General features: G+C 63.0%; 54 protein-coding genes (1 of these 54 cut by a window edge). 28 read left to right on the top strand and 26 right to left on the bottom strand.

Annotated elements, in window-relative coordinates; all coding sequences use genetic code 11:
• Window positions 1–1,076: the 3' portion of an efflux RND transporter permease subunit gene (locus ACE1EY_RS01160; RefSeq protein WP_370299243.1), read on the top strand. It extends 2,071 nt beyond the left edge of the window; 1,076 of the gene's 3,147 nt are visible here — the last part of the coding sequence; its start codon lies off the left edge, out of view; it ends in the stop codon at window positions 1,074–1,076.
• A gap of 378 nt (window positions 1,077–1,454) precedes the next feature.
• On the opposite strand, the gene tpx is transcribed toward ACE1EY_RS01160, so the two are convergent.
• Window positions 1,455–2,093 carry a thiol peroxidase gene (gene tpx / locus ACE1EY_RS01155; RefSeq protein WP_370299241.1) on the bottom strand — a complete coding sequence of 213 codons (639 nt, stop codon included), beginning with the start codon at window positions 2,091–2,093 and terminating at the stop codon, window positions 1,455–1,457.
• Between the two features lie 169 nt (window positions 2,094–2,262).
• Between tpx and ACE1EY_RS01150 the strand changes: the two genes are divergently transcribed.
• Window positions 2,263–3,861 (top strand): AbgT family transporter, encoded by a 1,599-nt coding sequence (locus ACE1EY_RS01150; RefSeq protein WP_291513300.1) that lies wholly within the window; start codon window positions 2,263–2,265, stop codon window positions 3,859–3,861.
• Window positions 3,862–3,927: 66 nt separating this feature from the next.
• Here ACE1EY_RS01150 and ACE1EY_RS01145 read toward each other — a convergent pair whose 3' ends face one another.
• From ACE1EY_RS01145 to ACE1EY_RS01130, 4 genes are all read right to left on the bottom strand, one after another.
• On the bottom strand, window positions 3,928–6,588 hold the full coding sequence (locus ACE1EY_RS01145; protein WP_291513301.1) for a VCBS repeat-containing protein: 2,661 nt from the start codon (window positions 6,586–6,588) through the stop codon (window positions 3,928–3,930).
• A gap of 114 nt (window positions 6,589–6,702) precedes the next feature.
• Entirely contained in the window at window positions 6,703–9,153 is a 2,451-nt protein-coding gene (locus tag ACE1EY_RS01140; RefSeq protein WP_370299240.1) for a tetratricopeptide repeat protein, read from the bottom strand.
• A gap of 54 nt (window positions 9,154–9,207) precedes the next feature.
• Entirely contained in the window at window positions 9,208–9,771 is a 564-nt protein-coding gene (locus ACE1EY_RS01135) for an ECF-type sigma factor (protein ID WP_291513303.1), read from the bottom strand.
• 62 nt (window positions 9,772–9,833) lie between these two features.
• A complete protein-coding gene (locus tag ACE1EY_RS01130; RefSeq protein ID WP_370299238.1) occupies window positions 9,834–10,382 on the bottom strand; it encodes a ComF family protein in 549 nt (182 codons plus the stop codon).
• Window positions 10,383–10,648: 266 nt separating this feature from the next.
• On the opposite strand from ACE1EY_RS01130, the gene bioB reads away from it, so the two are divergent.
• From bioB to ACE1EY_RS01090, 8 genes are all read left to right on the top strand, one after another.
• Window positions 10,649–11,635, top strand: a complete 987-nt coding sequence (gene bioB / locus ACE1EY_RS01125; protein WP_370299237.1) for a biotin synthase BioB — start codon at window positions 10,649–10,651, stop codon at window positions 11,633–11,635.
• Window positions 11,620–12,777, top strand: a complete 1,158-nt coding sequence (locus ACE1EY_RS01120) for an 8-amino-7-oxononanoate synthase (RefSeq protein ID WP_291513305.1) — start codon at window positions 11,620–11,622, stop codon at window positions 12,775–12,777. Before bioB ends, ACE1EY_RS01120 begins: the two co-directional genes overlap by 16 nt.
• Complete coding sequence (gene bioD / locus ACE1EY_RS01115; RefSeq protein ID WP_291513306.1) at window positions 12,770–13,546, top strand: dethiobiotin synthase; 777 nt, start codon at window positions 12,770–12,772, stop codon at window positions 13,544–13,546. The genes ACE1EY_RS01120 and bioD overlap by 8 nt, the downstream gene beginning before the upstream one ends.
• Complete coding sequence (locus ACE1EY_RS01110) at window positions 13,521–14,018, top strand: DUF2244 domain-containing protein (protein WP_291513307.1); 498 nt, start codon at window positions 13,521–13,523, stop codon at window positions 14,016–14,018. The genes bioD and ACE1EY_RS01110 overlap by 26 nt, the downstream gene beginning before the upstream one ends.
• Window positions 14,015–15,208, top strand: a complete 1,194-nt coding sequence (gene coxB, locus ACE1EY_RS01105) for a cytochrome c oxidase subunit II (RefSeq protein WP_291513308.1) — start codon at window positions 14,015–14,017, stop codon at window positions 15,206–15,208. The genes ACE1EY_RS01110 and coxB overlap by 4 nt, the downstream gene beginning before the upstream one ends.
• Before the next feature lie 12 nt (window positions 15,209–15,220).
• On the top strand, window positions 15,221–16,861 hold the full coding sequence (gene ctaD, locus ACE1EY_RS01100) for a cytochrome c oxidase subunit I (protein WP_291513309.1): 1,641 nt from the start codon (window positions 15,221–15,223) through the stop codon (window positions 16,859–16,861).
• A gap of 113 nt (window positions 16,862–16,974) precedes the next feature.
• Window positions 16,975–17,529, top strand: a complete 555-nt coding sequence (locus tag ACE1EY_RS01095; RefSeq protein WP_291513310.1) for a cytochrome c oxidase assembly protein — start codon at window positions 16,975–16,977, stop codon at window positions 17,527–17,529.
• Between the two features lie 8 nt (window positions 17,530–17,537).
• Window positions 17,538–18,407, top strand: coding sequence for a cytochrome c oxidase subunit 3 (locus ACE1EY_RS01090; RefSeq protein WP_291513311.1), 870 nt, complete (start codon window positions 17,538–17,540; stop codon window positions 18,405–18,407).
• 28 nt (window positions 18,408–18,435) lie between these two features.
• On the opposite strand, the gene ACE1EY_RS01085 is transcribed toward ACE1EY_RS01090, so the two are convergent.
• The gene (locus ACE1EY_RS01085; protein WP_291513312.1) at window positions 18,436–18,681 is read right to left on the bottom strand and encodes a twin transmembrane helix small protein; all 246 of its coding nucleotides are present in this window, start codon (window positions 18,679–18,681) and stop codon (window positions 18,436–18,438) included.
• A 15-nt stretch (window positions 18,682–18,696) separates the two neighbouring features.
• Between ACE1EY_RS01085 and ACE1EY_RS01080 the strand changes: the two genes are divergently transcribed.
• Both ACE1EY_RS01080 and ACE1EY_RS01075 read left to right on the top strand, forming a co-directional pair.
• The gene (locus ACE1EY_RS01080) at window positions 18,697–19,392 is read left to right on the top strand and encodes an SURF1 family protein (RefSeq protein WP_291513313.1); all 696 of its coding nucleotides are present in this window, start codon (window positions 18,697–18,699) and stop codon (window positions 19,390–19,392) included.
• Window positions 19,382–19,972, top strand: coding sequence for a hypothetical protein (locus ACE1EY_RS01075; RefSeq protein WP_291513314.1), 591 nt, complete (start codon window positions 19,382–19,384; stop codon window positions 19,970–19,972). Before ACE1EY_RS01080 ends, ACE1EY_RS01075 begins: the two co-directional genes overlap by 11 nt.
• A gap of 14 nt (window positions 19,973–19,986) precedes the next feature.
• On the opposite strand, the gene ACE1EY_RS01070 is transcribed toward ACE1EY_RS01075, so the two are convergent.
• Complete coding sequence (locus ACE1EY_RS01070; protein WP_291513315.1) at window positions 19,987–20,868, bottom strand: DMT family transporter; 882 nt, start codon at window positions 20,866–20,868, stop codon at window positions 19,987–19,989.
• Window positions 20,869–21,027: 159 nt separating this feature from the next.
• Here ACE1EY_RS01070 and ACE1EY_RS01065 point away from each other — a divergent pair, with 159 nt between their 5' ends.
• Both ACE1EY_RS01065 and cyoE read left to right on the top strand, forming a co-directional pair.
• Window positions 21,028–22,020 carry a COX15/CtaA family protein gene (locus ACE1EY_RS01065; protein ID WP_291513316.1) on the top strand — a complete coding sequence of 331 codons (993 nt, stop codon included), beginning with the start codon at window positions 21,028–21,030 and terminating at the stop codon, window positions 22,018–22,020.
• A gap of 2 nt (window positions 22,021–22,022) precedes the next feature.
• On the top strand, window positions 22,023–22,916 hold the full coding sequence (cyoE, locus tag ACE1EY_RS01060) for a heme o synthase (RefSeq protein WP_370299235.1): 894 nt from the start codon (window positions 22,023–22,025) through the stop codon (window positions 22,914–22,916).
• Window positions 22,917–23,174: 258 nt separating this feature from the next.
• On the opposite strand, the gene rpoH is transcribed toward cyoE, so the two are convergent.
• The 7 genes from rpoH to ACE1EY_RS01025 all read right to left on the bottom strand — a co-directional run bounded on the left by rpoH (window position 23,175) and on the right by ACE1EY_RS01025 (window position 29,418).
• Window positions 23,175–24,041 (bottom strand): RNA polymerase sigma factor RpoH, encoded by an 867-nt coding sequence (gene rpoH, locus ACE1EY_RS01055; RefSeq protein WP_291513318.1) that lies wholly within the window; start codon window positions 24,039–24,041, stop codon window positions 23,175–23,177.
• Between the two features lie 132 nt (window positions 24,042–24,173).
• Complete coding sequence (gene ftsX, locus ACE1EY_RS01050) at window positions 24,174–25,088, bottom strand: permease-like cell division protein FtsX (RefSeq protein ID WP_291513319.1); 915 nt, start codon at window positions 25,086–25,088, stop codon at window positions 24,174–24,176.
• Entirely contained in the window at window positions 25,085–25,771 is a 687-nt protein-coding gene (ftsE, locus tag ACE1EY_RS01045; protein ID WP_370299254.1) for a cell division ATP-binding protein FtsE, read from the bottom strand. The genes ftsX and ftsE overlap by 4 nt, the downstream gene beginning before the upstream one ends.
• Before the next feature lie 61 nt (window positions 25,772–25,832).
• Window positions 25,833–26,768 carry a signal recognition particle-docking protein FtsY gene (gene ftsY / locus ACE1EY_RS01040; protein ID WP_370299234.1) on the bottom strand — a complete coding sequence of 312 codons (936 nt, stop codon included), beginning with the start codon at window positions 26,766–26,768 and terminating at the stop codon, window positions 25,833–25,835.
• Complete coding sequence (gene hemL, locus ACE1EY_RS01035) at window positions 26,765–28,039, bottom strand: glutamate-1-semialdehyde 2,1-aminomutase (protein ID WP_291513227.1); 1,275 nt, start codon at window positions 28,037–28,039, stop codon at window positions 26,765–26,767. The genes ftsY and hemL overlap by 4 nt, the downstream gene beginning before the upstream one ends.
• A complete protein-coding gene (thiE, locus tag ACE1EY_RS01030; protein WP_291513228.1) occupies window positions 28,036–28,653 on the bottom strand; it encodes a thiamine phosphate synthase in 618 nt (205 codons plus the stop codon). The genes hemL and thiE overlap by 4 nt, the downstream gene beginning before the upstream one ends.
• A gap of 3 nt (window positions 28,654–28,656) precedes the next feature.
• A complete protein-coding gene (locus ACE1EY_RS01025) occupies window positions 28,657–29,418 on the bottom strand; it encodes a hydroxymethylpyrimidine/phosphomethylpyrimidine kinase (protein WP_291513229.1) in 762 nt (253 codons plus the stop codon).
• 496 nt (window positions 29,419–29,914) lie between these two features.
• Here ACE1EY_RS01025 and ACE1EY_RS01020 point away from each other — a divergent pair, with 496 nt between their 5' ends.
• Window positions 29,915–30,145, top strand: a complete 231-nt coding sequence (locus tag ACE1EY_RS01020; protein WP_291513230.1) for a hypothetical protein — start codon at window positions 29,915–29,917, stop codon at window positions 30,143–30,145.
• Entirely contained in the window at window positions 30,115–30,831 is a 717-nt protein-coding gene (locus ACE1EY_RS01015; RefSeq protein ID WP_373928024.1) for a cyclic nucleotide-binding domain-containing protein, read from the top strand. The genes ACE1EY_RS01020 and ACE1EY_RS01015 overlap by 31 nt, the downstream gene beginning before the upstream one ends.
• Here the strand turns inward: ACE1EY_RS01015 and ACE1EY_RS01010 are convergent.
• The 4 genes from ACE1EY_RS01010 to ACE1EY_RS00995 all read right to left on the bottom strand — a co-directional run bounded on the left by ACE1EY_RS01010 (window position 30,792) and on the right by ACE1EY_RS00995 (window position 35,265).
• Window positions 30,792–31,838, bottom strand: coding sequence for an ABC transporter ATP-binding protein (locus tag ACE1EY_RS01010; RefSeq protein WP_291513232.1), 1,047 nt, complete (start codon window positions 31,836–31,838; stop codon window positions 30,792–30,794). The genes ACE1EY_RS01015 and ACE1EY_RS01010 overlap by 40 nt on opposite strands.
• Entirely contained in the window at window positions 31,828–33,504 is a 1,677-nt protein-coding gene (locus ACE1EY_RS01005; protein ID WP_291513233.1) for an iron ABC transporter permease, read from the bottom strand. Before ACE1EY_RS01005 ends, ACE1EY_RS01010 begins: the two co-directional genes overlap by 11 nt.
• A 35-nt stretch (window positions 33,505–33,539) precedes the next feature.
• Complete coding sequence (locus ACE1EY_RS01000) at window positions 33,540–34,574, bottom strand: extracellular solute-binding protein (protein WP_370299233.1); 1,035 nt, start codon at window positions 34,572–34,574, stop codon at window positions 33,540–33,542.
• A gap of 121 nt (window positions 34,575–34,695) precedes the next feature.
• Window positions 34,696–35,265: a hypothetical protein gene (locus tag ACE1EY_RS00995; RefSeq protein ID WP_370299232.1), complete on the bottom strand. Its 570-nt coding sequence runs from the start codon at window positions 35,263–35,265 to the stop codon at window positions 34,696–34,698.
• 402 nt (window positions 35,266–35,667) lie between these two features.
• Between ACE1EY_RS00995 and ACE1EY_RS00990 the strand changes: the two genes are divergently transcribed.
• Window positions 35,668–37,587, top strand: a complete 1,920-nt coding sequence (locus ACE1EY_RS00990) for a hypothetical protein (RefSeq protein WP_370299231.1) — start codon at window positions 35,668–35,670, stop codon at window positions 37,585–37,587.
• Window positions 37,588–37,646: 59 nt separating this feature from the next.
• On the opposite strand, the gene ACE1EY_RS00985 is transcribed toward ACE1EY_RS00990, so the two are convergent.
• Window positions 37,647–38,246: an LON peptidase substrate-binding domain-containing protein gene (locus ACE1EY_RS00985; protein WP_291513237.1), complete on the bottom strand. Its 600-nt coding sequence runs from the start codon at window positions 38,244–38,246 to the stop codon at window positions 37,647–37,649.
• A 229-nt stretch (window positions 38,247–38,475) separates the two neighbouring features.
• Here ACE1EY_RS00985 and ACE1EY_RS00980 point away from each other — a divergent pair, with 229 nt between their 5' ends.
• Window positions 38,476–39,222 (top strand): hypothetical protein, encoded by a 747-nt coding sequence (locus ACE1EY_RS00980; RefSeq protein WP_291513238.1) that lies wholly within the window; start codon window positions 38,476–38,478, stop codon window positions 39,220–39,222.
• 2 nt (window positions 39,223–39,224) lie between these two features.
• On the opposite strand, the gene ACE1EY_RS00975 is transcribed toward ACE1EY_RS00980, so the two are convergent.
• Window positions 39,225–39,713: a GNAT family N-acetyltransferase gene (locus tag ACE1EY_RS00975; protein ID WP_370299230.1), complete on the bottom strand. Its 489-nt coding sequence runs from the start codon at window positions 39,711–39,713 to the stop codon at window positions 39,225–39,227.
• Window positions 39,714–39,751: 38 nt separating this feature from the next.
• On the opposite strand from ACE1EY_RS00975, the gene ACE1EY_RS00970 reads away from it, so the two are divergent.
• The 5 genes from ACE1EY_RS00970 (at window position 39,752) to purU (ending at window position 44,751) form a co-directional block, all read left to right on the top strand.
• A complete protein-coding gene (locus ACE1EY_RS00970) occupies window positions 39,752–40,249 on the top strand; it encodes a L,D-transpeptidase (protein WP_291513240.1) in 498 nt (165 codons plus the stop codon).
• Window positions 40,246–42,018 carry a monovalent cation:proton antiporter-2 (CPA2) family protein gene (locus tag ACE1EY_RS00965; protein WP_291513241.1) on the top strand — a complete coding sequence of 591 codons (1,773 nt, stop codon included), beginning with the start codon at window positions 40,246–40,248 and terminating at the stop codon, window positions 42,016–42,018. The genes ACE1EY_RS00970 and ACE1EY_RS00965 overlap by 4 nt, the downstream gene beginning before the upstream one ends.
• Window positions 42,015–42,866, top strand: coding sequence for an alpha/beta fold hydrolase (locus ACE1EY_RS00960; protein ID WP_370299229.1), 852 nt, complete (start codon window positions 42,015–42,017; stop codon window positions 42,864–42,866). The genes ACE1EY_RS00965 and ACE1EY_RS00960 overlap by 4 nt, the downstream gene beginning before the upstream one ends.
• Before the next feature lie 39 nt (window positions 42,867–42,905).
• Window positions 42,906–43,787: an acyl-CoA thioesterase II gene (tesB, locus tag ACE1EY_RS00955; protein ID WP_291513243.1), complete on the top strand. Its 882-nt coding sequence runs from the start codon at window positions 42,906–42,908 to the stop codon at window positions 43,785–43,787.
• 106 nt (window positions 43,788–43,893) lie between these two features.
• The gene (gene purU, locus ACE1EY_RS00950) at window positions 43,894–44,751 is read left to right on the top strand and encodes a formyltetrahydrofolate deformylase (protein WP_291513244.1); all 858 of its coding nucleotides are present in this window, start codon (window positions 43,894–43,896) and stop codon (window positions 44,749–44,751) included.
• Here the strand turns inward: purU and ACE1EY_RS00945 are convergent.
• Window positions 44,748–45,230, bottom strand: coding sequence for a YiiD C-terminal domain-containing protein (locus ACE1EY_RS00945; protein WP_291513245.1), 483 nt, complete (start codon window positions 45,228–45,230; stop codon window positions 44,748–44,750). The genes purU and ACE1EY_RS00945 overlap by 4 nt on opposite strands.
• Window positions 45,231–45,499: 269 nt before the next feature.
• Here ACE1EY_RS00945 and ACE1EY_RS00940 point away from each other — a divergent pair, with 269 nt between their 5' ends.
• Window positions 45,500–49,027: a choice-of-anchor Q domain-containing protein gene (locus ACE1EY_RS00940; protein WP_291513246.1), complete on the top strand. Its 3,528-nt coding sequence runs from the start codon at window positions 45,500–45,502 to the stop codon at window positions 49,025–49,027.
• Between the two features lie 67 nt (window positions 49,028–49,094).
• Here ACE1EY_RS00940 and ACE1EY_RS00935 read toward each other — a convergent pair whose 3' ends face one another.
• Genes ACE1EY_RS00935 through ACE1EY_RS00920 form a run of 4 tightly spaced genes read right to left on the bottom strand, consistent with a single transcriptional unit; the run spans window position 49,095 to window position 53,599 of the window.
• Window positions 49,095–50,102: a DUF4340 domain-containing protein gene (locus ACE1EY_RS00935; protein WP_291513247.1), complete on the bottom strand. Its 1,008-nt coding sequence runs from the start codon at window positions 50,100–50,102 to the stop codon at window positions 49,095–49,097.
• Complete coding sequence (locus tag ACE1EY_RS00930) at window positions 50,099–51,949, bottom strand: Gldg family protein (protein WP_370299228.1); 1,851 nt, start codon at window positions 51,947–51,949, stop codon at window positions 50,099–50,101. Before ACE1EY_RS00930 ends, ACE1EY_RS00935 begins: the two co-directional genes overlap by 4 nt.
• A gap of 1 nt (window position 51,950) precedes the next feature.
• Window positions 51,951–52,685 (bottom strand): ABC transporter permease subunit, encoded by a 735-nt coding sequence (locus ACE1EY_RS00925; protein WP_291513249.1) that lies wholly within the window; start codon window positions 52,683–52,685, stop codon window positions 51,951–51,953.
• On the bottom strand, window positions 52,685–53,599 hold the full coding sequence (locus tag ACE1EY_RS00920; protein WP_370299227.1) for an ABC transporter ATP-binding protein: 915 nt from the start codon (window positions 53,597–53,599) through the stop codon (window positions 52,685–52,687). Before ACE1EY_RS00920 ends, ACE1EY_RS00925 begins: the two co-directional genes overlap by 1 nt.
• 244 nt (window positions 53,600–53,843) lie before the next feature.
• On the opposite strand from ACE1EY_RS00920, the gene ACE1EY_RS00915 reads away from it, so the two are divergent.
• Window positions 53,844–54,743, top strand: a complete 900-nt coding sequence (locus tag ACE1EY_RS00915) for an SDR family oxidoreductase (protein WP_370299226.1) — start codon at window positions 53,844–53,846, stop codon at window positions 54,741–54,743.
• 13 nt (window positions 54,744–54,756) lie between these two features.
• A complete protein-coding gene (gene greB / locus ACE1EY_RS00910) occupies window positions 54,757–55,275 on the top strand; it encodes a transcription elongation factor GreB (RefSeq protein ID WP_370299225.1) in 519 nt (172 codons plus the stop codon).
• A 110-nt stretch (window positions 55,276–55,385) separates the two neighbouring features.
• On the opposite strand, the gene ACE1EY_RS00905 is transcribed toward greB, so the two are convergent.
• Complete coding sequence (locus ACE1EY_RS00905) at window positions 55,386–55,625, bottom strand: phage integrase N-terminal SAM-like domain-containing protein (RefSeq protein ID WP_370299224.1); 240 nt, start codon at window positions 55,623–55,625, stop codon at window positions 55,386–55,388.
• Between the two features lie 183 nt (window positions 55,626–55,808).
• Here ACE1EY_RS00905 and ACE1EY_RS00900 point away from each other — a divergent pair, with 183 nt between their 5' ends.
• Together ACE1EY_RS00900 and ACE1EY_RS00895 are read left to right on the top strand one after the other, a co-directional pair.
• A complete protein-coding gene (locus ACE1EY_RS00900; RefSeq protein WP_370299223.1) occupies window positions 55,809–56,675 on the top strand; it encodes a DUF6731 family protein in 867 nt (288 codons plus the stop codon).
• A 2-nt stretch (window positions 56,676–56,677) separates the two neighbouring features.
• A complete protein-coding gene (locus ACE1EY_RS00895) occupies window positions 56,678–57,094 on the top strand; it encodes a hypothetical protein (protein WP_370299222.1) in 417 nt (138 codons plus the stop codon).
• Window positions 57,095–57,313: the final 219 nt, after the last annotated feature.

Below are 57,313 nucleotides of genomic sequence, written 5' to 3'. Positions count from 1 at the left end.
TCGGCCTGGCCGAGCAGATCGAAGGCGTGGTCCGCGGGTTGCCCGGTGCGCGCGATGTGCGTACCGAGCAAGTCACCGGCCTGCCGATGATTCAGGTCGTGCCCGACCGCGCGCAACTCGCCCGCTATGGGCTGGATGTCGCCAGCGTGCAGCAGGTGGTGCAGGTGGCCATGGGGGGCACGGCGGTGGGTCAGGTCTACGAGGGTGATCGGCGGTTTGATCTGGTCGTGCGCCTGCCCGATGCGCTGCGCAATGATCCCGCTGCCCTGCGTGATCTGCCCGTTCCGCTGCCGGCCGACGACGCCATGGTCGCCGGCGATGCCGATGCGCTAGGCGTGGCCCACGCTCCGCCGCTGCACGTGCCGCTGGGCGCGGTGGCCCGTGTCGAGACCATCACCGGCCCCAACCAGATCAGTCGCGAAAACGGCAAGCGCCGGGTGTTCGTTACGGCCAACGTGCGGGGACAGGACCTGGGCAGCTTTGTCGAAGCGGCCCGAGCCGCGATTCGCGAACAGGTGGATCTGCCCGCAGGTTACTGGCTGGACTTCGGTGGCAGCTTCGAGCAACTCATCTCCGCCAGCAGACGCTTGTCGTTAATCGTTCCGCTCACGCTGCTGCTGATTCTCGCGCTGCTCTACGCGGCCTTTGGCAGCGGGCGCGATGCGCTGATCGTGTTCACCGGCGTGCCGCTGGCACTCACCGGCGGGCTGGCGGCGCTGGCACTGCGCGGCATGCCGCTGTCCATCTCGGCCGGGGTCGGTTTCATCGCGCTGTCGGGCATCGCCGTGCTCAACGGCGTGGTGATGCTGTCCTTTATCCGCGATCGCTTGTCGCAGGGCGTGGATCTTGAGCCAGCCATCATCGACGGCGCGCTGATCCGCCTACGCCCCGTGCTCATGACCGCGCTCGTCGCCTCGCTGGGCTTCGTGCCCATGGCCTTCAACGTGGGTACCGGCTCCGAAGTGCAGCGACCGCTGGCAACGGTGGTGATCGGCGGAATCGTGTCATCGACGCTGCTGACGCTGCTCGTACTACCGGCCTTGTATCGGATGTTCGGTCGCAAGGTGGCTGGATAAACCGGGTGAGTGGCGGCCCCGCCGGCGCGCGGGGCCGCTTGTTCGTGCTGAGTGCGTCGCCTTTGCCGACAGGCGAACCCGATGGAGCCGGTCGTTATGGCTCGACAACGTTCGTTAGCGTGCGGTCGTCAGCGACGAAAGAAACGGCGTTATTTGACGTATTGAACCAATCAAGCGGTGTATTAGTGCCGTTATGGCTCAGATATCCGACATCAACAGTCGGCTGTTCGGGACGATCTCGTTCGCCTAGGCCGCGCACTTTACGCGCCATCGAGAGCGGCTTGGATCCCGTCAACATCGGCATTGTGGCCTCGGCCATGATGATGCTTGATCTTGGCTCGTTGACGGCGTTGATCCAACAACAGACACCGCAGCTACTCAGCAGCACGCGTTCGCGCGTTTCGGCCGGCAAGACGCGGCCAGACTACGATGACTTCTGAAGCCTTGTCTGGCGCTGGCACCGTGGGCGGGCCACAACCCTCCTTTCCAAACCGTCCGTGAAAACGGGGTAGAACCCTGCCGAACCTTGTTGGCGCTATCCAGCACGAAGCAAGCCCGCGCGCAAAGCCCGCGGAGAGGCTCGGTGTCGATACCGACGCCGTAATCACGGCCAAAGCGCGTATCGCCCATCGTGGAGAGCGCGAACAGGTTCTTGATCGAGTGATCAGCGCAAAAGCGTTGCATCGCAAACGGCAGGTCTGCAGAGATCATCAGCAATGCATGTTTCGGGTGTGATCGTGCGAACAATTCGCATGCGCGGACCGAATCGGCACAGATGGGCGTGTCAATTGACGGAAAGATGTTGAGCAGCTTGATGCGGTGCCGGTAGTCGTCCAGGCCCACTTGACGTAGCTCGGGCATGGCGAACCCACCGTCAGCGCTGGCATCCTCAGGCCGCCGGGAAAATACCAGGGAGAACTCCGGGGCGGAGTCATCGATTACAGGCGGCCGACCAGCTAGCGCCAGCGGCTGGCCCTGAAGAGTGACGGTACGTGCGGAAGTGGCACTGCTGTTCATGCGCGATTCCGCGGACAGTTGAGTGTTCATTAGAAGTTACTACGCGAACATCGTAAAGCATGGAATGTTCGGGCGCGCGACGGGCCGGGCAGGCAGTCAGCTTGCCAAGGGTCACCTGAATCCGCTGTGATGGTGGATTGCAACGGATAACAATCAAAGGGGCATGCGGGTGAGTGAATCCAATACCGCAATGAATCAGAAAGGGTTTCTGGGGTTTGTCGAACGGATTGGCAATGGTCTGCCAGACCCGGTCTTCATCTTTTTCTATCTCATCCTGGCGCTGATCGGGATCTCGGTGGTCTGCGCGCTGGTCGGTGTCACGGCCATGCATCCGACCCAGACGCTGGCGGATGGTTCACCGCTGTTGCTGCAAGCCCAGAGTCTGCTATCGGCCGAGAACATCCAGCGGCTCTGGACGCAGATGCCGGCCACGTTCACGCACTTCCACCCCTTGGGCTATGTGCTGGTAGTGATGCTGGGCGCTGGCGTGGCCGAGCGGTCGGGGTTGTTCGCGAGCGGGATTCGGCAAGCAGTTCGCAATGCCCCCAAGGGCCTGCTGACGCCGGTCGTGGCCATCGTCGCGATGCTGTCCAACCATGCAGCTGATGCTGGCTACGTGGTGATGATTCCGCTGGCTGCGATCATTTTCGCGGCCGCCGGGCGCCACCCCATGGCAGGCATCGCAGCCGCGTTCGCCGGCGTGTCCGGGGGCTTTTCCGCGAATATCTCGCCGGGTCAGCTGGATGCGCTGCTATTCGGGATTACCGAAGCGGCGATGGATGCCTCGCAAATCGATTCCGGCTGGAGCATGAATATCGCCGGCAACTGGTACTTCATTTCGGCGTTGCTGGTGATTTATCTGCCCGTGATCTGGTATGTGACCGATCGCGTCATCGAGCCGCGGCTGGGCACATGGACGCCCTCGGGCGATCAGGCCGCAGCCTTTGGCGATGAGAGCGCACCGCTGACCGATGCCGAGCGCAAGGGTCTGCGTTGGGCCGGGTTTGCGATTGTGGGCGTCTGCCTGCTCTGGGCGCTGATGACCTTCGGGCCGGGCACGCCCTTGCTCAACGACGGGGAGGGCACCGACGGCCAGCCCTGGTACGTGACGGCCACGCCGTTCTTTCGCTCGCTGGTGGCCGGGTTTTTCGTGATCTTCCTCGCCGCGGGTTGGGCTTACGGGGCCGCCGCCGGCACCATCAAGACGCACCGCGATCTGGTGGCGATGATGGCCGAGGCGATGAAGGACATGGGCTACTACCTGGTGCTGGCCTTCGCCGCCGCCCATTTCGTCGCCATGTTCAACTGGTCGAACCTGGGCTTGATCACCGCGGTGCATGGCGCCGGCGCTATCGAGAATAGTGGCTTGCCGTTACCGATCGCGCTGGGGCTGATCGTGTTGTTCGCGGCCTTTCTGAATCTGTTTGTGGGCTCGGCCAGTGCCAAGTGGGCGCTGCTGGCTCCCGTACTGGTGCCGATGCTGCTGTTGCTGGGTATCAGCCCCGAAGGGGCAACCGCGACTTACCGTGTCGGGGATGCCGCCACCAACATCATTTCGCCGTTGATGGTGTATTTCCCGCTGGTGCTGATTTTCGCTCAGCGCTGGCAAAAGGACTTCGGCATCGGCTCGCTGACCGCGATGATGATCCCGTACTCTATCTGGATGCTGCTCACCGGCGTTGCGCTGGTGATGCTATGGATTCTGCTGGGTCTGCCGCTGGGGCCGGGGGCGCCGATCGGGTTCGATCTCGGGGCGATCGCGAACTAGGCGGACCCTGATCTTCAATCGAAAGAACCGGGCGACCGCTCCGCGCCGCCGCCCGGTTGGTTTGCGCTAGTCCTCGACCCAGAAGTTCAGCACCTCGAAATGCTGGCCGGAGCGGTGGTCGTCGTAGAGATACGCGAACAGGCCCCAGTTGTAGTTCTCGCCGGCATCGAAGGCGGCCTCGCTGATGTTGCCGACCGCGCCCTGGTAGAGGGTCTGGTCGCCATGGGTGACCTCCAGCGAGCCGGTGGTGCCGTAGCCCACCGAGAAGCCTCCGACGACATAGCCGCCGAGACCACCTGTGGCCCGCACATCCAGCCCATAGACCGTGCTGTAGTCGTTGCCCGAGCCGGTGGTTGTGAACTCCTCAATGGTGGCCACGGTTTGTCCCTGGCCCTCGCCGACCGACACCACGGATGACTCTAGCCCGTCGTAGCGGTTCAGCAGGCCTAACTTGTCGGAGGCTGTCGGATAGCTGGACGGATCGCCTTCCGTGTGCCCGAACACATCGCTGCCGATCTGAAGAAAGTCCTCGTCGACGATCTGGTTGTAGTAATCCAGCGTGACCAGCGTGGTGATCGGCTCGCGTGGCAGGTTGATGGTGACGACCTCGCCGACCAGCGTCGGATCCACATGCGATAGCACGGTGTACTCGTACACATCGATAGGCATGACGGTGAGCACGACGGAGTCTTCGATCGCCCCGGTTTCGTAGGTCAGCGTCTTCGTCAGCGAGTATCCGCTGATGTCCCAGCTGCTGGTCGTGCGCTCGATGCTGGCGGTCATCTCGAAGCTGTTCTGCGTGACCGGGTCGCCCGCGCCGAAGCCTGCGAACAGTCGGCCGGTGGCGGTCGTACCATCGGTGCGCGTCGTGTTGTCATTGACGCCCTGGCCGTAGGCAGTCCGGCACGAGGAGCTGAGGTTTTGACCCAGGTCGGTGGCGCAGGGTGCACCCGCGAGCGCAGCGATGATGATCGGCTGCGTGAAGACCAGTTGGTGACTGCCCTCGCTGAACTGGATCGCGAACGAGCCGTCATCCAGTTCGGCATCGGGCAGCAGCACCTGTGGGTAATAGCTGTCCTGCGCGCCGATGCTGCTGCGCTTGTCGGTGTCGATCTGCTGGATCAGGCTCCAACCGTTGATCTGGTCGTGCCCCCAGACCTGGATTTGCTGCGTCTGTCTGGTGCTTGTGCCCTGACGCTGCGAGTAGAGGACGATGTTGTCACGGCCGTCGAGGGTGACGTCGCCGGCAGCCACCGCATTCATGCGCCAGTTGAAGTTGAAACTGTCGCTCCGGTTGTAGCCGAACCAGTGAATGCCCGGAATGGTGGCAAACCCCGTCTCGATATCGTTGTCATCGTCATACAGCACCAGGGTGCCTGGAGTGCTGCGCTGGGATTGATAAAGCCGCTGGTTGACCAGGATCTCGGCCGCGCCGTCGCCGTCCACATCCGCAGTGGTCAATGCCACGTGGTTCATTGCCTGCTGGGTGCCGGAATCTTCCGAGTAGCGCTCGCCATCTGGCGGTAGCTCCGTGTTGTCGAGCAGCACCGGAGTCGATGTTTTCGCCAGCAGGGTGAAGCTGCGCTTGGCATCGTCCAGCACCTGGACGGCATGACGGAAACTGCTCATTGGCGCGGAGCTGTTGATGCCGCCAATCTGGTTCATGCCGGCTAGCACGACCTCGTCGATGCTGTCGCCATCAACATCGCCCAGGGCAACATTGCCGTAGACCGCCTCGCGGCGGCCGGAACCGGGGTCGAAGCTGATCCGGCTGGAGGCCAGTTCGGCGAAATTGTTTTCGGCATCGTCAAACAGGTAATAGCGATGCTCGGCGCCGGACAGGTTGTTGTTGGTCGACGTCAGGGTGCCGGCGTTGGTGACGACGGCCAGCTCGTAGGCGTTGTCGTAGTCCAGGTTTCCGGAGGCGAGCACGAGTTGCGCGATGTTGAAGTTGTCCGCGGAAAAATTCACGGACAGGCCGTTGAACGCGAAGTTGCCACCCGTGTTCTCCAGCATCTTGATGCTTGCATTGCCGGTGGCGGACACCAGCCCCAGGACCAGATCGATCTGTCCGTCGGCGTCATAGTCGCCCGCTGTGACGAACAGGGCATCGTAGGTTCCGTTGTCCACGCTTACCGGGGTGCTGAGCGCGTAGCTTTCGTCCGCGTCCTGCTGGATCACCAGCTGCACGTCACCGCTGTCCTGGTAGACGATGGCGATTTCTTCCAGTCCGTCGCCGTCGAAATCGCCGGCCACGGCGTTGCGCTTGGCGCCGAGGCTGGTCCAGGGCGTGTTCGCCAGCGGCTCGTCATTGATCACTTCCCATGTGTAGCGGTTGTTGCTGCCGGGCACGAGATTGGTCAGCGTCATGGCGTTCTGCGTGCCGGAGTTGTCGGCTACGTCGGAGTCTTCCAGCGGCACCCCGAACAGCATCACTTCGGAGTACTGGTTGACCATCATGCCGCCGCCCATGGGAGCGTAGTCGTCTTCCGGCAGGGCATCGCCGTCGTTGTCGACGCGGGCGGTGTAGCTGGTGTTGATGCCGAGGTCGTCCAGCACCTCGGCCACGCTGTTGTTGTCGCCCGGCGTACCGCCGCCGCCCCCGCCGGTTCCCGGACCCGGGTCTTCGCCGCCGCCACCCCCGCCACCGCAGGCGGTCATGGTGAGGGCGAACAGGGTGACGACAGTCCAGCGTGTCGTCCGTGATAGTGGGTTGATCCGATCCATTGCTTCACTCCGTTGAAAATCCCTGGGCGGAACACGGATCGAAGGCCGATCGGGTGTTCCTAGGAGTGGTAGCAGGAAGACGGCGGGGTTTTGCCCAGCGAAACCGAAAAAATGTCAGTGGGTGCCAGCGGATTGCGCCGCGACGGTTTCGTCGACCAGTGCCTGTGCGCGTTCGGCCAGCCAGTGGCCGGCGGGCAGGGCGGCTGCGCACACCGCCAAGGCCTGGCGCGCTGCGGTCTCCGCCGCGGGGAGCCGCGATAGTCCGATCAGCGTGCGGGCCTGGGCGATGCGGGCGGTCGCGAGGTGCGGATAGTCGTCGGGCACCGTGGCGGCATAGATGGCCAGTGCCTCGTCCACCAGTGACTGCGCCTCGTCGAAACGTGCCCGTTCGTTGAGCAGATTGACCAGCCCGACGATCAGGTAAGCGGTGTGCTGGTGCTCGGCGCCACGCACACGGCGCGCATGTTCCACGGCGTCGCGCAGGTACCGCTCGGCGTCGTCCAGCCGCTCCATTTTCTGGTAGAGCTGGCCGAGGCTGTTCAGCGTCAGATTGTGCTGCGGATAGTCGGGTCCGAGCATGTCGGTCTCGATGGCGGCAACCTTGAGAAACAGCGGCTCCGCCTCGACAAAGCGTTCGAGCTGAACCAGAACGCTGGCCAGGTCATGCAGGCTGGTCAGCGAGTTCGTGTGACGTTCGCCATGGTGGTCGAGGTCCCATTCCAGTGAGCGGCGGAAAAACTGCTCGGCCTCGGTCAGGCGGTCCTGGATTTGCAGGCTTTGCGCGAGGCTGTGGAGCAGGTTCGAGTAGTAGTCATCGTCGGTGGCGCCGGATTGTTCCAGGATGGTCAGCGCCTCGCGCCCGAGCGCATCCGATGCCACGTAATCGCCGGCGCTGAACCGGACATAGCCCAGTTCGCTGAGACTGTAGGCCACGGGGATGGACACATCGCCAAAGGTCTGGCGTCGCAGGTTCAGCGCCCGCTCGTGGATGAGGGCGGCTTCATCCAGCTGGCCGAGGTCTAGCAGCGCCTCACCGAGGCCGGACAGGCTGCGACCCAAGCCCGCAGGATCATCCAGATCCTCGTGCAGCGCCACCGCATCGCGGAATTGGGTCGCGGCGGCTTGGTAGAGGCCCAGGTACGCGTAGACCGTGCCGATACTGCGCCGTAGCTCGGCGCGAATGCGCGGTTGGTCGCTCAGGTGTTCGTCCAGTTGGGTGGCGCCGGTGTCGAGGATCTCGCGTGCTGATATGTCCTCGCCTTGCGACTCGTTAGGGTTGGCCTGGCGGAACAGGTCGATCAGGAAATCGGTGACGGCCTGGGCGCGGCTCGCCTCGAAGCGTGCCTCGTCGCGTTCCGCGGTGAGGGTCTTGTTGTGGTAGCCGGCCGCCACGAGCGCGCCGATGAACAGCGTGACGGCAAGCCCGACCGCAGCGGTGTGGCGGTGCAGGAATTTTCGAGCCGGGTACCACCAGCCGCCAGCACGTGCCTGCAACGGCTGGCCGGAGAGATAGCGGTCGATGTCTTCGGACAGGGCAAGCACGCTGGCGTAGCGCTGCTCCGGTTCCGGGTTCATGGCCTTGAGCACCAGGGCATCGAGTTCCGCCGGCAGCGCCTCGCCGGCATCGGAGCCGCGGGATGCGACGCTGGGTCGGATTGGGCCGGTCTCGACGACCAGCCGTTCGACCTCGGCCGGCCGCAGCCCGGCCAGTTCGTAGGGGCGCTGGCCGCTGAGCAGCTTGTAGAGCAGTACACCCAGCGCATACACGTCGCTGACGGTGGTGACCGGCTCGCCCAGAATCTGCTCAGGGCTGGCGTAGTCCGGGGTCAGGCGTTGCACGGTCTGCTCGGCGGTATCGGGCGTGTCGCTGATGAGCTTGGCAATGCCAAAGTCCAGCAGTTTCGGGTCGCCCTGAGCGTCGACCAGGATGTTGCCGGGTTTCAGGTCGCGGTGGACGACCAGATTGCGGTGGGCGTAGGCGACCGCGGCGCAGACCTTCTTGAACAGCCGCAGCGTTGCGTCGACGGGCAGGTGATGGGCCGTGCAATAAGCATCGATGGGCTCACCGACGACGTATTCCATCACCAGATAGGCGGCCCCATCCTCGGTGGTTCCGCCGTCCAGCAAATGGGCGATAAACGGGTGCTGCATGCCTGCCAGAATCTGACGCTCGGCGCGGAACCGCGCCTGGGCGTCAGCCGCGAGGGTCTGGGTGCCGACCAGCTTGATCGCCACCTGCTGCTCGAACTGTGCATCCACGCGTTCGGCCAGAAACACCGCTCCCATGCCCCCGGTCGCGATGCGTCGGGTGATGCGATAGGCGCCGAGCCTGCGGTCAATCCACGGGTCGTCCAGTTCCTCGCCAAAGGTTTCCAGCGCGCGGCCGATGGGCTGGCGTAGGCGCTGATCGTCCGCGGCATCCGCAGCGATGAGTCTTCGCACCTGGGCTGCGGCTTCCGGGTCGCGGACGGCGAGTGCGTCGAGGTACGGCGGCCGCTGCTCGGGCACCAGCTCCAGGGCCTGGGCGAAGGCCGCCTCGATTCGTTGCCAGAGCTCGGGGGTCATAACAGGCTTAGCCGAATTCGGCTCCGATTGTGCCCATGGCTGCGGCGACCCTGCTCACGAATTCGCCAGCAGGGTGTCCTTGAGCCAGGCGCGTGCCAGTCGGAGCTCGCGGTCTAGTGTGCTGGATGACAATCCGGTCACGGCGGACATTTCGCGAAAGCTCAGGCCGGCGAAGTACTGCAGTTCGATCAGGTCGGCCTTGCGAGCATCGAACTCGGCGAGCCGGTTCAGCGCTTCGTCAATGACCAGCAGGTCCTCGTCGCTCCCCGTAGCGGCTTCGGGCAGGCCTTCCAGCGTGACGCGCAGGGCGTCGCCACCGCGTTTCGCGGCGCGGACGGACTCGGCGTGGTTGACCAGTAGTCGGCGCATCATCCGGGCACAGAGTGCGTAGAAGTGGGCGCGGTCCTGCCAGTCAATGTCGGCATCGATCAGGCGAGCAAAGACCTCGTGCACCAGTGCGGTTGGCTGCAGGGTGTGCCCGGCGTGCTCGCCGGCCATGGCGCGGCGGGCGATTCGTTGCAATTCGTCGTAGACCAGCGGCATCAGGCGGTCGCGGGCCACCGCATTCCCGGCGGACCAATCCTTGAGTAATACCGTGATCTCCGGACGGTCCGGCATGCGATTCCCCTGGCGCCCCTAACGACAAGCCAGCGTCGGGCCCGGTCCCGTCGTCGGCAAATTCATCCTACGCTGAAATCTGGCGGCCCGGCACCTTGGTGCCGCAGGGCCTCGTTCCGCGGCGTGCGGGCTGCCGCGAGCGCGGTGATGTCCTCTGCCCCGGCCTTGCGCAGGGCATGGGCCAGAGCCGATGCGGTAGCGCCGGTGGTCAGCACATCGTCCACGATCAGCACCCGGCGTCCAGCGAGATCGGCCTGCACGGCGAACGCATGGCGCAGGTTGCGCCGCCGCTCGGTGGCGGTGAGGCCAAGCTGTGGCCGGGTTGGCAGCACCCGCTTCACGGCTCGTGCGTCCAGCCGCCATCCACGCATTGCGCACAGGGCTCTGGCGATCTCCAGCGCCTGGTTGAACCCGCGTTGGCGGATCCGGCTTGGGTGCAATGGAACGGGGATGACGACATCCGGTGGCGGCAGGTCCGGCAGGCTGTGGTCCAGCAGATGCGCGAGGCGTCGGGCGCCGCCCAGGTCGCCGCGGAACTTCAGCGCGTGGATGCTGGCATCGACCGGCGGAGCATAGAGCAGCGGGGCGAGTACGCGATCAAAGTCCGGCATGCGGGTGAGGCAATGGGCGCAAAGCGATGGCGTGGGCGCGGATGGGATCAGGGGTTCGGCGCAACGTACGCAGGCGTGGTCGTTGAGTGGCAGACGCTCCAGACAAGGCTGGCAAAACGGGCCGCTGCCGGACCGGCATTCGCAGCCTGCGCACTCTGGCGCGAGCCAGCGATGGAAGATCTCTGTCAACCGATTAGGCATTTTCTGGTTGACAGCGACCGTGCCGCTCGCGAGCCTAGCTGCCTCCACCGGCTAGGACATCCCGCATGAGCGAACTTCGTCACGACTGGACGGCAGACCAGGTTAATGCCCTGTTTGCCTTGCCGTTCTCGGACCTGATGCACCGTGCGCAAACCGTGCACCGCGAGCATTTCGATCCCAATGCCGTGCAGCTGTCGACGTTGCTGTCGATCAAGACCGGCGCCTGCCCCGAAGACTGCAAGTACTGCCCACAAAGCGTGCGCTACAACACCGGCTTGAAGACCGAGGCGCTGATGGCCGTGGAGCAGGTCGAACAGGCGGCGCGCACCGCCAAGGAGGCCGGTGCGACCCGGTTCTGCATGGGCGCTGCCTGGCGCAGCCCCAAGGATCGGGATGTGGACACGCTGGTCCAGATGATCGACGCGGTGCGGGCTCAGGGTCTGGAGACCTGCATGACGCTGGGCATGCTGACCGAGTCGCAGGCCGATCGGCTGGCGGACGCGGGGCTGGACTACTACAACCATAATCTCGATACCTCCGAGGAACATTACGGAGAAATCATCGGTACACGGACATACGACGACCGGCTGAATACGCTGGACAACGTGCGCAAGTCGGGCATGAAGGTCTGCTGTGGCGGGATTGTCGGGATCGGCGACACCCGAGCCGATCGCGTGGGCTTGCTCCGTACGCTGGCCAATCTGCCGACGCATCCGGAATCGGTGCCGATCAATCAGCTGGTCGCCGTGCCGGGCACGCCAATGGCCGACGCCGACCCGGTCGATCCGTTCGAGTTCGTGCGCACGAGTGCGGTGGCGCGGATTCTGATGCCGACATCGCATGTGCGGTTGTCCGCCGGACGCGAGGCCATGGACGATGCGCTGCAAGCGCTCTGCTTTCTGGCCGGGGCGAACTCCATCTTCTATGGCGAGCAATTGCTGACCACCGGTAATCCCGTCACCGAGCACGATCGCGCGCTGCTGGCGCGTTTGGGTATCGAGCCCGAGGGTGCCAAGGCTGTCGAGGACCGCCGGTCGTGTCAGGCGGCCTGAACCGGCGCATCGCAGACCAGCTGGAGGCGCTGCGCCAGCGCGACCGGTTTCGCCAGCGCCGCATCGTCGAGCCGACCGGGGCGGGGTGTGCGCGGGTTGCTGGTCGCGACTGCATCAATTTTTGCAGCAACGACTATCTGGGTCTGGCGCAGGATCCTCGCTTGCGTGCCGGGCCGGGCGCGTCTGGCTCTGCTGCCTCGGCGCTGATCACCGGCTACTCGCCCTCCCATGCGGAGCTGGAAGCGCGGCTCGCCGACTGGCTGCAGCGAGATCGGGTGTTGCTGTTTCCGACGGGCTTTTCGGCCAATGTCGGCATCATTGATGCGCTGCTGCAACGCGGTGACCTGGCGGTCTGCGATGCGCTCAATCACGCCTCGCTGATCGATGGCGTGCGGCTGTCCGGTGCCGACAAACGCATCTACGCGCATGCAGGGGTCGACCAGGCCCGGCGCGCGCTGGCGGAACCGGTGGCGGGCATCAAGGCGCTGGTCACCGACGCCGTGTTCTCGATGGATGGCGACAGCGCCCCGCTGCAAGCGCTCAGCCACGAAGCGCAGCGCGCCGACGCCCTGTTTTATGTCGACGACGCCCATGGCCTTGGTGTGGAAGGGGGCGACGGACGCGGCGTTGCCGGCGAGCTGTCGCAGGATGCGCTGCCGGTGCTGGTCGGAACCCTGGGCAAGGCGCTGGGCGCGGCCGGGGCCTTTGTCGCCGGACCGGCATCATTAATCGCCTATCTGGAAAACCGCGCGCGCTCGCAGATTTATTCCACGGCCTTTGCTCCGATGACCGCAAACGCGGCGCTGGTCGCGCTGGACATCGCCCGGCAGGAGGTTTGGCGGCGCGACCACGTGCATCGCCTGGTCGCGCGGTTGCATGCACGGCTCGACGCGGCTGATCTACCGGTGCCGGATTCTCGAACCGCGATCCAGCCCATCGTGCTGGGGTCGGACCGGTTGGCGCTGCGGGTCTCCGACGACTTGCTGGCGCGCGGATTTCTGGTCACGGCCATCCGGCCACCGACGGTGCCGGAGGGCGCCGCGCGTTTGCGGGTGACGTTGACGGCCGCGCATTCGCAGGAGCAGGTCGACGGCCTGGTCGACGCGCTGGCCGATAGCCTGGTGGAGGCACGCGTTGCCTGACCAAGCCCGCGTGCCGAGCGTGTTCATCACCGGCACCGACACCGAAATTGGCAAGACAGCGGTGACCTGCGCGCTGCTGCGTGACTACGCAGCACAAGGCGTGGCGGCTGCCGGCATGAAGCCGGTGGCGGCCGGTGCCGAGCAAACCGATGACGGCTGGCGCAATGACGACGCGCTGGCCTTGCAGGCCGCATCGCGACCTGGGCTCGCCTACGCCGATATCAACCCGTGGTGTCTGCCCTTGCCGGTCGCCCCTGAGTTCGCCGCCCGCGACATGGGTGTGCAATTGACGCGCGAACCCGTTGCAGTGGCGCACCGCAGGCTGTCGCTAGGCGCCGAGCGGGTACTGGTGGAAGGCGCCGGCGGCTGGCGTCTGCCGTTGAGCAGCGACGAGGAAATGCCGGACTGGGTGGCGCGGTTTCGCTGGCCGGTGGTGCTGGTGGTCGGCATGCGCCTGGGCTGCCTGAATCATGCGCTGCTAACGGCCGAATCGATCCGGTTGCGCGCGCCGCTGCTCGGTTGGATCGCCAATGTATTGCCACCTGTCCAACGGCGCCTGGATGACAATCTCGCAGCGCTGCAGCAGCGCATGCCCGCGCCTTGTCTCGGCATTCTGGGCTGCGGACAGCACCGTCTCAGCACGACTTTGCTCGACAACGCGCTGATTCGCTTTGCGCCGGATTCCCCCGATCGCATACAATCTGCGGCCGATTCGATGGAGCGCACCCTTCCGGAAACGCGCCGTGGAACCCGCCCCGAATCCATCTGAAACGCGGTTCGTCATACGTCCTAACGGATCTTTGAGCTGGCATCAGGCCATGGTGTTCATGGCCACGATCAGCACGGTTTCGCTGGGCATAGGAATCGCGTTCGCGACGATGGGTTTCTGGGTGATTCTGCCGTTTGCGGGCCTGGAATTGCTGGCGCTGGGCGCGGGGCTCTATGTCAGCATGCGGGGCAACGACTATCGCGAAGTCGTGACCGTGACCGGGGAGCGCGTAACCGTCGAATTTGGACGAGCCGGGGTCTCGGAACGGGACATCAAGGATTATGCGCGTGCTTGGGCGCGCGTTCGGCTGGAACCTGCGCAGGGCAGAACGGGGCGTTCCCGGCTGCTGCTCGGGTCCAGCGGCCAATTTGTGGAACTGGGGCGTTGTCTGACGGATGCCGAGAGGGATCGGTTGCGGCAGCGCTTGCAAGACGTACTGGCGGCACCGGCCGCTACGTGGAGAAGCGAATGAAACGAGCAGTTAGCGCGAGCCTTCTGGGTCTGTTGCCTGGGTCAGCTCTGGCCTTGCAATGGAACCTGACGGAGGGCGTCACCGAGATCAGTCGTGAGGTCTACGGCCTTCACATGCTGATTTTCGGGATCTGCGTTGTCATCGGAATCGGCGTGTTCGGTTTCATGTTCTATTCGGTGTTCATGCATCGGAAGAGCAAGGGCGCCAAGCCGGCCAACTTCCACGAGAGCACGACGGTCGAGATCATCTGGACTGTCATCCCCTTCGTGATCCTGATCGGCATGGCGATTCCGGCGGCCGGGACGCTGATCAAGATGGAAGACGCCTCCAACGCCGACATGACCGTCAAGGTCACCGGCTACCAGTGGATGTGGGAGTACGAATACCTGGATTCGGGCGTTCACTTCTACTCTCGCCTGGAGGCCGAATCGGATCGTGCCCGCCAAACCGGCTCGGGCGCTGATGTCGCCGCCATCGACAACTACCTGCTGGAAGTCGACAACCGCGTCGTGCTCCCGGTGGGCAAGAAGATCCGCTTCCTGCTGACCTCGCATGATGTGTTGCATGCCTGGTGGGTGCCGGATCTCGCCGTCAAGAAAGATGCCGTGCCGGGCTTCGTGCGCGAAATCTGGGCCAAGATCGACGAGCCGGGCGTTTACCGTGGTCAGTGCGCCGAACTCTGCGGTCGCGATCATGGCTTCATGCCGATCGTGGTCGAGGCGCTGCCGCAGGACGAATATGACCAGTGGGTCGCGGCGCAAACCGGCGGTGCAACCACGGACGTGCCGGTCGACGCCGGCGCCAAGCAGGAATCGGAGTCTTTCGTCGCCATGGCTGATGAGCCGGCACCCGAGGCCGCCGGTGAATCCGCATCGTCCGAACCCGCCGCCGAACTGGACCAGTCGGAGCTCGTGAGCGCTGGCGAAAAGGTCTACAAGACCAACTGTGTTGTCTGCCACAAGGACACCGGGCAGGGCATGCCGCCGGCGTTCCCGTCGCTGGTGGGCAGCGCGGTTGTCGCAGGCGACCCTGCCGCTCAGATCGAGCAGGTCATCAAGGGCAAGAACGCGATGCCTCCGTTCGGACATTTGTCCGACAAGGACATCGCCGCCGTGGTCACCTACACCCGTAATTCCTGGGGCAACGACTCTGGTGTCGTTCAGCCCGCCGACGTCGCCGCGCAGCGATAGGAGCACCAAGACATGAGCTCAGCAGTGGATCATCACGACGACCACCACGGCCCGGTCACGCTGAAGGATGGCTTCGGCAAGTGGATCATGCGGTGGATTTCGACCACCAACCACAAGGACCTCGGGACGCTGTACCTGTGGTTCGCCTTCATCATGTTCTTCGTGGGCGGCGCCATGGCGCTCGTCATCCGGGCCGAGTTGTTCGAGCCGGGCATGCAGTTCGTCCAGCCCGAGTTCTTCAACCAGATGACGGCCATGCATGCGCTGGTCATGATCTTCGGGGCGGTGATGCCGGCATTCGTCGGGCTCGCCAACTGGATGATCCCGATGATGATCGGCTGCTCCGATCTGGCATTGCCACGCGTCAACAACTGGGGTTTCTGGATTCTGCCGTTCGCGTTCACGATCCTGCTGTCGACACTGTTCGTGCCGGGTGGTGCGCCTGCTGCAGGCTGGACCATGTATCCGCCGCTGTCGCTGCAGACATCCAATGCCTTCCCGATGCTGATCTTCTCCGTCCATCTGATGGGCATCAGCTCGATTACGGGTGCCATTAACGTGGTGGTGACCATCCTGAACATGCGCGCGCCGGGGATGACCCTGCTGAAGATGCCGCTGTTCGTCTGGACCTGGCTGATCACCGCCTACCTGCTGATCGCGACCATGCCGGTGCTCGCCGGCGCGGTGACGATGCTGCTGACCGACAAGTACTTCGGCACCAGCTTCTTCTCGGCGTCTGGCGGTGGCGATCCGGTGATGTTCCAGCACATCTTCTGGTTCTTCGGGCATCCCGAGGTGTACATCCTGATTCTGCCGGCCTTCGGTATCGTCTCGACGATTATCCCGACCTTCGCCCGCAAGACGCTGTTCGGCTACGACTCCATGGTCTACGCCACTGCGTCCATCGCCTTCCTGTCGTTCATCGTATGGGCGCATCACATGTTCACCGCCGGCATGCCGGTGGCGGCCGAACTGTTCTTCATGTTCTCGACCATGCTGATCGCCGTGCCCACGGGCGTGAAGGTGTTCAACTGGGTCGCGACCATGTGGCGCGGGTCCATGACCTTCGAAACCCCGATGCTGTTCTCGGTGGCCTTTGTGTTCCTGTTCACCATCGGCGGCTTTTCCGGCCTGATGCTGGCGATCGCGCCGGTAGACTTCCAGTATCACGACACCTATTTCGTGGTCGCTCACTTCCACTATGTGCTGGTGCCGGGTGCGGTGTTCGCGATCATGGGCGGCGTGTACTACTGGCTGCCGAAGTGGACCGGGGTGATGTACAACGAATCGCTGGGCAAGCTGCATTTCTGGCTGACAGCGATCTTCGTGAACGTGACGTTCTTCCCAATGCACTTCTCGGGTCTGGCGGGTATGCCGCGCCGAATTCCGGATTACGCCGTGCAGTTCGCCGACTTCAATCTGTGGTCGTCGGTGGGTGCCTTCGGCTTCGGATTTGCGCAGCTGATCTTCCTGTACATCGTGATCCAGTCCTGCCTGAAGAAGGGCGAGGCGGCCACCTCCCGTGTGTGGGAAGGGGCGCATGGCCTTGAATGGACGGTGCCGTCGCCGGCGCCTTACCACACCTTTGAAGAGCCGCCGGTGATCAGCGACGCTGAGGTGACTGCGGTACACGATGATCCCATCAAGGCCTGAGGCCGGGCAGTCATGAGCAATCGGCCCACCCGCAAGAATGTGATCACTGCGCTGGCATTGGCAGGGGTGGCCGTGGGCTTTTACGTGGCGTTCTTCATCGTGATGAGTTAGCGATGACGAGCGAAGCGAAGGACAACGAAAGCCCGTGGTGGCTGGCAGCCAAGCTGTTCAGCATCACGGCCGTGATGTTCGCGTTCGGATTCGCGTTGGTGCCGCTTTATGAAGTCGTGTGTGAAATCACCGGCTTTAACGGGCAGAACAAGGGCCTGACGCTTGTGGCCAGCGTTGATGAAGCGCCGGTGGAGGACCGCACCGTTCGGGTGGAGTTTCTCACCAGCGTGCATGCAGGCCTGGACTGGGAGTTTGCCTCGGAGCGTGATTCCATCGAGGTGCATCCGGGTAAGCTGTACACCGTGAACTTCACGGCAGCGAATCACGAGGGGCGCGACATGGTGGGTCAGGCACGTCCCAGCGTGGCACCTTGGCAGGCGGCCAAGCACCTGCGTAAGACGGAATGTTTTTGTTTTAGCCAGCAACCGATGGAAGCGGGCGAAGAAAAGTTGATGCCGGTGCGGTTCATGATCGATCCGGAGCTACCGGATTCGGTCGATACCGTGACCTTGTCCTACACGTTTTTTGAAATCGAGAACGTCGCGCAAGCGAACTAGGGGTTCAGATGTCAGCAGCTACCTCCTCTGCAGATCACTACTACGTACCGGCGCCCAGCTGGTGGCCGTTTGCGATGACCGCGGGGCTGTTTGCCCTGTTGCATGGCGTGATGGGCTATCTCAATGGCACCGGCTTTGTGACCATTCCGGTCGCGGTCGGCGCGGTGCTGCTGATCGCCATGATGGTGGTCTGGTTTCGCGACATCATCCACGAGTCGGAATCGGGTCTGTACAACAAGCAGGTCGACGCGACCTATCGCTGGGGGATGAGCTGGTTCATCTTCAGCGAGGTGATGTTCTTCGCGGCCTTCTTCGGCGCGCTGTACTACGCACGGATGATTTCGGTGCCGTGGTTGGCCGGCGAGAATGTGCTGACCAACGAATACCTGTGGAAGGGTTTCGAGGGCGGGTGGCCGACCAACGGACCGGGCTCACTGGGTGGTGAGTTCTCGACCATCCCGGCCTGGGGGATTCCGTTCCTCAATACCTGCCTGCTGGTCGCTTCGGGCTTCACATTCGAAATGGCGCACCACGCCCTGAAGGAAGAAAAGCGGACCCGTTGTGTGGCGGCGATGGTGGCGACGATCGCCCTGGGTGCGGTCTTCATGTACTACCAGATCAGCGAATACGGCGAGGCGTACGGGCACCTGAACCTGACCCTGGGGTCAGGGGTTTATGGTTCGACGTTCTTCCTGCTCACAGGCTTTCACGGCATGCATGTGACGCTGGGCGTGATCATGCTGACCGTGATGATGTTTCGCATCGCCAAGGGCCATTTCACCAAGGATTCGCACTTCGGTTTCGAAGCGGTCGGCTGGTACTGGCACTTCGTGGACGTGGTCTGGATCGGGCTGTTCATCTTCGTCTACGTCGTCTAGCGCGGCGCCGCCGTTGAAGCAACGCCCGCTATGATGCGGGCGTTGTCGTCTCTGCCGGCGGCAATGGATCCAGCGGTCCGCCATGGGGCTTGATCCAGCCCATGAAGTAGGCAAGGACCAGAAACAGGATCAATGCCACCTGCAGCCCCACGCGCCAACTCAGCGCCTTGAACAGATTGCGCGACGACGACCCGCCTTCCCGCAGCAGAAAATAGAGCCCCACCGCGAGCGAGGTCACGATGGCCAGCAGGAACAGTGCAAGAATCCAGGTCATGGCGATTAGTTTGACATGAATCTGCGGCACCTCCTTGTGGCTTTGCTGGTGATCGTGCTGTCCGCCATCATGGGTAGCGCGGCCGTCTGGCAATACTGTCGCGGTGTCGATCGTATTGCGGAACTGGAGCGGTTTCGGGATTTGATCAGGCAGACGCCGCGACGCATCCCGGCCGCGGACTTGCCTGCCACGAAGGGCGAACTGGTCGTGCGCCTGTCTGGTCGCTTCGACCTCGAGCATCAGATTCTGTTGGATAACCAGATCCGCGACGGCCAGTTCGGCTACCGGGTGTGGACAGTGCTGCGCAGTGAGCAGGCCAATGTGCTGGTTGACCGGGGCTGGGTGGCTGGGTCGTCATCGCGCGACGTGCTGCCGGCATGGCAAACGCCCGATCGGCCCGTGGAGGTGACGGGGCACTGGCGGCCGCTGCCCCAGGCCGGCATCGCCACCCACGGCAATCCCTGTCCGGTGGCGCGGTGGCCTGTGCGACTGCACTACCCGAGTGCCGAGACGCTCGCCTGTGCGCTGGACCGGTCGTTGCTGCCCGGCATGCTGCAGCTGCTGCCCGATTCACCGCATGGCTTCGCCCGTGACATCGAATTGCCGGGCCTGCCGCCGGAACGACATTTTGCCTATGCCGGTCAATGGGCCGGCCTGACCCTGGCCCTTTGGGTTCTGATCTGGATCGTTTGGAGACGTCGTGAGCGTTAAATCATCAAGCCGGGTGCAGTTTTATCTGCTGGTTGCCCTGTTTTTCGGCCCGCTCTTAGTGGCCACGTGGCTGTACTTCGGGACCAGCCTGCGGCCAAGCGGTCAGACTCATCACGGAAACCTGCTCGACCCGGTCCGCCCATTGCCGGCCGCGACACAGTGGCTCACCCCCGAGGGTGATGTGGCCAAGGACTTGAGCGGTGATTTGTGGACGTTGCTGCAGTTCGTGCCTGATCCCTGCGAAGAAGCATGCCAGAACGATTTGTACCGGTCGCGTCAGGTGTGGCTGGCGCTGGATCGTCGTCGTGTGCGTGTGCAACGAATCGCCGTTGTCACCAACGCGGCGGAGGCGGAAGCCTTGGCCGAGATCGCCGAAGACGTCGATCCGAACCTCAAGCTCCGCGTCGTCGAGCCAGGTGATCCGCTACGGGCATTCTTGCGCGACCCCGCTCATCCGCAGGGCACGTTCTACGTGATTGATCCGATCGGCAATTGGGTGCTGTGGTATTCCCCGGAGACCGATTTGCGTGATATCCACACGGATTTCAAGAAACTGCTCCGGCTGTCCAAGATCGGTTAGCGTCGCGCCTGTCCTCAACCGGCGACCACGACCAGCACGCCGACAGCGGCGACGATGCTGCCCAGCCACTGGCGCAGCACCATCCGCTCCTTGAGGAACGCGGCCGCGAGAATCAGCACGAACACCGCGGAGGTTTCGTTGAGTACCGCGGCGATGGAGGCATCGGCGTACTTGTAGCCGGCCAGCCACATGAGCATGGCCACATAAGTGCCCATGAAGGATGCTGCCACCGTCAGTCCCCAGGCCTTGGCGCGAACAAACTCCGCCAGCACGATCGCTTGCCGCCGCTGTACCCACATCATGATCAGCATGCCGCCCACGCCGCCGATGACGCGGATCTGCACGGCCCAGATGAAAGGTTCGGATTCGAGCAGGGGCTTGGCCATGACGATGCCACTGGCCATGAGTGCCATGGCGGCCACCAGCGCCAGCAGGCCGCTTTGATCAGCCTTGGGTGCGAGCGGGTGCACGCGGCGCCAGTTCACCAGGGTGACACCCACCAGCGTCAGCGCCACGCCGGACCATTGCAGCCAGCCCAGCCGCTCGCCAAGAAAGACGACCGACAGCAGGATCACGAACGGAGACAGCAGCATGCTGCCAATCGCAGTTCGTGACGGGCCCAGACTGTTCAGCGCACGAAAGAACAGCGTGTCCGCGATACCAATGCCGATGAACCCCGACAACAGCAGGATGGCCCAGTGGGCGGTGGAGATGGCCGGCCAGGCAACGCCGTGCACGAGCAGGATGGTTGGCGCGAGCAGCACCAGCATCAGTGAATTCTTGAACAGGTTGAGCGCGAACGGTCCGAGCTGCTGTCCGGACAGGCGGAACAGGATGACCGCCAGCCCCCAAGCGAATGCGCTGGCCAGTGCGAAGAACTCGCCAATTCCGATCATGTCTGCGCTGCCGACGGGGCGGCGTAGTGTAGGCAATGCTGCGAGGAATGTCCGGTGGCCCGTGGCCGCCATGCGGGGCCGGTTCAACCGGACGCGGAAGACTTAGCGCGGTACAATAAGCGGCCGCGATTTCCTCGGCCCGTTTCGGGCTCAATCCTCATGTTTCGTCACCTGTCTGTCTACGCATTCGGGCTGTGCTTCTGTGTCGTCGTACTGGGCGCTTTCGTGCGGCTGTCCGATGCAGGGCTCGGCTGTCCCGATTGGCCGGGCTGTTACGGCCATGTTGGTGTGCCAGAAACGGTCGGCGAAGTATCCGCGGCCAATGCGGCTTTCCCAGAGCGTCCGGTCGAAGCCCATAAGGCCTGGAAGGAGATGGTTCACCGTTACGCGGCCGGTATGCTTGGGCTGCTCATTCTCGGCATGTCCATCACATCGGTGCTGCAGCATCGCAAGCGCAAGCTGCCGCATATTCTTGTCGGTCTGGTGATCTTTCAGGCTGTGCTTGGAATGTGGACGGTCACGTTGCTGCTCAAACCTCTGGTGGTCACGAGTCACCTGATTGGTGGCATGACCATTCTGGCGCTGCTCGCGCTGGTCAGCCTGCGGGAACGTGACTGGATGGCCGGCTGGCCGGTGCCGACATCGAACCACATGCCGCATTTCTCCGTCGCGGCGCTGGTGATGGTCTGCCTACAGATTTTTCTCGGTGCCTGGACCAGCACCAATTATGCGGCGCTGGCCTGTGCGGATTTTCCGACCTGTCACGGCAAGCTGTGGCCCGAGACCGACTTTGCACAGGGCTTCACGCTTTGGCATGGCCTCGGCATCAACTACGAGTTCGGCGTGCTGGACGGACCGGGCCGCACGGCCATCCACATGGCGCATCGGGTGGGTGCTTTGCTCACCGCGATTGTTGTCGGCGCGCTCATCGTGCGACTGCTGCGGGAGACTGGGGCATCGAATCGCTGGCGTCGGCTGGGCGTGATTTTGCTGCTGGCATTGACGCTTCAGATCGCTTTGGGTATCGCTTCGGTCGTATTCCACTTGCCGCTGCCGGTCGCCACGGCGCATAACGCCGGAGCTGCCTTGTTACTATTGGTGATCGTCGCCATCAACTGGGCTGTGTTCAACAGTCGGCGGATTCGCCAGTGACCATGTCCACAACTGCTACCCAAGCCGGTCTGAACGAACGCCTGAACGACTACTACGAGCTCACCAAGCCTCGGGTGGTCATGCTGATCGTGTTCACCGCGATCGTGGGCATGTTTCTGGCCACGCCGGGCCTACCGCCGCTGGAGCCATTCCTGCTTGGCACCATCGGTATTGCGCTTTGCGCCGCCAGCGCGGCCGTCATCAATCAGGTCGTGGATCGGCAAATCGATGCGCGCATGAGCCGGACCGCCCAGCGGCCGATCGTTCAGGGACATGTGGGAGTGGGCCAGGCCTACACATTTGCAGCGGTTCTTGGCGTATTGGGTGCAGGCTTGCTGATCTGGCGCGTGAACGCGCTGACGGCCTGGCTCACGTTGGCGTCGCTGGTTGGCTACGCGCTGGTCTATACGCTTTATCTGAAACGGGCGACGCCACAGAACATCGTGATCGGCGGTGCCTCAGGCGCCGCGCCGCCGGTGCTGGGCGGGGTGGCGATTACCGGCGAGATCCACGCCCATGCGCTGCTGCTGTTTTTAATCATTTTCGTCTGGACGCCGCCGCATTTCTGGGCATTGGCCATCGACCGGCGTGAGGACTATGCCCGGGCTGGGATTCCGATGCTGCCCGTGACCCATGGCGACCGGTACACGCGGCTGCAGATTCTCTGCTACACCGTGTTGCTCGCCCTGGTGACCCTGTTGCCCTATCTGACCGGCATGAGCGGCGTGGTGTATCTGGTCGCGGTGCTGGGCCTCAACGCCGGCTTTCTCTGGTATGCCGTGCGGCTGTATGCCTCCACGGCCTCACCGCTGCCGATGCAGACGTTCGGCTACTCGATTCTGTACCTGATGGGCTTGTTCACGGCCTTGCTCGTGGATCACTACGTACCGATTTGATCCGGCCGGAGGGGCGCGCCAGCGATGTGCTCGGCGGCAGAAACAAACTGGCCTCCACAAGTGGAGGCCAAACAGATCTATCCCCAGTTATTATTATTAACTCATTGCCTTGGCACTTATTCGGTGCCCAAGAGGAACGCGAGCGAACCTCTTGTTCGTGGGAAGTTTTTACCCCATTTGACGTGTTGACGCAAGCACTTTTCAAGGCATAAAAAAACCCGGCGCAATGGCCGGGTTTTTGTTTGGTGCTGGCATTGCTTAGGCTGCGATCGCCTTACGCAATTTCTTGATGGCTGCCGCTTCGATCTGGCGGACGCGCTCGGCAGAAATGCCGTAGACCTCAGCCAGTTCCTTCAGGCCGGTCTTGCTGTCTTCGGACAACCAGCGCTGGTTGAGAATGTCGCGGCTACGTTCATCCAGGCCTTCCAAGGCATGGCTGAGTTGATGCCGCTGACGCGCGTCCCAGTCAGCATTTTCCAGAGCGGTCGCCGGGTCGGAATCCTCTGCCGCCAGATACTGCTCGGGGGCGTAGACCGGGTTGTCTTCATCGTCACTGCTGCTCGCCGCAAAGGAGACATCCTGGCCGGACAGCCGGCGCTCCATCTGCAGCACGGTCTCCGGCTTAACGCCGAGATCTTCGGCGACAGCATTGACCTCGGCCTGATTCATCCAGCCCAGGCGCTTCTTGGAGCTGCGCAGGTTGAAGAACAGCTTCCGCTGAGCCTTGGTCGTCGCGACCTTGACGATGCGCCAGTTGCGCAAAATGAATTCGTGAATCTCGGCCTTGATCCAATGAACCGCGAAGGAGATCAGGCGAACCCCGACCTCCGGGTCGAAACGCTTCACGGCCTTCATCAGGCCGATATTGCCTTCCTGGATCAGGTCGGCCATCGGCAGGCCATAGCCCATGTAGCCACGGGCGATGTGAACGACGAAACGCAGGTTCGACATCACCAGATGCTGCGCGGCCGACAGGTCGCCCTGCTCGACATAGGCGCGCGCGATGTTCCGCTCGGCCTCGGGTTCGAGAACCGGGATGCTGTTCACGGAATGAATGTAGGCGTCCAGGCTGCCGGTCAACGGCACCAGGTTGGCCTGTTTTGAAAGCGCCAGAGCTTGCGTCATGGAAACCCTCCTTGCGGCCAGAAATTTTACCACGTCCACCGGGCTTCGGTGGACCCCCTTGCGCACTGTTTAAGACGCATCAGCGCTGCGGAAAGTTCCGCTCAAGATGGGGGCGACAGGATAAAACTCAAGCTAGCGCGGAACAATGGCCCCGAGGTGGCGTGCGACGGTCCAGGCTGCGCCGAACCATCCGAGCAGAATGCCGATGCCCAGCAGTCCCACGCTGCTGACAAAGCCCAGGCCGCGGATGACGAAGCTGGACTGATAAAGCGCGGCAAGCTTGCCTGCGGGGCCGGCCATCAACGCCACCGCGATGCCAAGCAGGATCAATGCCGCGATGCCGCCGATGAAGCCGTACCAGAACCCGGTGTACAGGAATGGCCGCCGCACGAAGGCATCCGACGCGCCGACCAGTTTCATGATGATGATCTCGTCCCGCCGGTTCTCGATGTCGAGCCGAATGGTGTTGCCAACCGTGAGAATGACCGCGATCGCGAGCAGGGCGGCAATGATGACGGCTGCACGTTCCACGGTGGCCAGAATCGCGAACAGGCGGTCCAGCCATTGTTGGTCTAGCTTGGCCTGGACAACGCCGGGCAGATCGCTCAGCTCGCGCATGGTGGCGTCGATGGCGTCTGCCGACTGTGTTGTTTTGAAGCGCACGATGACCACGGCGGGCAGCGGGTTCTCGTCCAGCAGTTCCAGCGCTTCGCCAAAGCCCGACAGCGCCCGGAACTCCTCGAGCGCCTGCTGTCGCGAAATGTAGCTGGTTCCACGCACGGTGCTGCGAGAGCGAATGTCCGAGGCAAGCATGTGCCCGTCTTTTTCGCTGATCGAGTCGGCCAGAAACAGCGAGGCGTTCAGAGAGCCTTCCCAGCTGTAACCCACCGCATTGACGTTGTTCACCAGCAGATGCAGGCCAGCGGGCAGCGCCAGGGTAATGCCGATGACCAGGGTGGTCAGTGCGGTTGCCACCGGGCGCCTGTAGAGACGGCCCAGCGTGAACACCAGCGTCTGCGCATGCCGGTTGAAGTATTCGGCGATCATGCGGGTTGTTCGTACGGTGCGGCCGTGGCCCGATCGGCGATATGGCCGCCCTTGAGCTGGATCTCCCGGTAGGGCAGGGAGCGGATCAGCTCGACGTCATGCGTGGCGATGAGTAGCGATACGCCGACCTCATTGAAGCGCCGGAACAAGGCCATGATTTCCGCCGACAGCTCCGGATCGAGGTTTCCGGTGGGTTCGTCGGCGAGAATCAGCGGCGGCTTGGCGACAATTGCCCGCGCGATGCCCACGCGTTGTTGTTCGCCGCCAGACAGCACGATGGGGTAAAGGCGCTCCTTGTCCAGCAGGCCCACGGTATCGAGCGCGGCGCGCACACGCCGGGCGATGGTGTCTCGTGTTTCGCCGCGAATCACCAGTGGCAGCGCGACATTGTCGAATACCGTGCGATCGTTGAGCAGGTTGAAATTCTGGAAGATCACGCCGACGTTGCGGCGAAACTTGGCGACCTGACTGCGACGTACCTGGCTGATGTTCTGGTTGTTGATCACCACCTGGCCGCGGGTCGGCCGCTCGATCAGGGCGATCAGCTTCATCAGGGTCGACTTGCCGGCGCCGGAATGGCCGGTGAGAAAGGCCATCTCTCCCTGCTCCAATGTCAGCGTGACATCGGACAGCGCGTCGTGGCCGCCGGGGTAGCGCTTGGCCACGCGATGCAGGTAGACGATGTCACCCATGATTCAGATCCCAGATAGTCCCCGTGGCCAGTCCATGGCCAACGCCTGCGTCTTAACGCTCGAACATCGCCGCGATGAAGGCCTCGGCATCGAACACGCCCAAATCCTCGGCTGATTCGCCAACCCCGACAAAGCGAATGGGCAACCCAAGCCGTTTGGCGATGGCGAATACGATACCGCCACGAGCGGTGCCGTCCAGCTTGGTGACCGTGATGCCTGTCAAGCCCACGGCCTCGTGGAATTGCACGGCCTGATTGAGTGCATTGTTCCCGGTTGTCGCATCCACCACCAGCATCACCTCGTGGGGCGCATAGGCGTCGTGTTTCTGCACCACGCGCTTGATCTTGCGCAACTCTTCCATCAGGTGCCCTTGCGTGTGCAAGCGTCCAGCGGTGTCGGCGATGATCACGTCGATACCGCGCCCCTTGGCAGCCTGCACCGCGTCGTAGATGACCGAAGCTGAATCCGCGTTCTGGCCCTGTGCAATCACCGGGACGTTGTTGCGTTCACCCCAGGTCTTGAGCTGGTCCACCGCGGCGGCGCGGAAGGTGTCGCCCGCAGCCAGCATCACCGACTTGCCCTCTTGCTGGAAGCGTCGTGCCAGCTTTCCGATCGTCGTGGTCTTGCCCGCTCCGTTCACCCCGACCATCAGGATGATGTACGGACGGATGAACTCGGGGATATCCAGCGGTTCGGAAACGGGCGCGAGGATTCCGCCCATGACGTTCGCAATCGCCTTGCGCAGCTGCTCCGCGTTGCGGATGCGGCCGGCGTTGGCTTCGGCACGCAGGTGGTCGACGATGGCCATGGTGGCTTCGACACCGACATCGGCGGTCAGCAGCCGTGTTTCCAGTTCTTCCAGGGCGTCGTCGTCCAATCCCTGGCCCGGCAGAAGATTGCCGAGGTCGTAGGTGAGCCAGGAGTCGCCCTTGTTGATCTTGGTGCGCAGGCGGGCGATGAACCCGCCGCTACTGGACTCGGTGCTCATGCGGTCCACACCGCGCGGGCGGCTTCGATCGTCAGGTCGATGTCGTTCGCGGTGTGGCTGGCAGAGACAAAACCGGCTTCGAAGGCCGAGGGTGCGAGATAAACGCCGCGGTTCAGCATGCCGTGGAAGAATTCACCAAAGCGGACCGTGTCGCAGGCCGTGACATCGGCGTAGCTGCGTACCGGGCCGTCGGTCATGTACAGGCCAAACATGCCGCCCATCCAGTCGCCCTGCAGCGCGACACCTGCGCCTTTGGCGTGCGTGACCAGGCCCTGCACGAGGCGGCTGGTCGTGTTTTCCAGCGATTCGTAAAAGCCCGGCTCGCGCAGCGCCTTCAAGGTCGCCAGGCCCGCCGCCGTCGCCAGCGGATTGCCCGACAACGTGCCGGCCTGATAAACCGGTCCGGTCGGCGCCAGCTGCTCCATCAGGTCTCGGCGGCCGCCGAGTGCGCCCACGGGCAAACCACCACCGATGACCTTGCCCAGCGTGGTCAGATCCGGGGTGATCCCGTACACCGCTTGCGCACCGCCCAGGGCTACCCGAAAGCCGGTCATGACTTCGTCAAAGATCAGCACGCTGCCGTAGTCGTCACAGAGCGCGCGCAGACCTTCGAGGAATCCGTCGGCCGGTTTGACGAAGTTCATGTTCCCGGCAATGGGTTCGAGGATGATGCAGGCAATGTCATCGCCGTGATCGGCGAACAGTGCCTTCACCGAGTCCAGGTCGTTGTAGGTCGCGGTCAGCGTGTGCTTGGCAATATCTGCCGGGATGCCGGGAGAACTGGGCACGCCCAGGGTCAGCGCGCCGGAGCCTGCCTTGACCAGCAGCGAATCGGCATGGCCGTGATAGTTGCCTTCGAACTTGAGGATTGCGTCCCGGCCTGTGGCGCCGCGGGCCAGGCGGATCGCGGTCATCGTCGCTTCGGTGCCGGAATTGACCAGCCGCACCTGCTGCATCGATGGCACGCAGGCGCACAGTTGTTCGGCCAGGTCGCATTCCAGCGCGGTCGGCGCTCCGAATGACAGGCCGCGTTCGGCCTGGGAGCGCACGGCGTCGATGACGCCCGGATGGGCATGGCCGAGGATCATCGGCCCCCAGGAGCCGACGTAATCGATGTAGCGCTGGCCGTCAGCGTCCCAGATGTAGGCGCCGGCGGCGCGGTCGATGAAGCGGGGCGTGCCGCCCACGCCCTTGAAGGCGCGGACCGGCGAATTCACCCCGCCTGGGATCACGCGCTGGGCGCGTTCGAACAGTGATTCGGATTGCGTCATGTCTGACTCAGCATGGAATTGAGTTCTCGCACGGCTTGAGCCGGATCGGCGGCGGCAAAGATTCCGTCGACACAGGCCAGCAGGTCGGCGCCGTGGCGGACGAGCATGCCGGCATTGTCCCGCGTAATGCCGCCGATCACCGCCACGGGGACATTCAGCCGCGAGCGTGCGGTGCGAAGAATATCAGGCCGGGCCGGCGAGGCTTCGGGCTTGGTCCTGGATGGGAAGAAGCGGCCGAAGGACACGTAGTCTGCGCCGCCTTCGACGGCTTGCACCGCGCGATCGATATCGTCGTAGACAGAGACGCCAATCAGCGCCTGGGCACCGAGACGGGAGCGCGCGGCGCCGACATTGGCGTCATCACGCCCCAGATGCACACCAACGCCCAGTGCCGAGGCCAGTTCGAGCTGATCGTTGATAACCAGGGGCACGCCGGATTCCTCACACAGGTGTTTGAGGCGGACGGCGACCTGTGGGTCGGGCGAGGGCTTGGCGCGGTATTGCAGCAACGCCGGCCGTGCGCTCAGCACGGATGCGCAGGTATCGATCAGGTGATCGGCCGGCCAATCTGTAGGTGTCACCGGATAGGCGCCACGGAGCGCGGTGATCTGCATCGGTCAGAATTGCCGGTTTGGAATCGATTGACCGGCGCCGGGCCGGATCGCCCCGGCCAGGGACCGATCGACATACGCCTGCGCGGCCTTCGAAGCAGCCGGAACGTCAAGCCCCAGTGCGAGGTGGGTGGCCAGCGCAGCCGCCAGCGTGCAACCCGTGCCGTGAAACTGGCCCACGCGGCGGGGCCAGCGCTGCATGGTGGATCCGGATTCGCCGGCGAGCAGGTTGTCGACCTGCTCGGTCGCGGCATCGCCGCCAGTGACCAAGGCCCAGCGCGCGCCCAGCCGCAGCAACGCATCCGCAGCGGCTTGAGGGTTCGTCTCGCCCGTCAGCGCAGCCGCCTCCGGCAGGTTTGGCGTGATCACCGTGCAGCGTTTGAGTAGCTGTGCCTTGAGAAAGGGCACCAGGCTGGATTCCGCCAATGCGCCACCGCCGGAGGCGATCAGTACCGGGTCGAGCACGATCGGCACGCCATCCAGGGCGTCCAGCGTCGGAAGAATCGCCGCCGCAACGTCGACGCTGGGCAGCAGGCCGATCTTGATGGCCGCGGGCCGCATGTCCTCGGCCAGTCGCTCCAGTTGAGCACGGACCTGATCTGCCGGCGTCGCAAACACCGCGTAGGCGTTTTGTGTGTTCTGTTCGGTGAGGGCCGTGATCGCCAGCGCGGGATGCGCACCGAGAGCCGACACGGTTTGAACATCCGCGATCTGCCCGGCGCCCCCGCTGGGGTCATGCCCAGAAATCACCAGCACAATGGGGGTCATGTCAACAAGTTTAGCACTCGATGCTCGGCCGGTTATGCACAGTGCTGCGGTGCAACATGCGCGTTTGGCACCGTATTGGTGCGCCGATCCATGGGTTGCGGTGACGGCAAATATAACTTGTTGATTTTTAGTAAATATTTCATGTTGGTTACAAGTTGATCGACGTGGTCGATTGCCAGCAAACAACGCGGTTTTTGCGACTTGCGAAAGTTCTTTCCACATAGTTATCCACAGTTTCTGTGGGTATGATGGAAAAACGTCGTATCGGCAGCGACTTAGCGCATATTCATGAGTCGGAACCTTTGCTTTCGGCGCTAAATTGGATCGTGCCGGCGAGGTCCACGTCGGTGCGCGTACGCTGTGCTAACGTTCGCCGATGCGCACCGTTGAGACTGCCGAATCGCAGTGCTGTCGTGGGATTCCGGACGCGTGTGAGCCTTATCAAGCGTCATTTCGTCACCGGTCGGTCATGCCGCGGTGCGGGACGCCTTGGCCCGTGACCGTCCGGATGGTCATGGTGGTGCTGGGCTGCACCGGTCTGTTGCCGGGCTGCGAGTTTTTTCGTGACGAGGTTGAGCGCGCTGAACGCAATTGCGTACAAGTGGCGCAACCGGTGGATGACGGCGCGGTAGATGATGGCGCGAAGCACTGCCAATTGGTGCGGTCGGCCTGTGAGATGGATCGGGAGGGGGCGGCGTGTCAGGCCTTGCTGGAGCGGTATCGTTGATCACCCTGGACGGGGTGCTGATCAATCTCGGGTACGGCTTGATGCTGCTGGCGTTGCTGGCCCGCGACATCCTGTGGCTGCGCACGATTCTGATCCTCGCGCAGTCCTGTCTCTGTACCTATGCCTTGCACGCCGGGGCTCCGAATGTCGCCGCATGGAACGCCTTGTTCGTCGCCATCAACATCGGACAAGTGATCCGGATCTTGCTGGAGCGTCGTGCGGTTCAGCTACCGGATGGACTGGATGCGATTTACTCGCTGAATTTCAGCGTCATGACCGTCCCCGAATTTCTGGGTCTGTGGCGGCGTGCCTGCGAGGTCCGGGCATTCAGCGGCGAGCTGCTGGCGCAGGGCGAGGCCAATGATCGATTGATCGTGTTAACCGACGGCGAAGTCCGGGTCGTGGTCCACGGCCACGACGTGGCCACGCTGGGGCCCGGCGATCTGGTCGCTGAGATGAGTTTTCTGACCCAGGAACCCACCTCCGCGGCGGTGGTCGCCGACAAGCCAGTCTCTTACCGCTACTGGACGCGGGTCATGCTGGAGCGGACCCGACTGCGTAAGCCGGCGCTGTGGAGCAAGCTCCAGGCCGCCATTGGCCGCGATCTGGTGCGCAAAATACGCCAGGTGGATTCGCAGGCCGCACCTCAGGACGAATCGGAATTGCGGGGAAACACGACGACGTGATCGGTGGCCACCCGGATGCCGATGGGTTCGCCGATACGGTGGTTGTGATGGCTGGGCACGAGCGACAGCACGCGTGCACCGCTATCAAGCTGCAGCGTGTACAGAATCTGCGCGCCGCGGAACGCCTTGCGGACCACGACGGCCTGCTGGGGGCTGGCGTCGTCATGCACGATGTCGTCCGGGCGTAGCAGCACATCGACGTCGTTGACCGGCGCGCCAACCCATTCGCCGCGCAGCAGGCCGAGTTCCGTTGTTGCGCCGTCATCGCCATCGGCCCGACCCGGCAACAACACGCCTTCGCCCACAAAGCGTGCGACGAAGCGGTTGGCCGGACGGTGGTAGAGGTTGTATGGCGTATCCCATTGCTGCAGCACGCCGGCTGACATCACCGCGATGCGATCTGCCATCGCGAATGCCTCCAACTGATCGTGGGTGACCATGAGTGCGGTCATGCCGGCGCGTTTAAGAATTTCGCGAACCTCCTGCGACAGGCGCTCCCGTAACTCCGTGTCCAGATTGGAGAAGGGTTCGTCCAGCAGAATCATTTTCGGCTCCGGCGCTAAGGACCGGGCCAATGCGACGCGCTGCGCCTGCCCTCCGGACAACGCATGCGGATAGGCCGTCTCGTAGCCCTGCAAGCCCACGAGTTCGAGCACGGCGGTGACACGCTGATGTCGTTCAGCCCTGGTCAGATGCCGCAGGCCAAACGCGACGTTCGAGGCCACATCCAGATGCGGCAGCAGGGCGTGATCCTGGAACACCATGCCGATGCGCCGGCGCTCGGCCGGGACATGGGTTTCGGCCGAGCTGAGGATCGTCTCGCCCGTTCGGATCGCGCCCGTATCGGGCTGATCGAACCCTGCGATCAGCCGGAGCAACGTGGTCTTGCCGCAGCCGCTAGGACCCAGTACGCAGCCGATCTCTCCGGCGTCCAGCTGCAGTGACACGCCGTGAAGAACGGTGCGGTCGGCGTACCGCTTGCTAAGCGTGTTCAGGCTAAGCTGCATGGGCGTCGGTCCACTCGGTCATGTTGTCGGCTGCACCGTGGCGCCGTGTGTGTGGCTCGGAGCCGCGGACCAGCCAGAACACCGGAATCAGACCCGCCAGCACAATGGCGACGCCAGGCACGGCGGCCCGCGACCACTCGCCTTCAGCGGTCATTTCGAACACGCGCACGGCGAGCGTGTCCCAGCCATAAGGGCGTGTCATCAGTGTTAGCGGCAATTCCTTCATCACGTCGACAAAGACCAGGATCGCGGCCGTGACCAGCCCGCCACGAATCATCGGTGCGTGGACTCTGCGTGCCATGTCCCAGGTCGAACTGCCCAGGCTGCGGGCCACGTCTTCCATGGCCGGCGATACGCGCATCAGCTGCCCCTCGATCGGATGCGTGGCCACCGTCAGGAAACGGGCGCCATAGCCCAGCAGGAGCGTCGCCAGCCCGGCATGCAGCGCGATGCGGATCGTTGAGCTCGACCAGCCGCTCAGCGTGGTGCTGAGCCATTCGGATAGCCCGGCGAGCGGGACGAACAACGCGACCGCCAGTACGGTTCCCGGAATGGCGTAACCCGCCGTGGCCAGCCGCCCCAGCATCCGGGTTCCGCGCCGCCCATCCTGCCGCAGCAGCCACGCGAGGAGCAGGCCGACGACGGTCAGCAGGCCGGCCGCCATGCCGGCGAGCAGCAGAGAATGACCGGCGAATCCAATCAGCCGGCTGTCGATATCGGCACGGTGAAACCATGCCCAGCTCGCCAACTGCGCCAACGGTGCGATGGCGCCCGCGATCACCACGAGGCCGCAGCCGGCCGATGCAGCCCACCCACGCCAGCCGGATAAGGCCAATCGATGTGTCGCCTGTATGCCGGCGTCTCCGACGAACCGTTGGTGCCGACGCTGCCGGCGCTCCAAGGTCGCGATCACGAGGGCGATGCCCACCAGCACGCAGGCCAACGCCAGTGCGCCATCGATGGAGAACAGGGCGAACCAGCTCTGGTAGATCGCGGTGGTCAGCGTTCGGACATTAAAGGCGGAGACGGCACCAAAATCAGCCAGCGTTTCCATCATGACCAGCAACGCGCCGCCGGCGATCCAGGGCCGGGCGAGCGGCAGGCCGATGCGCAGAAAACCGGCGACCGGGCCGTATCCCAGCGACGCGGCGACCTCCAGGGCTCGACGCCCCTGCGACAGGAAGGCGTTGCGGGCCAGCAGATAGACGTAGGGATAAAGTGCCAGCGCCAGCACCAGGGCGGCCCCGCCGACCGAACGGATTGGCGGTAGCTGCGCGTGGGGGCCGAACCAGTCACGCAGCCACGAGGCCACGGGCCCAGCGTAGTCGAACCAGCCGATGTACACCGTTGCGAGCAGGTAGGCCGGTATCGCAAGCGGCAGGATTAATGCGGCCGTCAGCCAGCGCCGACCAGGAAAGTCATAAAGGCTGGTCACCCAGGCACAGCCCACGCCGATGGTCGTTGCCAGCAGCACGGTGGCCAGTGCGAGGACCAACGTCGTCGGCACAACCTGGGGCAGCATCGTCCCGCCGACGAATTGCCAGACCTCCATGTCCGGGCGCAGCAAGGCACCGAGCATGGTGACCAGGGCCGCAGCGACCGGCAGGGCAATCAGCAGCGCCAGGGGATGCGCAGGCAGTCGTCGGCGACGACGTCGATGGGCCATTCAGGAGGGCCAATCAGGAGACTTGGGGCGGGCGATCAATGATACCCGGCGCGTTCCATCAACCTGACCGCGTCGGGTTGCAGTTTGCCGGCCTCCGACACGTTGATCACGTTGGGAACGAAATCACCCCAGGCCTTGACCAACGGGTCGGAGGGCACGGTCGGATTGGCCGGATATTCCAGGTTGCCGTCGGCCAGAATCTCCTGGGCTTCCGGACCCGCGAGCCATTCCAGAAACGCCTGTGCAGCCTCGAACTGATCGGTGGACGCGGCAATGCCCGCGCCGGATACATTGACGTGAACGCCGCGAATATCACCCAGCTCCGAGTCCTGATTTGGCCAGAACAGTGCCAGTGGGATGTCGGGATCGGTGCGTTGCATGCGGCCGAAGTAGTACGTGTTGACAATGCCCACATCGCATTGCCCGGCGACGATGGCCTCCATGACGGCGTTGTCGTTGGAGAACGGCTCGGCGGCAAGGTTGTTCACCCAGCCGCGGACGACGGCTTCAGCCGCCTGCTCACCCTGCGCGGAAATCATCATCGCCACCAAGGATTGGTTGTAGACCTTTTGGGAGGTGCGCAGGCATAAGCGGTCGTCCCATTCGGGGTCGGCCAGTGCGGCATATGTGCTCAAGGACTCAGGATCAACGCGCTCGGTGGAGTGGATGATGGTGCGCGCCCGCACTGAGAGGCCGTACCACCGGCTCTCCGGGTCCCGAAGATGCGCGGGGATGCGGTCGTCAAGCGTCTCGGATTGGGCAGGTCGCAACAGATCATCGCTGGCGGCCTTCCACAGATTGCCGGCGTCGACGGTGATCAGCAGGTCGGCGGGGCTGCCCTGTCCCTCGCTGCGCATGCGCTGCAGAAGCGGACCTTCCTTGCCGGTGATGAATTGGATGGGCTGGCCGGTGTCTTGAGTGTAGCGGTCGAAAACCGGTTTGATCAGCTGCTCGTTGCGAGAGGAATAGACGATGAGCGGCGCCTTGCTCCCGGCATCATCCGACGAACCGGAACAGGCCGTGAGCGTGAGTGCCGCGCCAAGCGCGAGCAATGCCGAAGTGCGAATCATGTCGCGCCTTAAATGGGAATGATTCTCATATTGTAGGCGCTTGTGATCGACACGCAATGCGGTGGCGGCTCAATGTGGCCCCAAATCGCCGCCGACCCTAGCGCCCGGCGCGCGCGTTCCGCTAGTTGAGCTGTGCCCCGAGGGCCTGTCCGTAGAGCAGCAATGGCGGAAGCTGCAGCGGGATGAGCACGGCGTCGCGCAGTCTGTCGTGCTCCGGTTGCCGCGCGGGTGCCAGCCATTCGGCCAGCAGCGGAGCCGCGGCGGCCAATGCCACGGCGGCCCAAGCCTCGGCGGTAGGCCAAAGAGACACCGGCCCGGTCACGTCCACAGCCCAGCGAAACAGAATCGCGAGAACCAGAAACCCCTGAATCGGCAAGATCGCCCCTGGGATCCGTTCCATGGCCGGCAGCAGCGGTAGACACAAGGAGATCAGAAAGCCCAGATTGAGCAGATCGGCCCATTGGCTCGGTGCCAGAGCCGCGGTCAGCGGAGCGGCGTCGTTCAATCCGTAGATTGTTGGATAGGCGAGCGCGACAAAAGCCAGGACACAGGCAGACCGCGCCAACGGCAGCAGTGCGTGTTGAGTGAGCCACGCCGCCCAGTGAGGGTCGGCTAGGCGCGTCAGCAACCAGGGCTCAATCACGACCAGTGCGCCGACCAAAACGATAAAGAGCAGCGCGGCGTCGATCACTAGGTCAGCACTTCCCCGCGCAGCGACAAGGCTCGCGTGGCTTCAAGGTGGAAATGGCGGAGAATCGATGGATGTCGGCGCCACCGTCGGTCGGAGACAAGTTGAATTTCGTGCGCCGCATCACGCTACTGCTTGCATCGCGGGTACTTTCCTCAGACGCTTTAGAAACAATAAATAAGTGATCGATCAATCATCAACACCGGTTTCGGTATGCCCAGTCGCTTGTGAGGCGTAACGCTTCTTGCGGAGATCATGGCGCTGCAACGGAATCGGTGTTGGCACGACAAACTCAAGACAGGGAGAATCATCATGGTCGGAGATAGTCGAAGCTTCGCACGCCCCGCGTGTGCGCTGTTAATCGGAGCCGCCGCACTAGGCCTGAGTGCCTGCAGTGAATCGGAAGTGGATATTGTCGCCTTCGAGGAACTCACGATGGTGTCGGCGACGATCGCCCCGGAAGACGAGCGCTGCGCGTTCGGCGGCGCCATCATCCAGACAGGTCTGGACACCAATCGAAACGGCACCCTCGACGGGGACGAAGTAGACGCCAGTTCAGGGCAGGTTCGCTGCAACAACACACAGCCGGCGGCCGCCAGCCCGCTGATCTCCGCATTTGTTGCGGGGCAGGGCATGCCAACGGCCGGCTCCAGCACGACGCTGTCAGTGACGGCGACCGATAGCAGCGGCGGTTCGGCCGTGAGCTACGAATGGTTTGATGTGACCAACGGGATGGTCCTGGCGGAGGTCGGCTCGACCTTGGCGGTGGCGATCCCGGCCGATGCCGAACCCGGTGACACCTTCGTGTACCAGGTGACGGTGACCGATGCGGCGCAGGTCGAGCAGGTGCGGCGCATCGTGCTGACGGTGAGCGAACTGAATGTTCGCCCGGTGACCACCGTGTCGACCCAGTCGCATCAGATTTTCCTGCCCGATGGTCTGGCAGCGCCTGTGGATCAGCCCACCGGTGATTTTGACGGTGTCGTGTTCTTCGCAGGCACGGACAGCATCCCGGCCAACCAGCAGAAGATGGGCAATCGCTCGCGGCGGGACCTGGGTGGATTCGCTGCACAGCGGCGCAATTTCGGGTTTGGAAACAACTCGCGGGAAGAACTGGACAACCTGCGAAATTCGATCTCGTCGCGGAACGAGTACACGTTGACGAACATCGCCACGGCGGTGACACGCGCCTGCGCGGTGGGCCGGTACTCCATGGCGCTGGAGAACGCCACGTCACCGACCGACCTCACCCGCGCCCTCGTGGAACTGGTCGGCCTGTCCGTGGATCCCGGTGCGCTCGGCAGCTTCCCGGACGGCCTGCCCGACGAGGTCTTGGCCGCGCTGTACGAGTTCCGGCTATCGGTTTGCTTCTACTCACCGGATGACGTCGTGGTCCTGGTGTCGCTGGTGGTGGACGCTGTCAAAGAGCAGTACGAAGCCGTGACCAGCGGCGTGACGGACGGCACGAACGTGGGTGAGGCCGACGCCATGCGGGAGCAGCAAACCGACGAGTTTGTCGGTACCGGCGCAGGCGGCCTGGCGGACTTCCTGTTCGTCATCGACAACAGCGGCAGCATGGGCGACGAACAAGACGCCTTGTCGCAGGCGGCTTCGGATTTCATCAGTGTCGTGACCAACTCCGGGCTGGACTTCCAGATCGGGACGGTCACAACGGATCGTCAGACCCTGCGCGGTGTGGGCTACACCAACGACACCACGCAGTTCCAGGACGACGCGCGACCGGGTACGGGTGGCAGCGGGACGGAATCCGGCATCTACTGGGCCGAGCGTTCACTGCTGTCCACCGCATTGGGTGACGCCGAGGACGGCAGCAGCACCCTGGCCGGGTACCCAAGAACCGGGGCCAGCATGTCGGTGGTGATGCTCAGCGATGAACCTGACCAGTACTCCCGGTACGCCGGATCGACATTCGACCCGAACAGCAATCTGTTCATCGATCGCAGCTATCCGGTCTACTCGATCATCAATGAGGGGAGCCCTGGCGACTACGACGATCTCGCGTTGGCGACGGGCGGTTCAGTCGCGAGCATTGACGACATCACCCAGTTCCCGGCGATCATGAACGCGATCGCGACCAACGCGGGCGGTGCGGCGAGTCTGTTCCAGCTCAGTGAAACGCCGATTTCCAGCACGATTGTCGTGACGGTGGACGGCGTATCGCTGGCCGAGGATTCGACCAACGGCTGGCAATACGTGTCGGGTAGCAACTCCATCGTGTTCCGCGGCGACGCGGTGCCCAGTGAAGGCGTGGAGATCCTGGTCAGCTACCAGTACATCGACGACGGCGAGCCGGCTTCGCCCTAGTTGCCGCTCTGCGAGAAGTAAGACGGCCGGGTTTCGACCCGGCCGTTTTGTTGCAGCGTTCAGCGCGGCCGGGCGGCTCGCACCATCTGCTGGACGAAACAGGCGATCTGGTGCAAACGGGCGATGGGGTCGCGCAACTCCAGAAGCTGTTGCTTCACATCGACGGGTATGGGCAGCAACTCCGCGAGGCGGCTGCTCACCCAGCGCGCGTTATGAGGTTGCGGGGTGTCGAGATCGAACGGGGGGCCGAGTTCCGTGATCAGCTGCATCGCGAGGTCGGCCAGGTGCTCGTAAGATTCTGGGACCGCACCGGCCGGTTCGTCGCCGTATAGCTCGGTGTCGCCCACCCATAACCCCGCCTTGGTCTGCCGGGGCGCCTGGATGTGAACGCGCTGCTGCCCTCGGCAGATAATGCCCAGATAGCCGTGTTCCAGCGGTTCGAAGTCGATGATCTCGCTGTAGGTGCCAACATCGAACGGACGGTTGTCGCGATCGGTTTCGCGACCCGACGCCAGCAGCACGATCACAAACCCCGTTCCGTTGCGCATGCAATCGCGCACCATGTCGTGATAGCGCGTTTCGAAGATGCGCAGCGGCGTCAGCCCGCCGGGCATTACGAGGTTCGAGAGCGGAAACAGCGGAACGTCGGTCGTAATCAAGAGGGCGGTGGCTCCTCCATGCTCGGTGTGCAGTGTAGCCCCATTGTCGGCGAAACGCTGAGTGGCTCAGGGTCTCCCGACCAGCGCTGCGGGAGCGGGGACGACACCACAAAAACAAGCCCGGTATCGGCGTTGACGATCCGCGGCGTTGCGTGTCTGCTAGCCTTTCGAATCCCGCGAATCAGGACACGCACGCATGAAAAGTGCTGGCGCATGCACGGCATGGCTATTGGTTACCCTTCTCCTGGCCGGCTGCGGCAAGTCGGCCCCTGATCAACCGCCGCCATTGTTCCCAGGGGCGCCGACCTTTGACCTGCTGTCGGATGAATTTCCGGTTGAATCCTTGTTCGGACCGTTGCCCGCGCCGGAATTCGTCCAGTTGAGCTACCTCGAAGACATCGAGCTGCGGCCTGGCGCAACGCCTGTGGAGCATCTGTTTGAATTGATGATCCGCAAGGGCAGTCAAGGGTCGATGGGCCGCGTGCGATCGGAGTTCACCTTCGCGGAAACCAACAGCCATGCGGTCGAGGAATCGCTGCAAGTTGCGGACCTGTTCGAGTTTTTCACCTATGCCTATGAGCCAGCGACCGCGACCGCGCCGGAGACGGTGACACGTAGCTACGTCGCGCAGATCGACCAGGTGCTTGGCCAGCTGTTTCCGCTCGCGGTTGAGAATCGCCTGATGTTCGAGGTGACACGCCACTATCAGGTGGAGCGTGACGGCGAGCGTGCCGAGGCACAAACGCTGGAATTCGCCTATGACATGCGAGTTGATCGCAAGGTCGACCCGGCGAATTATCCGTCGGTTAGCCTGACCGAGCCGGTCTGGGTGATTCAGATCCTGGAAGTTGATCCCGATGGCGTCGAGCACCGCCGCGAGGCGCATTTTTCGCCAGAGATCGGCATGCCCATCTTCGACGCTCGGCGCCGCGGCGGCGTGGTCACGACCCGTCGTCTGGTGCGTTGGGAGCGGTAACGCTAGCGCAGGCGCTCCAGCAGATACCAGCAGTTGCAGCCGTGGTGACCGGTGTCGCCAAGCGGCGCGTCCAGGCGCAGGAAGCCGGCCCGCTCGTAAAGCGCCCGGGCCGCGTCCATCTGGGTTAGCGTCTCCAGATAGATACGTTGAAATCCGTGGTCCCACGCTGCCGCGATCGTGGTGGTCAGGAGTTGGTGGCCCAATCCGTATCCGCGAGCCGGGCGGGCCAGATACATCTTTCTCAGTTCGGCGGTTGCAAACCCGCCGCCCGTTAACGGCGCGATTCCCGCGCCGCCAAGCACCTGCTGGTTGCAGTGCGCCACGAAGTAGGCGTGCCGTGGGCGGTCATAGGCGCTGCTCAGTGCCTGCATCTCTGTATCCTGTCCGGCAAAGCCGTCGCCGCCTGCGTCGAATTCGGCCAGTGCGTCGTGAATGACCTTAGCCAGGGAAAGGTCGTCTGCAGGCTGGATGGGTCGGATCAGTGCTTGCACGACAGTCTGGCGGGTGATTTCGATGTGATAATGCTCTCATGTCTTTGTCCGCCACATTCCGAACTCTTTTGCTCGCCGTGTTGTTGGCCGGCGTCTCACCCCCTGTCGATGCCGCAGGACAGACCTGGATACAGATCGACAAGACCGCACGCACGCTCACGCTATTCGAGGGTGACGTGCCGCTGCTGGAATTTCCGGTGGCGCTGGGACGTAACCCCATCGGACCGAAGCGGGAGCAAGGCGACGGCAAGACGCCGGAAGGGCGTTATTTCATTCTCAGTCGCCTGCGCAATAGCCGCTTCCACCGGGCCTTGCAGGTTTCCTATCCCTCCTTGTCCGATCAAATGCTCGCGGATGCGCGCGGAGTGCCGCCCGGCGGACGGATCATGATCCATGGCGTCGGTCCGAACGAGCGCGCCGAGCAACTTCATCCGCTGTTTGACTGGACCGATGGCTGCATCGCTGTCACCGACGAGCAGATCGAGGCGCTGTGGGCCCGAGTACCCGTCGGCACGCCGGTGGACATTCTGCCGTGAGCCTTTTGCACGAGGCGGTGATCTTTCTCGCAGCGGCCGTGGTCGCTGTGCCGCTGGCGCGTTGGTTGGGGCTGGGTGCGGTAATCGGTTATCTGGCCGCGGGCGTCGCGATCGGTCCGGCCGGTCTGGGCCTGGTCGGAGATGTTCACGAGGTGATGCACCTTGCCGAGTTCGGTGTGGTGCTGCTGTTGTTCATTATCGGCCTGGAGCTTCAGCCCAGCCGTCTGTGGGCGCTGCGGCGGCCCATTTTCGTGAACGGGACCGCGCAGATCGGCCTGTCGGCGATACCCATCGCGGCCATCGCCTATTTCGCCGGCCTATCGCCGATGCCTGCGGTATTGATCGGTATTGTGCTGGCCTTGTCGTCCACCGCATTTGCGTTGCAGGCATTGGCGGAACGCGAAGAGCTGACGACTCATCATGGCCGCGCCGCTTTCGCGATTCTGCTGATGCAGGATCTGGCCGTCATCCCGTTGCTGGCGTTGATTCCGGTGTTGGCGCCGGGCGGTGGCGAAGCCTTCGATCCGCTTGATCTGATCAAGACGGTGGCGGTGATTGTCGCCGTGATCGTCGGCGGGCGGACGTTGCTGCGGCCGGTACTGAGAATGGTCTCGGCGTCGCGCACCAACGAGATCTTCACGGCCATGGCGTTGCTGGTGGTCAGCGGAACGGCCCTGGCGATGGAGTGGGCGGGTCTGTCCATGGCCCTTGGTGCGTTCCTGGCGGGCGTGTTGTTGGCAGACTCCGAATACCGCCATGCCCTGGAGGCCGACATCGAGCCGTTCAAGGGGCTGCTGCTCGGTTTGTTCTTCATCTCGGTCGGTATGGGCGTGGATCTGCGCCTGCTGGTCGACGAACCCGCGCCGATACTCTCCATTGCCATCGGGCTGGTGCTAATCAAGGCCGGCGTGCTGTGGACGGTCGGTCGTCTGGCGGGCCTGGATCGCAGCAGCGCGCGCAATTTGGCCATCGCGCTGTCGCAGGGAGGCGAATTCGCCTTCGTGCTGTTTGCCGTGATGGCCGATGTGGCCCTGCTGGACGCGCAGGTGATGAGTCAGCTCATCGTGGCCGTGACGCTGTCCATGGGCCTGACGCCCCTGTTGTTCTTGATCAACGATCATTGGTGGCTGCGCTGGTTTCCGCACACGCGCAAGCCCTTTGATCACATCGAGTCTTCGCACCACAGGGTCATCGTCGCCGGTTTCGGTCGCTTCGGGCAGATCATCGGCCGTGTGTTGCGCGCCCGCGGTATCGCGTTCACAGCGCTGGAACTGGATTCGGACCAGGTCGATTTTGTCCGCCGCTTCGGTAACCGCACCTACTACGGTGACGCGTCTCGTTCGGAGCTGTTGCGGGCGGCCGGCGTGGAGCAGGCCGAGTTGTTCGTACTCGCCGTGCAGGACGAGGCGGCCTCGCTACGCATCGCGCGGGCGGTCCGGGAACTGGCGCCGGAACTGCGCATCATCGCGCGCGCTCGCAACCGGCAGCATGCCTACAAGCTCATGGAGCTGGGGATTCGCGATGTCGTGCGTGACACCTTCGATTCCAGCCTGCGAGCCGCGGGGAATGTGCTGCGAGGCTTGGGCTTCTCCGAAGGTCAGGCCCGTTTCACGACCGAGACCTTTGCGGCCAAGGATGAAGAGCGCCTGTTCGAGGCCTTCGGCTCGCATGACGATCTCGACAAGATGATCGAACTGGCACAACGCTCGGCGAGCGAGTTGGAAAAGTTGTTCGCGGAGGAACATCCCAAGGACGGTCGTCAATCATGAAGCAATGGCCCATTGATCGGGTTCACACGAATCGCGGTGACTTCGCGCTGCGGCGCCGGCAGGGTGACGGGCGCCCCCTGGTACTCATTCATGGCTGGCCGGAGAGCAGTGCGACCTGGACTACGCTGCTGGCGCATCTTCCGGCCGAGCTCGACGTGATCGCGCCCGATCTGCGCGGCTTGGGTGACTCGCCCCGCACGGCGGAGCGTGACGCCTACGGCAAGCAAGCCCTGGCCCAGGATGTACTCGCCGTGGTCCAGGCCTTGGGCATCGATCACTTCGCACTGGTCGGTCACGATTGGGGCGGCATCGTCGCGCAGGAAATCGCGCTGGCCGAGCCCATGCGCGTGACGCATCTGGGCGTGTCGAATATCGCCGTGATCAACAATCTTGACGTTAACCGGCGCATTGCGGGCAAGCCGAATCGGTATGTCTGGTATCAACATTTTCTCAATACAGGACTGCCTGAGGCGCTTATCCCCGGTCGCGAGCGGGCGTTTCTTGAAACATTCCTGCGCATGAGCGGCGACCGCCCGTTCCCGGAGGCGCAGGTCCAGGAGTACGTGCGTTGCTACGCAATACCTGGCACGCCGACCACGGCCGCGAATCTGTATCGGAGCTATCGGAGTGATATCCGGCGATGGGCCAGCCTAGCCGGGCGCCGGTTCGACATGCCGGCTGCCTATATCTATGGGGAGCACGATGTCGTCATTACGCCGGATTACCTCGATGGTCTGGAGGCCTGCTTTCGTGACATTCACATCACCCGGCTCGATGCCGGGCATTTCGTGCAGGAGGAACAGCCGGCCGCATTTGCGGACGCGGTGGTTCAACTGCTGCAGCGCTGACAGGCCCATGCGGCCGCGGAGCGGCTACAATTCCGCGCCATGACTACCGTATTGCAAGATTTTCTCAACCTTCTGGATCTCGAATACCTGGAAGACAATCTGTTCCGGGGCGAGTCTCGTGATCTCGGCGGCCGCAGTGTTTTCGGCGGGCAGGTGCTGGGGCAGGCGCTCGTGGCGGCCACGCGCACCGTGGACGCCGACCGTCCGCCGAACTCCCTGCATGCCTATTTTCTGCGCCCTGGCGACATGGAAGCGCCGATCGTCTACGACGTGGAGCGATCACGCGATGGCGGATCGTTCAGCTGGCGTCGGGTGAAGGCGATTCAGCATGGCCATCAGATCTTTTCGATGATGGCCGCGTTTCACATCGACGAGATCGGCTTCGAGCATCAGGCGGAAATGCCGGATGTGCCGTCGCCGGAGGAACTGGTCGATCAGCAAACCCTCGGCGCCCAATGGATCGACGACGCACCGGAAAAACACCGGGCGCTGCTGACTCGGCCCAGTGCATTCGAATTCCGACCCGTGCATCCGACGAATCCGTTCCGTCCGGAGAAGCAGCCACCGAATCAATCGGTGTGGTTCCGGGCATCCGGCACGCTACCCGATGATCCGATGCTGCACCGTTGTGTGCTCGCCTATGCCAGCGATTACAACCTGTTGGGGACCAGCACGCGACCGCATGGTCGCAATTTCTTGCAGGCCGACATGATCGTCGCCAGCCTGGACCACGCGCTGTGGTTTCATCGGCCATTGCGTGCTGACGACTGGCTGCTCTATCACACGGACAGCCCCAGCGCGCAGGGCGGGCGGGGCATTGCCCGCGGCCTGATCTTCAATCGCGCCGGCACCCTCGTGGCCACGGTGGCGCAAGAAGGGCTGATTCGGGATACGCGGCTGTCAGCCGACTCCAAAGGTTGATTCGATCTCCGGCGGCAGGGGTTCGAGATCGCAGTGACCTGACTGGGTCACCCCGTCATTCACGGTCCGGTCGCATGAAGTAGCCGGATTTCCAGAGGTTTGCTCAATGTCATGTTCCGCCCGGTTGTTGATCCAATGTGCTGACCAGCCCGGCATCGTCGCTGCGGTGACGCGTTTTCTCTTTGAGCACGACGCCAATGTGACGCATCTGGACCAGCATTCCACCGAGATGACGGGTGGGTTGTTCTACATGCGTGCGGAGTTTCAGCTACCGGACCTCGAACCGCCCAACGCGGCGCTGCGCACGGCCTTCGCGGCCCAGGTGGGTGATCCCTTCGACATGCATTGGTCGATGGTCGATGCCGGGGTGAAAAAGCGGATGGTGATTTTTGCCTCCCGCACCGAACACACCTTGCAGGAGTTGTTATGGCGCCATGCTCGGGGCGATCTGGCTGCCGAGATCACCGCGGTGATCTCGAACCATGCCGCCACAGCCGTTCACGCAGAGCGCTTTGGCGTGCCGTTTCGGCACATCCCGGTCACACCGGACTCCAGGGCTGACGCCGAGCAGGCAGCGTTGGAGATTATCGGCCAGGACACCGATCTGATCGTGCTGGCGCGCTACATGCAGATTCTCTCTCCGGCGTTCGTGGACCGGTTTCCGCAACGCATCATTAACATCCACCATAGTTTTCTCCCTGCCTTCGTGGGCGCCGATCCGTACCGGCAGGCCTATGAGCGCGGTGTCAAGCTCATCGGTGCTACCGCGCATTACGTGACATCGGAGCTGGATCAGGGCCCGATCATCGAACAGGATGTCAGTCGTGTTACCCACCGCGATGATGTAAATGCACTGCGGGCCATGGGGCGCGACATCGAGCGCCGTGTGCTTGCTCGAGCGGTTCACTGGCATCTGGAGGACCGGGTCATCGTGTCCGGCGCCCGGACCGTGGTGTTTCGCTAATTGGCTTGACGGCGATCAGCGTCAGCATCCACCCAAATCGCATAGCTCGCTCGCAAGCGAACGGCATCGTCTAGATCGCGGCCGCCGACGTCGATGTCCAGCGGCCAGCGCGCGCGCCCGGTCGCCTCGAGGCTGCCCAGCACCTCGGCCCGCGCCGCGGTGTCGCTACGGCATCGCGCCCGCAGCGTAGACCGGACCGGTTGACGAAAACGGGTGTGGGCATCGTAGACGGCGCACTGTGCCGTGGCGTCGAACTCAAAGGCGAGCCGCTGCGTCAGCATCCAGCCCGCGAGCAGGCCCAGGCCGTTCAGGCTCCCCGCGAAGGCCGTGGCCTTGTCGTTCTGGTTCCGCTCCAGAGGCGCCACGAGCAGCACCTCGTCTGGCGACAGCGCCACGCATTCCACGCCTACCGCCTTTAGCGCCGGCATGGTCGCGCACATCGATTCCAACAGGCTGAGGGTTCGGGCTTGTGCATCCATGGCGAGAGTGTACGAGCGGCGGAGGTGACATGCGCTCGCTCGGGGACTCTCCACAGATTCGAATCCGAACGCGTTGATCGCTCGAATGAATCCATCTGGCCTTATGCACGTGACAGACGAACGAAAGCTGGTAGGGTTGAATTTCCCACGGGAGGGGCGTTAACCCAACCATCAATGCTTGGGCAACTGGGGATTCGAGGATCAGACCGGCGTGAGCGGGACGTGCCGGTCCCATGAAATCCGTTGATGAATTTAAGGAGAGTAACCACATGTTGAAGACGTCAACTCATGCGCGGACTGCCAAGGTATTGGCAGTGGCCGGGCTAGGACTGCTGTTGCCCTTCGGTGCGGCGATGGCGACAGATTACGTCGTCGATACCGATGCCGATGGTATCGATGACACCGACGGACTGATCTCACTGCGCGAGGCCATCATGGCCGCGAACACCGACACAGCGGTCGGTGACGCGCCTGCTGGTGAGCCCGACGGCGACACCATCAGTTTCGACGCGGGCAACCCGATCACCGGCGGTGGGATCGATTCGATCACCCTGTTGTCGCCGCTGCAGATCTCGGACGATGTCAGCATTACTGGCAACGCGGATATTCTTTCTGGCACAACGACCACGATCACCGGCGGTGACGCCGCCCAGCTCTTCGTTGTCGATGCGTCGGCTGGTGCTGGCGAAACCACGGCAGTCAGCTTCACCGATCTGATGCTCACCGAGGCGCTTGCGGCCTCGGGTGCCGCCCTGCAGATCGCCGCAGGTAGCACCGTGACGTTGACCGATGTCGATGTGACCGACAGTGTCACGACCGGTGGCGATGCCGGCATGGGCGGCGCCGTGTTCAACGACGGCAGTTTGACGATTAGCGGCGGTACATTCTCTGGCAACGCCGCCAGCGGAATGGCCGGTAGTGGCGGTGCCTTGTTGTCCAACGGCATGCTGACCGTCTCGGACACCAGCTTCGAGAACAACACGGCCAATCGCGCAGGTGGCGCCGTGGAACTCGGCGGCAGTTCCTCCAGCAGCTTCACCGACGTGACCATGTCGGGCAACTCGCATGTGGCCCCAATGCCAGGAAACGGTGGCGCGTTGCATATTTCAGGTAGCGGCGCCGCGACGCTCAGTGGCGGGACCTACGACAACAACACGGCCGGTAGCGAGGGCGGTGCGCTTTGGAACAGTGCCGGCGCCATGACCATTACGGGCGCGGCCAGCTTCAGTGGCAACGAAGCACTCGGATCCGCCGCCGACAACGGCGGTGGGGCCCTGTTCAACAATGGCGGCACCCTGTCGGTTGATGGTGCAACGCTGGATGGCAACGCAGCTTCCGGTGCTGCCGGCTCCGGTGGTGCGATCTTCAACAACGGCGGTACGTTAACGGTCACCAACAGCACGATTAGCAACAACACCGCCAATCGAGCGGGCGGCGGCATCGAAGACAATGCCGCGGATACGCCAACGACCGTCATTCTTCAGGCCACTGATTTCACCGGAAACTCGGTGTCGGGCATCGATGATGCCGGAACGATCACGGCTGGTAACGGCGGCGCTGTGCACATCACGGGCAACGGCACCTTCACCGCCGACGGCGGAACGGTGTCGGGCAACACGGCCTTCGCCGAAGGTGGCGGCTTCTGGAACGGTTCCGGGTCGATGGCGCTGAGCGGCGTCAGCTTTGACGCGAATGCGGCCAACGGCGACGACGCCGACAATGGCGGTGGCGCCCTGTTCAACAAGGGCGGCGTGATTACGCTGGATCTGGACACGTCCATCACCGGTAACACCGCGTTGGGCGTTTCTGGTTCTGGCGGGGGCATCTTCAACGATGACGGCCGCATTATCGCCGTGGGCGCAACGATCACCGGCAACCTGGCGAATCGTGCGGGCGGCGGGATTGAGGACAAGATCACCAACTCCACGCCCTCTGCACAGATGCCGTCCATCTTGCTGACCAATGTCACGCTGGATGGCAACGGCGCAGGGACGGATGCGGCAGGGGCCCCATCGGCCGATGCCAATCCCGGTAACGGCGGCGGTCTGCATGTGAGTGGGCCCGGTTACGTGCTGGTCAACTCCGGTACCGTCTCGGGTAACTTTGCTGCCCGCGAGGGTGGTGGTTTGTGGAACAACGCGGCACCCAGCACCCTGGGCGTCTCGGGCACGACGTTCGACGCCAACACCGCATTGGGTAGCGACAGCGAGAACCCGGTCGGCGGCGGTGCCTTGTTCAACAAGGGCGGCGTGATGGCTGTGGCCAATGCCACCATCATGAACAACGCCGCGACCGGCGAAACCGGTGGTTCCGGCGGTGGGATTCTCAATAGCGGCGGCCAGCTGGCCGTGTCTGGCACGCAGTTCTCGGGCAATACCGCGGTTCGCGCCGGCGGTGCCATTGAGGACAACTCCACCAGCGGCTCGACCACGGTGGATCTCTTCAACGTCACGATGGATGCCAACGTGGTGGGACCGACGCCAGGCAATGGCGGTGGCCTGCATGTCACGGGCATGGCCAGCGCGGTGACGGTCGATCGTTCTCAGGTCTCGAACAATACGGCGGCCAACGAAGGCGGCGGTCTCTGGAATTTCCAGAACTCGACCTTGAACGTGTACAACTCGACCGTCTTCGGCAATGCCGCCACTGCCACCCATGGTGGGGGCGTGTTCTCCCAGCCGGCGGCGACGACGAATCTGATCAACGTGACCATCGCCTCCAACACGGCGGGGGACAGCGGCGGTGGCGTCTTCGTCAGCGATACGGCCATCACCACCGCGGTGAATACGCTCATCGGCGACAACGTGGCCACGACGGCCGGCCCGGATGTATTCGGCAGCCTGGGCGGAACTGGCTACAACCTGGTCGAAGACGACTCCGATGCCACGTTGAGCGGATCCAGCAATGTGGTGGGTGAAGACCCGCTGCTCGACGCGAATGGCTTGCAGGCCAATGGTGGCCCCACCATGACTGTGGCGTTGCAGGCGGGCAGCCCCGCCGTGGACGCAGCATTGGGTAGCGTTTGTGCAGGCTCCGAAATCGGTAACTTCGATCAGCGCGGCATCCAGGACGTTCGGCCGTTCGACGGCGACAACGACGGAACCGCTGATTGCGACATCGGTGCTTTTGAGTTGAACAACGCGCCAGTGATGTCGGTGACGGCCACCGCCACGACCGACGTTTCGGTTGCGCCCGATGCAACTGGCGTCGTCGCGCTGGGCTACACGCTGAGCAATGAGTCGGACGAATCTGTGAGCTACACCGGCTTCGCGGGATCACTAGGGGGTACGGGCGACTTTGATGATGTCGCCAGTGCAGCCATCGTGCTCGACGCCAATGCCAACGGTGCAGTGGATGACGGCGAGGTCGCCATCGCGGGCAGCGTGAGCTTCAACGCAAGCGCCGGCACATTCACGGCCAGCTTCGATGCCGCCAGAACGCTGGATTCGGCCGCGGCCGAGAGCCTGATCGTCACCGTCGATTTCGGTACGACAACGGCTTCGGTTCTTGGCATGCAGATGTTTGCGGGCAGCGGTTTGATGCTGATCGGTCTGGCCGGGGCGGCCGGTTTGTCACGTCGCAAGCTGCTGCTTGTCGCGGTGGTTGCCGGTGTGGCCTCGCTGACCGCCTGTGGTGGTAGCAGTTCGTTCTCCGGCGGCGATGATGGCGACCCGGCGACGATCACCTACCGGATGACGCTGACCAGCGTCGCGGCGACGGGTGACGATACCGGTAGCGCCGCCCAAGTGGCGGGTCTGCCGGTCTCCGGTCCGTTGATTACCATCAACAACAGCTAGGGCGTCAATCCAACGCCAAAAAAAGCCGGGGCAAGAGCCCCGGCTTTTTTATGTGCGTTACAAACAATTAGCTGTCGTCGTCGCGGGTCGACTCCACCAGATCGTCGCGCGACAAGCTCGTGTCGTTGAACTTGTAACCCTGGATCGTGAAGATCCGGCCAGACGTACGCTGCGCCGCACGGGTCAGTTCGGAATCTGCCTCGTCGGCGGCTGCGATATCCAGACGCAGCAATCTATCGTCGCCGGCCTCGGCCGTTTGCACGGTGACCGTGCTGCCGTCACCGAGCGTAAACACCTGTTGCGACCAGCCATCGGCCGGTACCTGGGCATTCTCCTCAGCATCATTTGCGAGCACGTCTTCCAGCCGCAGGTTCTGCAACACGCGGCCGACACGCGCCACTGTTGCCGCTTTTTCCGCTTCGTCGTCTGTCAGGTCTTCCAGGCCCAGGTCCTCGCCATCGCGCCGTAGCGAGTATGGCGTTCCATCCGCCGGCGTGGCCTGCACGGCTTCGATATCCCCCGGCGCCACGTTGATCAAGCTCTTGTCCAGCCATTGCGTGATGTCGGCGCTGGCGACCAGTACGCGATCGGCCAGCGCGCTGGTGTCGCCGCCCACCAGCCGTACATAAGTGCCGCGCGGCTGGCTGGCGTTCTTGCCGAGCAGGATGCCGGCCAGTTGCTGGTCGCCGGCCCAGATCAGGATCTGCTTGTTGGCGGTCTCGCCGGTGCCGTGATCCTGCACGCCGAGTCGTTCGTAGAGCGTCGGGTTGCTGGTCTTTTCCTCCAGTGTCGAGGCTTCGGACAAGCTGATCAGCAGCTCACGGATATTGCCGATGTCCGCGGGATAGTCACGTTCGCCGACGCGCCAGCGTTCCTGTTCTCGCACGAGCGTGACGGTCTGATCGGCATCACCCTGGATGCGGATTCGGCTGACATCGTTCAGCTGCTCGGCCAGCGTCGGCAGCAGCGGTTGGCCGTCGTTGACCTCGCCGGGGTGGCGGTCGCCGAGGGCGACGGCGGCGAGGACCAATATGGCGGCCAGCGCCAATCCGGCAAAAAACGTTTGCGATTTCATGGGGCTCTCCGATGGGCGCGACGCCAGCCGATGACCAGCGCGCCGAGGGCGAGCAACAACGGCACCAGGCCGATGTTGATGAATTTCAGGGTCGTGCCGAGGCGTTCGATGTCCTTGTTCAGCTCGTGCTGGACATCACGGAGCTGCCGGCGAATCCGCAGCTTCTCCTCGCGGAACTGCTCGATCGCGTCCTGTTGCTCGGGCGTGAGAATGAAGGCATCGCCTTCGGTCCCCTGGCTTTGCAGTTCGGTGATCTTGCGTTCGGTCTCACGTAACGCGGCCTGCAGTTCCTGCTCGGTATCCAGGTAGCGGCCTTCTGCCTGGCGCTTGAGTTGTTCGACGACCTCGAAGGGGCGCGAAAAACTGGCGCGGGCGCGGATGCCGATCAGGTCGGACGACCCCAGCAGATTGTCCACGGCATTGATCGCCAGATCGCCATTGCTGGCAAAGGGCGTTGCCATCGTCTGGCCGAAGAAGCTTTGCACCTGCACCCAGAGGTTGTCTCGCAACAGGTCGGTATCGGCCACCACGACCAGGTTGATCGGCTCGGCAGATTCGCTTAGGTGATCCGGGTTTTCCATCGCCTCGGGTGGTGTTTCGCCGTAGGCAGACGGCGCATTGCCCCGCAGGCGTACCGCGAGGGCATAGCGATCGCCGGTCGGCGAGAACCCGCGCCGGAGATTGTTCGGGTCCATACCCGGCTGGATTCGGAATGCCGGAATCAAGGCGGACTGGGCGCTGGACTGGATGATCGGGGTGATCTCCAGCGATGCGTCCGGCGCCGTGGTCAGTGCGCCGGCATAGCCGAAGTTCACCGCGTCCAGCCCCTGGGTGATCACGTCGTCCTGACTCAGCATGTCGCCACCCAGGCCGATCAGGCCCAGGTGGTAAGACGGCGCGCCGCCGCGCGATTGCACGGCCAGCGCGTTCGCGCCGTCGACCACAATCTGCTGCGCATCCATGGTCACGCCCCAGGCGCCGAGCAGACTGGCGAGGTCTGAACTCGTCGGCTTGGGATCATCGGCCATGCCCATCGACCCCTGGGCGGCGGTTTCGGCGAAGGGATCAACGAAGACCAGCGTACCGCCCCCATCCAGCACGAACTGGTCGATGGCGTAGAGCAACGCTTCGGACAAGCCGGCCGGGTGGACGATCATCAGCGATTCCACATCCTCGGGAATCGACTCGGCGTCCGGCTCGATATCGCGCAGATCAAAGAACTGCCGCAGTTGATCCAGGATCATCCACTCCCGGCCAGGTTGCATGGTCTGCGGGTCAAACCCTCCGCCCATGTCCAGGCCGCTGATCAGGCCTAGCGTCGGCTTGAACTGCTGCGACAGCTGGTAGATCAGCTTGGCCAGATCGTATTCCAGCAGCGATTCCTGATTGAGCTGGAAGAACGGGATGGTCTGCACCTCATCCACGGAATTCGTTCCGGCCAGCCCAAAGTAGAGCGTCTCGCCAGCATCCAGCGGCACGCCCTGCAAGCCGAATTCCGCGGCGCGGTCTTCGGATTCGGAGAACGGCTCCGGGTCGATTTCGGTCAGACGAACCTGATCGCCGCCGATGTCTTCCATCGCCCGCAGCATCTCCCGCACCCGCGCCGCGTAGGTGCTGATCGTCGGCACATCGCTGGCCGCCTCGCGCGAGTAGAAGAAGTACAGGTTAATCGGTTCATCCAGGTCGCGAAGAATGTTTTTCGCGCCGTCGGACAGGGTGTAGAGATTGTTTTTCGTGAGGTCCACGCGGGCGCCGGAGAGCAGCGTGTTGGCCAGGGCGATGACGGCAAGGGCGATCACCGCGACCAGCGCCAGACCCCATCGCGAGAAGAGTTTGGTCTGGTTCATGTTATTCCGCTTTCTTGAGGTCGATCAGCATCGCGCCGGCAACCAGCCAGGCGGTGATGACGACGATGAAGTAGACGAGGTCGTTGGCAGCCAGCACGCCCTTGCTAATCGCCTGGAAATGCGACAGGAAGGACAGCGAGGACACCAGCTCCACCAAACCCACGGGCGCCCAGCCGGAGAAGGCATCGAGCACCAGCGGAAAGCCGGCCAGCGTGAACAGCAGGCAGACGACCAGCGTCGCGACGAAGGCGATGACCTGGTTCTTGGTCAGCGCGGAGATGCAGGCGCCCACCGACAGATAGGCCCCCGCCATCAGCCAGCTGCCGATGTAGCTGGCGACAATGACGCCGTGGTCGGGTGCACCGAGATAGGCGACCGTCAGCCACATCGGGAACGTCAGGGCCAGGGCGATGCCGAGAAAGACCCAGGCGGCCAGGAACTTGCCCAGCACCGCCTGCCACATGGTCACCGGCAAGGTCAGCAACAGCTCGATGGTTCCGGACTTGCGTTCCTCCGCCCAGAGGCGCATCGCAATCGCCGGTACCAGCAGCAGGTAAAGCCATGGATGGAACGTGAAAAACGGTTGCAGGTCGGCCTGGCCGCGCTCGTAGAAATTACCCAGATAGAACGTGAACACGCCGGTTAGCGCGAGGTAGATCACAATGAACACGACGGCCAGTGGCGTCGCGAAATAAGCGGCGAGTTCACGTTGGAACAAGGTCTTGACGTGGTTCATTACGCGGCCTCCGTGAGCGTGCGGAACACGTCGTCCAGACGGCCCGGCTCCTGAAAGATCGAGTGGGTCTGCCAGCCTTTTTCGCGAGCCATCTGGTTGACCGGTGCGATCAGGCTAACCCCGGATTGCGGGAACACGGTGACGCCGCGCGTGGTCTTCTCGACCGTATCGACGCCGTCCAGCGACTGCAGCGCGCTGGCGGCTTCATCGACAGCGTCCAGGTGTACGGTCACCGCCTGGTGGTAGCGCGACCGGGCGCTCAGCTCCTCCGGCGTGCCATCGAATAGCGCCCGCCCCTTGGCGATCAGCATCGCGCGGGTACAAACGGCCGGCACTTCCTCCAGGATGTGTGTCGACACGACGATGACCTTGTCCTTCGCCATGCTCTGAATCAGCTTGCGAACCTCGTGCTTCTGATTGGGGTCCAGGCCATCGGTGGGTTCGTCGAGAATCAGCACCTGCGGGTCGTGAAGAATCGCCTGAGCGAGTCCGACACGTCGCTTGTAGCCCTTGGACAAGGCGTCGATCGGCCGGTCGACCACCGCCTGCAACTGGATCGTGTCGATCACGGCGTCGATCCGCTGGCTGATCTGCGCCGCGGGGATCTCGCGAATCCTGGCGATGAACCGCAGGAACTGGGTCACGGTCATGTCGCCGTAGGCGGGAGCGCCCTCGGGCAGATAACCCAGCGCGCGCTTGGCGGCGACGGTATCGGTTTGAATGTCGTGACCGCAGATGCTCGCGGTTCCGGAGGAAGGGGTTAAAAACCCGGTGATCATTTTCATCGTGGTCGATTTGCCCGCGCCGTTAGGGCCGAGAAACCCGAGCACTTCGCCCGGTCCGACCTCGAACGACAGCTGATCGACCGCCACCAGCGCCCCGAAGCGCCGGCTCAGTGACTGAACATTCAGCATCCCTGTCTCACTCTTCTTGGTGTTGAAAGTGGCCCCGCTTGTCTGCGCGTGGCAGCAACAAGCCGTCGCGTCGGGTTTCGCGCCCGAATCACGATGTCGCGCTGTTGGGGGCTGTGTTGTGGATTTTCAAGCCGCCGGAAAGTTCCGCGCCGGCCGCATCGAGCGACCGGCGCCGGGTAGGTGCCTCACCGACCGGCTGCGTTACTCTAGCCGCATTCACTCAAGAGTTGGTGTAGGAGACCTCATGGCCGAGACATCCGGTTCCCTGGCAGGGAAGACTTTATTCGTATCCGGCGCATCGCGTGGCATCGGGCTGGCGATTGCACTGCGGGCGGCGAAAGACGGCGCCAACGTCGCTATTGCGGCGAAAACCGACAAGCCGCATCCAAAGCTGCCCGGCACGATTCACACGGCTGCTGAAGAGATCGAGGCGGCAGGCGGCAAGGCGCTGCCGGTGGTCTGCGATATTCGCGATGAAGATGCCGTACAGGCCGCCGTGGACCAGACGGTCGAGACCTTCGGCGGCATCGACATCTGTGTGAACAACGCCAGCGCCATCATGCTGACCGGCACGCTGGATACGCCGATGAAGCGCTACGACCTGATGCACCAGATCAACGGTCGCGGCACCTACCTGGTGAGCCGCTGCTGCATCCCGCATCTGAAAAAAGCAGCCAATCCGCATGTGCTGAATCTGTCGCCGCCGCTGGACATGGACCCGAAATGGTTTGCGCCGCATCCCGCGTATTCGCTGGCGAAGTACACGATGAGCATCTACGCCATGGCAATGGCGGAGGAGTTCAAGCGCGACGGCATCGCGTTCAACACGCTTTGGCCGCGTACCGCGATCGCGACGGCTGCCGTGGCAAACCTGCTGGGCGGCGACATGCTGGTGGCGAAGAGCCGCACGCCGGAGATCATGGCGGATGCCGCTCATGTCATCCTGACCAAGCCGTCGCGCGAGTTCACCGGCCAGCATTGCATGGACGACATCGTGCTCTACGACGCCGGTGTCCGCGATTTCAGCCAGTACCAGGTGAACCCCGACGAAACCGAGCTCGCGCCTGATTTCTTCGTGCCGGACGATCTGCCGCCGCCGCCCGGCTCCTTGCCGGGCACGATGGGCGGCAAGCTGGGCCACTAAGACTCCCGCTGCCTTGGCCAGTCCCTACATCACCCCCCAGGGTCACGCGCGGCTGCGTGACGAGCTCGACCACCTCTGGCGCCGTCGCCGGCCCGAGGTCGTCCGCGCCTTGTCCGCGGCCGCGGCCGAGGGTGACCGCTCCGAGAACGCCGAATACATCTATCGCAAGAAGGAACTGCGCGAGATCGATCGGCGCGTGCGCTACCTGACCAAGCGCCTGGATGAACTCAAGATGGTCGACCGTCTGCCAGACGACCGCAGCCGCGTGTTCTTCGGGGCCTGGTTCACGGTCGCGGACGAAGCCGGTGACGAGCACGGGTATCGCATAGTGGGGACCGACGAGATCGATTCCGACCGGCGCTGGATTAGCGTGGACTCCCCGATGGCCCGGGCGGTGCGTGGCAAGGCCAGCGGCGATATCACCGTGGTTCAGCTGCCCGCCGGGCCTGCTGAATTCGAAGTGACTGACGTGCGATACGACGATCCGCAGGCGTTGGATGAGGGGAAATCCAGCCGCCTTGCCCGTTCCTGAGCAGGGCAGGCAATCCGTGACCGACCAGGGAGTCCACTCGATGTCCAAAGCTCAACGCTATCTGCCGGTGCTGCGGTCGTAGACAGCACGATAACCGCGTCATATTGATCTCATCTCAGCAGAACGATGCGATTCGAGCAGCCTATGCATCTGGGTGGAGTCGGTTGGTTTTCGTGTCTGGGAAAGTCGGTACGGTTCACTATGTTCCTATGTTCCGGGCGGCCCATCTCCCTTGGATGCCGCCGCCCGTGAAATCGAATGAAGCGCCGTATCCAGCTCAGATACGACTGCTCCGTACGGATACTGTAATGTTTGACACGTAGCTGATGCTGAACTTCCGTCAGCAACATCTTTGGTCGAGTCTGCATGACAAGCCACCGGATGAACCTGACGCCTAATAACGGAATTGACACATGAAAGCGGACACCACGGGCCATCTCGGCGTGATTATGCGTCATGAGGCAATAACGCATTATTCAATCATGATGCCGAATAGGCGTTAGCCGTCAAAATAATCGAGGAACAGAGACCTAATGCGAGAAAAAATGAAGGTACACGCATTTGGCGTGTCCCCAGTAGAGAGCTGTGAACCTCTGGAAGTTCTATTGCAGGAGATTTCTGCGTGCAGCCTCCCAGATCGGGTGCGAAGCGTTGGTAGCAACGATTATCGAGTTGAAGACATACGTAAAAAAGACGGCTTTTGGCTTGTTGATTTCGTGAAGTTCCGCGAGGAACACGGCCCGGGTGCCGCCTCGAAGGCAACTCCTGTTCGCGGATTCGACTTTGAGGAGAACGAAGTATTTTCTGAAGAAACCGCGATGCTGTATGACCCGAAAACGAAGCATGCAGTCCTCCAGTACAACCACTACGGAGCCAGAGTTGGATCGATTCAGGAATACTTCAACTGCTTCGCAGATGATGAAATTTATGTCTATGAATTTCGTCCAAAATACGACGAAGATGCGGAGCGCAGATTTAAGCAACGCGCGGCGACGAGAAATATTACGTTTGCTATCGATCCACGTTTTCTGAATCAGAAAGATCGAGAGAAAGGCACAGCGCTAGCTCAAGCGATTGAAATTGGTGAATCTTCCAACGGCGCAAGAGTCGAACTCACGATCTCTGCAGGTCACGAGAGAAAAAGATATCTATCAAAATTTATTGACAAAACAGCGGTTGCGCTTAAGCTCAAGGCAGAAAACAATCCTGACGCAGTACCAAAACTACAGGTCGGCATACTTCCTAACCTCGATTCCGCAGTCGAGACCGTTGACTTAATCGCCCAGCGCCTGAGCTTAACGTTTGAAAAAATCGAGGTTGGTGAAGACCTACGCTTTCCAAGAAAGGCGCGTTACAAAGCTTTACGTCGAGCCTTCAATGGCTGGAAAAAATTGTTTTAACCGTGGCGCTGTTTCTTGAGCGGGTCTACCCGTATGTTGTCGCCTTTGCAGCTGGCCTCCTCTGGTTTCGGTTCGGCGCGTCGTTACCGCCCGGCCCAGATATCTTGGGGTCTTCGTTGACTGTCGGAGCGATTCTTACCGGCTTCCTGGCCACAGCCAAGGCTATCCTTATGGCGCTGGACTCGCCAGTAATGAATCGCATCCGAGATACCGAGTATATAAAAGATTTAGTGTCGTACTTGAGCCAGGCGGTCTGGTTAAGCTTTCTATTTTGTGGTATCTCGCTAATCGGTTATTTTGTAGACACTGCGAATTTCTATTTCGGCCTCGTCTGGATTTTTGTCGCCGTGGCAATGGCTGCTGCGTTTATCCGCGTAGTCAACATCATGCTCAAGATTCTGCGCCACACTCCAGCATGACGGCTAACAATTGCATAGAGCGGGACGTGTTTTCCGCTACGCGCTTCGCGCTGCGCTCCAAAAACGCCCCTCATGCACGGCGTTGGGCATCATGAAACGATATTTAGTGTCTTCTCTTGCTCTGAGCGCCTTCTCTATCGTGGGCGCAGTTACCGCGGCCGAAGTTGCACTATTTGATCGTGAATTCCCGCTGCCCGCAGGCTGTGTACTGTTTCCAGC

The organism is Abyssibacter sp. (assembly GCF_964229365.1).
GTDB lineage: Bacteria > Pseudomonadota > Gammaproteobacteria > Nevskiales > OUC007 > Abyssibacter.
Note: the sequence above shows the minus strand (reverse complement) of the source record. Positions and strands in the feature narration are given on the sequence as shown.

Coding starts and splice junctions, on each gene's coding strand:
- ACE1EY_RS01090 (WP_291513311.1), top strand. CDS start 17,538: ATGTCAGCAGCTACCTCCTCTGCAGATCACTACTACGTACCGGCGCCC.
- ACE1EY_RS00915 (WP_370299226.1), top strand. CDS start 53,844: ATGGCCGAGACATCCGGTTCCCTGGCAGGGAAGACTTTATTCGTATCC.
- tesB (WP_291513243.1), top strand. CDS start 42,906: ATGACTACCGTATTGCAAGATTTTCTCAACCTTCTGGATCTCGAATAC.
- ACE1EY_RS00935 (WP_291513247.1), bottom strand. CDS start 50,102: ATGAAATCGCAAACGTTTTTTGCCGGATTGGCGCTGGCCGCCATATTG.
- purU (WP_291513244.1), top strand. CDS start 43,894: ATGTCATGTTCCGCCCGGTTGTTGATCCAATGTGCTGACCAGCCCGGC.
- tpx (WP_370299241.1), bottom strand. CDS start 2,093: ATGAACAGCAGTGCCACTTCCGCACGTACCGTCACTCTTCAGGGCCAG.
- ACE1EY_RS00900 (WP_370299223.1), top strand. CDS start 55,809: ATGCGAGAAAAAATGAAGGTACACGCATTTGGCGTGTCCCCAGTAGAG.
- ftsY (WP_370299234.1), bottom strand. CDS start 26,768: ATGAGCACCGAGTCCAGTAGCGGCGGGTTCATCGCCCGCCTGCGCACC.
- ACE1EY_RS01065 (WP_291513316.1), top strand. CDS start 21,028: ATGTTTCGTCACCTGTCTGTCTACGCATTCGGGCTGTGCTTCTGTGTC.
- ACE1EY_RS00930 (WP_370299228.1), bottom strand. CDS start 51,949: ATGAACCAGACCAAACTCTTCTCGCGATGGGGTCTGGCGCTGGTCGCG.
- cyoE (WP_370299235.1), top strand. CDS start 22,023: ATGTCCACAACTGCTACCCAAGCCGGTCTGAACGAACGCCTGAACGAC.
- ACE1EY_RS00925 (WP_291513249.1), bottom strand. CDS start 52,685: ATGAACCACGTCAAGACCTTGTTCCAACGTGAACTCGCCGCTTATTTC.
- ACE1EY_RS01135 (WP_291513303.1), bottom strand. CDS start 9,771: ATGCCGGACCGTCCGGAGATCACGGTATTACTCAAGGATTGGTCCGCC.
- ACE1EY_RS01070 (WP_291513315.1), bottom strand. CDS start 20,868: ATGATCGGAATTGGCGAGTTCTTCGCACTGGCCAGCGCATTCGCTTGG.
- ACE1EY_RS00945 (WP_291513245.1), bottom strand. CDS start 45,230: ATGGATGCACAAGCCCGAACCCTCAGCCTGTTGGAATCGATGTGCGCG.
- ftsX (WP_291513319.1), bottom strand. CDS start 25,088: ATGATCGCCGAATACTTCAACCGGCATGCGCAGACGCTGGTGTTCACG.
- ACE1EY_RS01000 (WP_370299233.1), bottom strand. CDS start 34,574: ATGATTCGCACTTCGGCATTGCTCGCGCTTGGCGCGGCACTCACGCTC.
- ACE1EY_RS01140 (WP_370299240.1), bottom strand. CDS start 9,153: ATGACCCCCGAGCTCTGGCAACGAATCGAGGCGGCCTTCGCCCAGGCC.
- ACE1EY_RS01080 (WP_291513313.1), top strand. CDS start 18,697: ATGAATCTGCGGCACCTCCTTGTGGCTTTGCTGGTGATCGTGCTGTCC.
- ACE1EY_RS01025 (WP_291513229.1), bottom strand. CDS start 29,418: ATGACCCCCATTGTGCTGGTGATTTCTGGGCATGACCCCAGCGGGGGC.
- rpoH (WP_291513318.1), bottom strand. CDS start 24,041: ATGACGCAAGCTCTGGCGCTTTCAAAACAGGCCAACCTGGTGCCGTTG.
- hemL (WP_291513227.1), bottom strand. CDS start 28,039: ATGACGCAATCCGAATCACTGTTCGAACGCGCCCAGCGCGTGATCCCA.
- ACE1EY_RS00960 (WP_370299229.1), top strand. CDS start 42,015: ATGAAGCAATGGCCCATTGATCGGGTTCACACGAATCGCGGTGACTTC.
- ACE1EY_RS01095 (WP_291513310.1), top strand. CDS start 16,975: ATGACGAGCGAAGCGAAGGACAACGAAAGCCCGTGGTGGCTGGCAGCC.
- ACE1EY_RS01130 (WP_370299238.1), bottom strand. CDS start 10,382: ATGCCGGACTTTGATCGCGTACTCGCCCCGCTGCTCTATGCTCCGCCG.
- ACE1EY_RS00970 (WP_291513240.1), top strand. CDS start 39,752: ATGTCTTTGTCCGCCACATTCCGAACTCTTTTGCTCGCCGTGTTGTTG.
- ACE1EY_RS00905 (WP_370299224.1), bottom strand. CDS start 55,625: ATGTTGCTGACGGAAGTTCAGCATCAGCTACGTGTCAAACATTACAGT.
- ACE1EY_RS01005 (WP_291513233.1), bottom strand. CDS start 33,504: ATGGCCCATCGACGTCGTCGCCGACGACTGCCTGCGCATCCCCTGGCG.
- ACE1EY_RS00920 (WP_370299227.1), bottom strand. CDS start 53,599: ATGCTGAATGTTCAGTCACTGAGCCGGCGCTTCGGGGCGCTGGTGGCG.
- bioB (WP_370299237.1), top strand. CDS start 10,649: ATGAGCGAACTTCGTCACGACTGGACGGCAGACCAGGTTAATGCCCTG.
- ACE1EY_RS01010 (WP_291513232.1), bottom strand. CDS start 31,838: ATGCAGCTTAGCCTGAACACGCTTAGCAAGCGGTACGCCGACCGCACC.
- ACE1EY_RS00940 (WP_291513246.1), top strand. CDS start 45,500: ATGTTGAAGACGTCAACTCATGCGCGGACTGCCAAGGTATTGGCAGTG.
- ACE1EY_RS01145 (WP_291513301.1), bottom strand. CDS start 6,588: ATGGATCGGATCAACCCACTATCACGGACGACACGCTGGACTGTCGTC.
- thiE (WP_291513228.1), bottom strand. CDS start 28,653: ATGCAGATCACCGCGCTCCGTGGCGCCTATCCGGTGACACCTACAGAT.
- ACE1EY_RS01085 (WP_291513312.1), bottom strand. CDS start 18,681: ATGACCTGGATTCTTGCACTGTTCCTGCTGGCCATCGTGACCTCGCTC.
- coxB (WP_291513308.1), top strand. CDS start 14,015: ATGAAACGAGCAGTTAGCGCGAGCCTTCTGGGTCTGTTGCCTGGGTCA.
- ctaD (WP_291513309.1), top strand. CDS start 15,221: ATGAGCTCAGCAGTGGATCATCACGACGACCACCACGGCCCGGTCACG.